Annotated in this window: 47 protein-coding genes (2 of these 47 running past the window's edge); 25 read left to right on the top strand and 22 right to left on the bottom strand. The window is 44.0% G+C overall.

What is annotated here, in order from left to right:
* The 9 genes from WJM94_RS01265 to WJM94_RS01225 all read right to left on the bottom strand — a co-directional run.
* Nucleotides 1-836, bottom strand: partial view of a glycoside hydrolase family 32 protein gene (locus WJM94_RS01265; protein ID WP_444492429.1) — the 5' portion only. 796 nt of this gene lie to the left of the window's left edge; 836 of the gene's 1,632 nt are visible here — the first part of the coding sequence; the start codon lies at nt 834-836; its stop codon lies off the left edge, out of view.
* Between the two features lie 286 nt (nt 837-1,122).
* On the bottom strand, nt 1,123-3,525 hold the full coding sequence (gene pheT, locus WJM94_RS01260) for a phenylalanine--tRNA ligase subunit beta (protein WP_444492428.1): 2,403 nt from the start codon (nt 3,523-3,525) through the stop codon (nt 1,123-1,125).
* A gap of 18 nt (nt 3,526-3,543) precedes the next feature.
* On the bottom strand, nt 3,544-4,527 hold the full coding sequence (gene pheS, locus WJM94_RS01255) for a phenylalanine--tRNA ligase subunit alpha (RefSeq protein ID WP_444492427.1): 984 nt from the start codon (nt 4,525-4,527) through the stop codon (nt 3,544-3,546).
* A gap of 393 nt (nt 4,528-4,920) precedes the next feature.
* A complete protein-coding gene (locus WJM94_RS01250; RefSeq protein WP_444492426.1) occupies nt 4,921-5,730 on the bottom strand; it encodes a helix-turn-helix domain-containing protein in 810 nt (269 codons plus the stop codon).
* A gap of 753 nt (nt 5,731-6,483) precedes the next feature.
* On the bottom strand, nt 6,484-6,837 hold the full coding sequence (gene rplT / locus WJM94_RS01245) for a 50S ribosomal protein L20 (protein WP_004727974.1): 354 nt from the start codon (nt 6,835-6,837) through the stop codon (nt 6,484-6,486).
* A gap of 40 nt (nt 6,838-6,877) precedes the next feature.
* Nucleotides 6,878-7,072 (bottom strand): 50S ribosomal protein L35, encoded by a 195-nt coding sequence (gene rpmI / locus WJM94_RS01240; RefSeq protein WP_444492425.1) that lies wholly within the window; start codon nt 7,070-7,072, stop codon nt 6,878-6,880.
* Nucleotides 7,073-7,194: 122 nt separating this feature from the next.
* Nucleotides 7,195-7,722 (bottom strand): translation initiation factor IF-3, encoded by a 528-nt coding sequence (gene infC, locus WJM94_RS01235; protein WP_444492424.1) that lies wholly within the window; start codon nt 7,720-7,722, stop codon nt 7,195-7,197.
* 27 nt (nt 7,723-7,749) lie between these two features.
* On the bottom strand, nt 7,750-9,678 hold the full coding sequence (gene thrS / locus WJM94_RS01230) for a threonine--tRNA ligase (protein ID WP_444492423.1): 1,929 nt from the start codon (nt 9,676-9,678) through the stop codon (nt 7,750-7,752).
* 452 nt (nt 9,679-10,130) lie between these two features.
* A complete protein-coding gene (locus tag WJM94_RS01225) occupies nt 10,131-10,874 on the bottom strand; it encodes a sporulation protein (protein WP_444492422.1) in 744 nt (247 codons plus the stop codon).
* A gap of 256 nt (nt 10,875-11,130) precedes the next feature.
* Here WJM94_RS01225 and hutC point away from each other — a divergent pair, with 256 nt between their 5' ends.
* The 4 genes from hutC to WJM94_RS01205 all read left to right on the top strand — a co-directional run bounded on the left by hutC (nt 11,131) and on the right by WJM94_RS01205 (nt 15,272).
* Entirely contained in the window at nt 11,131-11,838 is a 708-nt protein-coding gene (hutC, locus tag WJM94_RS01220) for a histidine utilization repressor (protein WP_444492421.1), read from the top strand.
* A gap of 123 nt (nt 11,839-11,961) precedes the next feature.
* Nucleotides 11,962-13,203 carry an imidazolonepropionase gene (gene hutI / locus WJM94_RS01215; RefSeq protein WP_444492420.1) on the top strand — a complete coding sequence of 414 codons (1,242 nt, stop codon included), beginning with the start codon at nt 11,962-11,964 and terminating at the stop codon, nt 13,201-13,203.
* 10 nt (nt 13,204-13,213) lie between these two features.
* Nucleotides 13,214-14,218 (top strand): formimidoylglutamase, encoded by a 1,005-nt coding sequence (hutG, locus tag WJM94_RS01210; RefSeq protein ID WP_444492419.1) that lies wholly within the window; start codon nt 13,214-13,216, stop codon nt 14,216-14,218.
* A 328-nt stretch (nt 14,219-14,546) separates the two neighbouring features.
* Entirely contained in the window at nt 14,547-15,272 is a 726-nt protein-coding gene (locus tag WJM94_RS01205; protein WP_444492418.1) for a DUF3581 domain-containing protein, read from the top strand.
* A gap of 97 nt (nt 15,273-15,369) precedes the next feature.
* On the opposite strand, the gene WJM94_RS01200 is transcribed toward WJM94_RS01205, so the two are convergent.
* Nucleotides 15,370-16,362: a glutathione S-transferase family protein gene (locus tag WJM94_RS01200; RefSeq protein ID WP_444492417.1), complete on the bottom strand. Its 993-nt coding sequence runs from the start codon at nt 16,360-16,362 to the stop codon at nt 15,370-15,372.
* Nucleotides 16,363-16,380: 18 nt separating this feature from the next.
* Nucleotides 16,381-17,205, bottom strand: coding sequence for a 4,5-DOPA dioxygenase extradiol (ygiD, locus tag WJM94_RS01195; protein ID WP_444492416.1), 825 nt, complete (start codon nt 17,203-17,205; stop codon nt 16,381-16,383).
* 144 nt (nt 17,206-17,349) lie between these two features.
* Here ygiD and WJM94_RS01190 point away from each other — a divergent pair, with 144 nt between their 5' ends.
* Nucleotides 17,350-18,252: a LysR substrate-binding domain-containing protein gene (locus WJM94_RS01190; protein ID WP_444492415.1), complete on the top strand. Its 903-nt coding sequence runs from the start codon at nt 17,350-17,352 to the stop codon at nt 18,250-18,252.
* 50 nt (nt 18,253-18,302) lie between these two features.
* On the opposite strand, the gene WJM94_RS01185 is transcribed toward WJM94_RS01190, so the two are convergent.
* The gene (locus WJM94_RS01185; RefSeq protein WP_444492414.1) at nt 18,303-18,764 is read right to left on the bottom strand and encodes a methyltransferase family protein; all 462 of its coding nucleotides are present in this window, start codon (nt 18,762-18,764) and stop codon (nt 18,303-18,305) included.
* Nucleotides 18,765-18,845: 81 nt separating this feature from the next.
* Nucleotides 18,846-21,881, bottom strand: coding sequence for a D-2-hydroxyglutarate dehydrogenase YdiJ (gene ydiJ / locus WJM94_RS01180; RefSeq protein ID WP_444492413.1), 3,036 nt, complete (start codon nt 21,879-21,881; stop codon nt 18,846-18,848).
* A 585-nt stretch (nt 21,882-22,466) separates the two neighbouring features.
* Here ydiJ and WJM94_RS01175 point away from each other — a divergent pair.
* From WJM94_RS01175 to WJM94_RS01150, 6 genes are all read left to right on the top strand, one after another.
* Nucleotides 22,467-23,162 carry a DUF2786 domain-containing protein gene (locus WJM94_RS01175; protein WP_444492412.1) on the top strand — a complete coding sequence of 232 codons (696 nt, stop codon included), beginning with the start codon at nt 22,467-22,469 and terminating at the stop codon, nt 23,160-23,162.
* A gap of 211 nt (nt 23,163-23,373) precedes the next feature.
* Nucleotides 23,374-24,042 (top strand): OmpA family protein, encoded by a 669-nt coding sequence (locus tag WJM94_RS01170; protein WP_444492411.1) that lies wholly within the window; start codon nt 23,374-23,376, stop codon nt 24,040-24,042.
* 74 nt (nt 24,043-24,116) lie between these two features.
* Complete coding sequence (locus tag WJM94_RS01165) at nt 24,117-25,085, top strand: J domain-containing protein (protein ID WP_444492410.1); 969 nt, start codon at nt 24,117-24,119, stop codon at nt 25,083-25,085.
* A gap of 176 nt (nt 25,086-25,261) precedes the next feature.
* The gene (locus WJM94_RS01160) at nt 25,262-25,447 is read left to right on the top strand and encodes a hypothetical protein (RefSeq protein ID WP_444492409.1); all 186 of its coding nucleotides are present in this window, start codon (nt 25,262-25,264) and stop codon (nt 25,445-25,447) included.
* Between the two features lie 411 nt (nt 25,448-25,858).
* Entirely contained in the window at nt 25,859-26,251 is a 393-nt protein-coding gene (locus WJM94_RS01155; protein WP_444492408.1) for a SulA-like leucine-rich domain-containing protein, read from the top strand.
* Nucleotides 26,252-26,468: 217 nt separating this feature from the next.
* A complete protein-coding gene (locus WJM94_RS01150; RefSeq protein ID WP_444492407.1) occupies nt 26,469-27,572 on the top strand; it encodes a phosphoribosylaminoimidazolesuccinocarboxamide synthase in 1,104 nt (367 codons plus the stop codon).
* An 82-nt stretch (nt 27,573-27,654) separates the two neighbouring features.
* Here WJM94_RS01150 and WJM94_RS01145 read toward each other — a convergent pair whose 3' ends face one another.
* From WJM94_RS01145 to WJM94_RS01135, 3 genes are all read right to left on the bottom strand, one after another.
* Complete coding sequence (locus WJM94_RS01145) at nt 27,655-29,328, bottom strand: alkaline phosphatase D family protein (RefSeq protein WP_444492406.1); 1,674 nt, start codon at nt 29,326-29,328, stop codon at nt 27,655-27,657.
* A 385-nt stretch (nt 29,329-29,713) separates the two neighbouring features.
* Nucleotides 29,714-30,091 (bottom strand): transporter, encoded by a 378-nt coding sequence (locus WJM94_RS01140; protein WP_444492405.1) that lies wholly within the window; start codon nt 30,089-30,091, stop codon nt 29,714-29,716.
* Nucleotides 30,092-30,374: 283 nt separating this feature from the next.
* A complete protein-coding gene (locus tag WJM94_RS01135) occupies nt 30,375-32,729 on the bottom strand; it encodes a helicase-related protein (protein ID WP_444492404.1) in 2,355 nt (784 codons plus the stop codon).
* Between the two features lie 208 nt (nt 32,730-32,937).
* Here WJM94_RS01135 and WJM94_RS01130 point away from each other — a divergent pair, with 208 nt between their 5' ends.
* The 3 genes from WJM94_RS01130 (at nt 32,938) to WJM94_RS01120 (ending at nt 37,102) form a co-directional block, all read left to right on the top strand.
* Nucleotides 32,938-34,626, top strand: a complete 1,689-nt coding sequence (locus WJM94_RS01130; RefSeq protein ID WP_444492403.1) for an NAD-dependent malic enzyme — start codon at nt 32,938-32,940, stop codon at nt 34,624-34,626.
* Between the two features lie 164 nt (nt 34,627-34,790).
* The gene (locus WJM94_RS01125; RefSeq protein ID WP_444492402.1) at nt 34,791-35,513 is read left to right on the top strand and encodes a SanA/YdcF family protein; all 723 of its coding nucleotides are present in this window, start codon (nt 34,791-34,793) and stop codon (nt 35,511-35,513) included.
* Between the two features lie 218 nt (nt 35,514-35,731).
* A complete protein-coding gene (locus WJM94_RS01120; protein WP_444492401.1) occupies nt 35,732-37,102 on the top strand; it encodes an SLC13 family permease in 1,371 nt (456 codons plus the stop codon).
* Between the two features lie 131 nt (nt 37,103-37,233).
* Here the strand turns inward: WJM94_RS01120 and WJM94_RS01115 are convergent, their stop codons facing one another.
* Nucleotides 37,234-38,571 carry a GGDEF domain-containing protein gene (locus tag WJM94_RS01115; protein ID WP_444492400.1) on the bottom strand — a complete coding sequence of 446 codons (1,338 nt, stop codon included), beginning with the start codon at nt 38,569-38,571 and terminating at the stop codon, nt 37,234-37,236.
* Nucleotides 38,572-38,893: 322 nt separating this feature from the next.
* Here WJM94_RS01115 and WJM94_RS01110 point away from each other — a divergent pair, with 322 nt between their 5' ends.
* Nucleotides 38,894-39,718, top strand: a complete 825-nt coding sequence (locus tag WJM94_RS01110; RefSeq protein WP_444492399.1) for a DUF2797 domain-containing protein — start codon at nt 38,894-38,896, stop codon at nt 39,716-39,718.
* 72 nt (nt 39,719-39,790) lie between these two features.
* Here WJM94_RS01110 and WJM94_RS01105 read toward each other — a convergent pair whose 3' ends face one another.
* Both WJM94_RS01105 and WJM94_RS01100 read right to left on the bottom strand, forming a co-directional pair.
* Entirely contained in the window at nt 39,791-41,026 is a 1,236-nt protein-coding gene (locus WJM94_RS01105; RefSeq protein ID WP_444492398.1) for a cysteine desulfurase-like protein, read from the bottom strand.
* Entirely contained in the window at nt 41,010-41,666 is a 657-nt protein-coding gene (locus WJM94_RS01100; protein WP_444492989.1) for a 2OG-Fe dioxygenase family protein, read from the bottom strand. The genes WJM94_RS01105 and WJM94_RS01100 overlap by 17 nt, the downstream gene beginning before the upstream one ends.
* A 356-nt stretch (nt 41,667-42,022) precedes the next feature.
* Between WJM94_RS01100 and trxB the strand changes: the two genes are divergently transcribed.
* The 3 genes from trxB to cydC all read left to right on the top strand — a co-directional run bounded on the left by trxB (nt 42,023) and on the right by cydC (nt 46,588).
* On the top strand, nt 42,023-42,982 hold the full coding sequence (trxB, locus tag WJM94_RS01095) for a thioredoxin-disulfide reductase (RefSeq protein WP_444492397.1): 960 nt from the start codon (nt 42,023-42,025) through the stop codon (nt 42,980-42,982).
* 104 nt (nt 42,983-43,086) lie between these two features.
* A complete protein-coding gene (gene cydD, locus WJM94_RS01090; protein ID WP_444492396.1) occupies nt 43,087-44,874 on the top strand; it encodes a heme ABC transporter permease/ATP-binding protein CydD in 1,788 nt (595 codons plus the stop codon).
* Nucleotides 44,867-46,588, top strand: a complete 1,722-nt coding sequence (gene cydC / locus WJM94_RS01085; RefSeq protein ID WP_444492395.1) for a heme ABC transporter ATP-binding protein/permease CydC — start codon at nt 44,867-44,869, stop codon at nt 46,586-46,588. Before cydD ends, cydC begins: the two co-directional genes overlap by 8 nt.
* Before the next feature lie 102 nt (nt 46,589-46,690).
* Here cydC and serC read toward each other — a convergent pair whose 3' ends face one another.
* A complete protein-coding gene (serC, locus tag WJM94_RS01080; RefSeq protein WP_444492394.1) occupies nt 46,691-47,794 on the bottom strand; it encodes a 3-phosphoserine/phosphohydroxythreonine transaminase in 1,104 nt (367 codons plus the stop codon).
* 257 nt (nt 47,795-48,051) lie between these two features.
* Nucleotides 48,052-49,317, bottom strand: a complete 1,266-nt coding sequence (locus tag WJM94_RS01075; RefSeq protein WP_444492393.1) for a DUF945 family protein — start codon at nt 49,315-49,317, stop codon at nt 48,052-48,054.
* Between the two features lie 186 nt (nt 49,318-49,503).
* On the opposite strand from WJM94_RS01075, the gene WJM94_RS01070 reads away from it, so the two are divergent.
* The 3 genes from WJM94_RS01070 (at nt 49,504) to WJM94_RS01060 (ending at nt 52,686) form a co-directional block, all read left to right on the top strand.
* Nucleotides 49,504-51,444: an ATP-binding protein gene (locus WJM94_RS01070; RefSeq protein WP_444492392.1), complete on the top strand. Its 1,941-nt coding sequence runs from the start codon at nt 49,504-49,506 to the stop codon at nt 51,442-51,444.
* On the top strand, nt 51,441-51,938 hold the full coding sequence (locus WJM94_RS01065; RefSeq protein WP_444492391.1) for a response regulator: 498 nt from the start codon (nt 51,441-51,443) through the stop codon (nt 51,936-51,938). Before WJM94_RS01070 ends, WJM94_RS01065 begins: the two co-directional genes overlap by 4 nt.
* 202 nt (nt 51,939-52,140) lie before the next feature.
* Nucleotides 52,141-52,686, top strand: coding sequence for a hypothetical protein (locus WJM94_RS01060; protein WP_444492390.1), 546 nt, complete (start codon nt 52,141-52,143; stop codon nt 52,684-52,686).
* 171 nt (nt 52,687-52,857) lie between these two features.
* On the opposite strand, the gene WJM94_RS01055 is transcribed toward WJM94_RS01060, so the two are convergent.
* Entirely contained in the window at nt 52,858-53,445 is a 588-nt protein-coding gene (locus tag WJM94_RS01055; protein WP_444492389.1) for a TfoX/Sxy family DNA transformation protein, read from the bottom strand.
* Nucleotides 53,446-53,814: 369 nt separating this feature from the next.
* Here WJM94_RS01055 and WJM94_RS01050 point away from each other — a divergent pair, with 369 nt between their 5' ends.
* The 4 genes from WJM94_RS01050 to panP all read left to right on the top strand — a co-directional run.
* Nucleotides 53,815-54,735: an HDOD domain-containing protein gene (locus WJM94_RS01050; RefSeq protein ID WP_444492388.1), complete on the top strand. Its 921-nt coding sequence runs from the start codon at nt 53,815-53,817 to the stop codon at nt 54,733-54,735.
* A gap of 110 nt (nt 54,736-54,845) precedes the next feature.
* On the top strand, nt 54,846-55,751 hold the full coding sequence (locus WJM94_RS01045) for a lysine exporter LysO family protein (RefSeq protein WP_444492387.1): 906 nt from the start codon (nt 54,846-54,848) through the stop codon (nt 55,749-55,751).
* A 212-nt stretch (nt 55,752-55,963) separates the two neighbouring features.
* Nucleotides 55,964-56,476, top strand: a complete 513-nt coding sequence (locus tag WJM94_RS01040; RefSeq protein WP_444492386.1) for a hypothetical protein — start codon at nt 55,964-55,966, stop codon at nt 56,474-56,476.
* Nucleotides 56,477-56,768: 292 nt separating this feature from the next.
* A protein-coding gene (panP, locus tag WJM94_RS01035; RefSeq protein ID WP_444492385.1) for a pyridoxal-dependent aspartate 1-decarboxylase PanP crosses the window boundary here: on the top strand, nt 56,769-57,671 show its 5' portion. 744 nt of this gene lie beyond the right edge of the window; only the first 903 of its 1,647 coding nucleotides appear in the window; its start codon is at nt 56,769-56,771; the stop codon falls past the right edge of the window.

The raw sequence follows: 57,671 nt of genomic DNA, 5'->3' as shown, positions 1-57,671 counted from the left end.
CCAAAATCCCCCATCTCTTCACCAAACAAACCAATGAATTCCCATTGGTAGAGATCCTCAGACTGGTAAATCGCGAGGCGGCCTTTAAGCTCAGTTGTCTGCGCACCAAGTAACATTAGCCACTTGTCATTGTGACGCACGACTTTTGGATCTCGAATATGAGGCGTGACATTAGGCGGCAGAGCGTCAATCACCGGACCATGTTTGGTAAAGTTCATCCCATCACGAGAAGTTGCTAAACATTGAGTGGTTTGTCGGTCTCGCTCTTGTCCTATGCGTGTATTCCCCGTATAGAACAACATCAACTCTTCACCCTGACTCAACGCATGTCCAGAAAACACACCGTGGCTGTCACACCAAAGAGATGGAGTCAGAGCAACAGAATCCCACTCCCAATTAACCAGATCCTGACTCGTTAAATGTACCCAGTGTTTATCTTTATGTTCACAGCTGTACGGATACCACTGATAAAACAGATGGTAAGCGCCATTATGATAAATAAATCCATTCGGGTCGTTGAGTAAGCCCATAGGTGGGGAGATGTGCCAAGCCGGGCGATATTCACACTCTACAGGAGCTTGAAAAGTAGAAAAACGATTACGTTGCTGAGCAGAAATCGCCTCGCCGACTTCCAGCAAGTCTCGACGGTTTAAATTCATGGGACGAGAAAATGTTAACTGAACTTCACCTTGAACTACTTCTCGGGTTTGAATCAAATCAGAATCCTGAACCAAACCGTTATCCCGAACTTCTATCATAAGATCTTTTTCTGTAAGCAGAGTGCGGGTGATATTTTCAATACCTCCACAGACAGAAAGATATGGTGCTAAAGACATCAGTTTACCTAAATATTTTAAATTGGGAACGATTGCAAAATAACATAAGCCACATTAAATTCCTAGTTTGTCCCTTATTTCAAGCACTCATAGTTGAGATAGATCCAATTTTGAAACGATACACTACCCTAATTGCGGGTTTTATACATAAATACGAAAACATAGTTGGAACGTTCCCTATAAATGACTTCTATTCTCAAATCCTTGCGTTGAAGTATAAAAAAACCCTGCCGAGTTGGCAGGGTTTTTAGTATCTCTTATTAAAGATGAGTCATGTAACTCTTAGTTAGTCACGAAGAGTCGCACCAAACTTCTCAGACACGTGAGAAACGATAGCTTCTACCGCTCCAGCGATGTCTGCATCTTCAAGCGTACGCTCAAGCGACTGTAGAGTCAGAGCGATTGCAAGGCTCTTCTTGCCTTCCTCTACACCTTTACCTACGTAAACGTCGAACAGTTTCGCGTCTTTCAGGAATTCACCGCCCTGTTCTAGACACGCATCAACGATGTCACCAGACAGTACTGATTCATCCACAACTACTGCAATATCACGACGGTTTGAAGGGAACTTAGAAAGAGCAACGGCTTCCGGGATCACTTTCGTGTTGATCGCAGACCATTCGATTTCGAATACGATTGTACGACCGTTTAGACCAAACTTACGCTCAAGCTCTGGGTGAACAGTACCAATTACACCCACCTCCCTTTCCGTTTCAAGACCAGCATCTACGATGATTGCCGCAGATTGACCTGGGTGAAGTGCCGGGTGCTTAGAAGCTGCGAATGAGTAAGCTTTTTCGTTCGAAGATAGCTCAAGAATCGCTTCCAGATCACCTTTAAGATCGAAGAAGTCTACCGTATTTGTTTCGATATCCCAGTGCTCTTCGCTGCGAGTACCAGCGATAACACCTGCTAGCATTGGCTCCTGGCGCATGCCATTTTCAGCCGACTCGCATGGAATGAAACGTAGACCGTATTCGAACAGACGAACACGTGGCTGTTGACGCTTCTGGTTGTGAACAACCGTGTTCAGCAGACCTTGGATAAGACCAAGACGCATTGCTGACATATCTGCTGAAATTGGGTTTGGAAGCACTAGAGGCTCAACACCCGGTACAATCAGTTTTTGCTGCTCAGGCTCAACAAAGCTGTAAGTAATTGCTTCGTGGTAACCACGGTCAACCAATAGGTTACGAACACGCTTTAACGGAACATCCGATTCAACTTGGTCGTGCATCTTAAGCGCTGCTGCAGGGTGCTGATTAGGAATATTGTCGTAGCCATAGATACGGCCAACTTCTTCAACCAGATCCTGCTCAATAGCGATATCGAAACGCCATGTTGGTGCTACTGCAACCCAACCTTCTTCCGTTGCCTCAACAGACAGACCAAGACGCTCCAGGATTTCAACAACATCAGCATCAGCGATGTGGTGACCCAGTAGGTTGTCTAGCTTAGTACGACGCAGTGCAACTTCATTTGGCTTAGGAAGATCCGCTTCTGACTCTACAGCAACGACAGGTGCAACTTCACCGCCACAAATTTCAACGAGAAGTTGTGTCGCACGCTCCATTGCGCTTACTTGTAGTGCGTAGTCCACACCACGCTCAAAACGCATAGAAGAATCAGTGTGCAGACCGTAGCTACGTGCACGGCCGCGGATGTGATCAGGAGCGAAGAAAGCACACTCTAGAAGTACATCTTTAGTTTCTGAGTTTACACCAGAACCTTCACCACCAAAGATACCAGCAATAGCTAGTGCTTTATTGTGGTCCGCTACTACTAGTGTGTCTGCGTTTAGTTCTGCTTCAGTACCGTCTAGAAGTGTTAGCTTCTCGCCTTGCTCAGCCATACGAACAATGATGCCACCATCGACATTCGCTAGATCGAATGCGTGCATTGGTTGGCCTTGCTCCAGAAGGATGTAGTTAGTGATGTCTACAACCGGGTCGATTGAGCGGATACCACAACGACGCAGTTTTTCTTGCATCCAAAGTGGCGTTGCAGCTTGAACGTTTACGTTCTTAACAATACGACCTAAGTAACGTGGACATGCAGCAGGCGCTTTCACTTCGATAGATACTTTGTCGTCGATCGAAGGAGCAACAGCTTGTACTGACGGCTCTGTTACGTCTGCACGGTTAAGTACGCCAACTTCACGAGCCAGACCACGGATGCTGAAACAGTCAGCGCGGTTTGCTGTCAGGTCAACGTCTACAGTTACGTCATCCAGACCCAGGAATTCACGGAAATCAGTACCGATTACTGCGTCTTCTGCTAATTCCATGATGCCGTCAGATTCTACGTCAATACCTAGTTCAGTGAATGAACAAAGCATGCCGTGAGATGGCTGACCACGTAGTTTTGCTTTCTTGATTTTGAAATCACCAGGAAGCACTGCGCCTACCGTTGCAACAGCAACTTTTAGGCCTTGGCGACAGTTTGACGCGCCACACACAATGTCTAGAAGCTCATCTTCGCCCACATCGACTTTTGTTACGCGTAGTTTGTCTGCGTCAGGGTGCTGACCACATTCAACAACGTGACCTACTTTAACGCCATTGAAAGAACCCGCTACAGGAAGAACGTCGTCTACCTCTAGGCCGGCCATTGTAATTTGGTGAGTTAGCTCGTCAGTAGTAACCGCAGGGTTTACCCACTCACGAAGCCATGATTCGCTGAATTTCATGTTGATGAACCCTCTGGATTACTTGAACTGTTTTAGGAAACGAAGATCGTTCTCGAAGAACGCACGCAGGTCGTTCACGCCGTAACGAAGCATTGTTAGACGCTCAACACCCATACCGAATGCGAAACCAGAGTATTTTTCAGGATCGATGCCTACGCTACGTAGTACGTTCGGGTGAACCATACCGCAGCCTAGTACTTCTAGCCATTTACCGTTTTTACCTTTCACATCTACTTCCGCTGAAGGCTCAGTGAATGGGAAGTAAGATGGACGGAAACGAACTTCAACTTCTTCTTCAAAGAAGTTGCATAGGAAATCGTGCAGGACACCCTTAAGCTGTGCGAAGTTTACGTTCTCATCAACCAGCATACCTTCCACTTGGTGGAACATTGGCGTGTGCGTTTGGTCGTAGTCGTTACGGTATACGCGGCCCGGAGCGATGAAACGGAATGGTGGTTTACCATTTTCCATCGTACGGATTTGTACGCCAGACGTGTGAGTACGAAGCATCAAATCAGGATTAAAGAAGAAAGTATCGTGATCAGTACGCGCTGGGTGATCAGCAGCAATGTTCAGCGCATCGAAGTTGTGGAATGCATCTTCGATTTCTGGACCAGACTCGGTGTTAAAGCCTAATTCGCCAAAGAACTTCTCAATACGCTCTACAGTACGAGTTACTGGGTGTAGACCACCGTTTTCAATACGACGACCTGGTAGAGTAACGTCGATCGTTTCAGCCGATAGTTTTGCTTCAAGCTCTGCGCGTTGTAGTGCGTCTTTACGAGCAGCGATTGCTTGCTGAACGACACCTTTCGCTTTGTTGATCTCTTGACCAGCTTCACGGCGCTCTTCTGGTGGTAATTTGCCTAGGCTTTGAAGCTGAGCTGTTAGCTCACCTTTTTTACCCAGATACTGAACACGCACTTCATCAAGTGCGACTAGCGATTCGGCAGCTTCAATTGCAGTGCTCGCGCTAGCAATGATCTCTTCTAGATGTTGCATCGTTTCCTCATCTACCTGTTGGTAGTGTCCATAAGGGAGTGATTGGTTTTTTGATAGCTGTACATAGTAGCCAAACCAGACACCAATGCCAAATTGAATTACGAAAAGAAGAGGTTATTGAATAAAAAGAACACAAAAACGTAAAAAAAGTAGTGTTGTTGTTAAATTAAGCCTGATTTATCTGAGTTGTTCACCTTAAACCAACCCCTTAAAACCAGTGAATCTCATTGAGAGCGAAGCGAGAAAATTGAATATCAAGTCGACATTCACATAGAGAGCTGTATAAAAGAAAATCAGTATACCACTACTATTTCAAACCCATGTCTGGCTTTAGACATCCAACGGTTAAGAAATAGTAGAGATACTCATCAGTCCAAAATAGACGTATTGAAGCTAGATCGATAAGCTCGGTTTCTCACCCGCTGAAGCTATCGCATAACGAATATCATCAATAAAGTGATCGCCTGTCTCAATAATCCCATCTGAGAAGGTGACTGGTTGGTGCGGACCAGCAAGCACTACTATATTGGTGAAGTCGGAAACATTGTAGTTTTCTGCCACGACGTTCTTTGAATGAAAATCAAGCACTGCTTTTGCCACTTGCTCTTCGAGCTGCAAAAGTTGTTCTTCTGTAATCTTCATCCTTGCCAAAGCAACACGAACACAGTTTTCAGAGGCAGTCGCCTGCTCTTTAATTATTTCTGTGTATTTATCGTTAAGCTTCGAGTTTTCCGCATAGCTGTAGTAAAGAGGTCCATGAAGAGTAATGTTGTTGTCTTTGTCGACGTAAACAAGATCTAATAGCTCCAGAGCCTTGAGGTAATCAGACATGCTCTGTTTAGACAAATCATACTTTTTCTTTAAAATGGAATAGCCGTCTTTCCCGCGTAGCATCCTTAATTCACGATAAAAATCGTACAGATGTGGATATTGGAAAAACACTTCATCTTGGGTGTGACTAAAGTAATCTTCATCTTCACCTTGAAGCTGGTCTGCCAACTTTTGTAGTTCATCCAACGTACAATCGATGGCGCGGCAATATTCGAGTAGTTTATCTAAAGCCAGATTGGTACTGGTTAAATGTCTTTTAAAAGTGGACAAAGGCATGCCCATTTTTTCAGATAGCTCTCGATATGTTAGCCCTTTTGTTTTAATCGCTTGTCTTAAAGCGGCTAGCAAATACTCGGGAGTCAAATCTCTCATCTAAAATTCCTTTTGGCAAAAGTTACAGCGGTACAACATTTGTAACAACTTAGAACCACTCGGTAAGTCAATAGTTCATATTTTTATCATAAAAATGTGCATTAATATACTACCCTTTATATTGACCCGACAAATGACAAACCTATACTTGCAGTTGATTTCATTCTACTCACCAAATACCCCAGACAGTAAAATCAAATAAATTCGCCATTAATTTAGACATTTACAATAACCACAATAACAATTTCAGAATCTTACACCATTTAATCTGGATTCTTTCAGAATGTTAAACTTTTCGACCGCAACGAACAAAATGAATAAATATGCACATCTTATGGAATTACATACATTTTAATAATAATGGCAGCTTTTCAGTGCCTTAACCTTCTATCTCCGATATATCTTGTATTACTTATATACGAACTAGTTAGGTAATTTGACAGTGTTGAATACTAGTCACAACAGCATCAACTCGCGACGAGCTCTGTGCATTGTTCCGCAAGATTATCTGGAATACGAACGACAAGAATTCCAAATGAAGTGAATCAATTGAGTTAACGTTTAAAAGCGCCACAAATCGGAAGCCCTTTAAACACTTCTATAAAGCGCTAAAAGATACGGTTCATCCACTTTCTGAAGAGAATGGAAGATGCTCAATAGGAAAGAATATGCTGGGAGAAGCTGGAAGGAATAAGTTACAAACAATAAAAAAGGAGAGCCAAAGCTCTCCTTTTCTTAAACCTAAACTGCTAATTAAAGAGCAGCTTTCGCTTTTTCAACTAGAACTGCAAATGCAGCTTTGTCGAATACTGCGATGTCCGCAAGGATCTTACGGTCGATCTCGATAGATGCTTTCTTAAGACCGTTGATGAAACGGCTGTAAGATAGACCATTTTGACGAGATGCCGCATTGATACGTGCAATCCATAGTTGACGGAATTGACGTTTCTTAGCGCGACGGTCACGGTAAGCGTATTGACCAGCTTTAGTAACTGCTTGGAAAGCTACGCGGTAAACACGTGAACGTGCACCGTAGTAACCTTTAGCTTGTTTTAGAACTTTCTTATGACGTGCACGAGCTTGTACACCACGTTTTACGCGAGGCATTATGCTTCTCCTAAACTAAACGATTGATAACTAAAAAGAATTAAGCGTATGGCAACATACGTAGAACACCAGCCACTTCACATTTTGGAAGGATTGAGTTCGGACGTAGTTGACGCTTGTTCTTAGTAGTACGCTTAGTCAGGATGTGACGTTTAGTAGCGTGCTTGTACTTAATACCACCAGCAGTTTTCTTGAAACGCTTAGCAGCACCTTTGTTGGTTTTCATCTTAGGCATGATGAATAACTCCGCATTGTAGTAGTTTAATTAACAATGTAATTAGGGCGAACGAAACCCAGCCGTTAATACCTTTCTTGAAAGGAACGCGGCTAGGTTTTAGTTACTTGATAAGCCGTTAATTACTTCTTCTTAGGGGCAAGCACCATGATCATCTGGCGACCTTCAATTCTCGTTGGGAAAGATTCAACTACAGCAAATTCTGCAGTGTCTTCTTTCAAACGATTAAGAACGTCAACACCGATTTCTTGGTGAGCCATTTCGCGGCCACGGAAGCGAATTGTTACCTTCACTTTGTTGCCGTCTTCAAGGAAACCAGTCAGGTTGCGTAGTTTTACCTGATAGTCTCCGATATCAGTCCCAGGACGGAATTTAATTTCCTTAATCTGGATCTGTTTTTGCTTTTTCTTCTGCTCTTTCGCAGCTTTACTCTTTTCGAAGAGGAACTTGCCATAGTCCATCACACGACAAACTGGTGGCTCGGCGTTAGGGCTGATCTCAACGAGATCCATACCAGCTTCTTCGGCTGCAGCTAGTGCTTCTTGAATTGAAACAACGCCAACTGATTCACCATCTGCGCCAGTTAAACGAACTTCACGAACGCCACGAATTTCACCGTTTAAACGGTGCTGGTTTTGTTTGGCCGGCACTTGGCCACGTCTTCCGCCTTTAATAGTTTATTCCTCCAGATTGAGCTTACGGCTTGAAATCTCGTCTTGGATGTATGAGATAAAATCATCCACTTTAAATTTACCGAGATCTTTACCTTTACGAGTACGCACTGCAATTTCGCCAGCTTCCATCTCTTGGTCACCAACAACGAGCATATACGGTACACGCTTCAAAGTGTGTTCGCGGATTTTAAAGCCAATCTTCTCATTTCTCAAGTCCGCTTTAGCTCTAATTCCACTTTTTTGTAATTTTTGTACTACTTCTTGAACATAATCTGACTGTTTATCAGTAATATTCATCAAAACGACTTGTTCTGGTGCTAACCAAGTTGGGAAGAAACCAGCGTAATCTTCGATAAGGATACCGATGAAACGCTCTAGTGAACCCAGAATTGCACGGTGAATCATTACCGGAACAAGACGTTCGTTGTTTTCACCTACGTAAGTTGCACCCAAGCGACCTGGCAGGTTGAAGTCTAGCTGAACTGTACCACACTGCCATGCGCGGTCTAGACAGTCGTATAGCGTGAATTCGATCTTAGGACCGTAGAACGCACCCTCACCTTCTTGAATTTCGTATGGAATATCCATTGACTCAAGAGATTGCTTCAGCGCTTCTTCAGACTGATCCCAGATTTCATCAGAGCCTACACGTTTTTCTGGACGAGTAGACAGTTTCACTACGATGTTTTCGAAACCAAATGTTTGGTATGTATCGTAAACCATCTTGATGCAGCTTGTTACTTCCTCTTGGATTTGACTCTCAGTACAGAAGATGTGAGCGTCATCCTGAGTAAAGCCACGTACACGCATGATGCCGTGTAGAGCGCCTGACGGTTCGTTACGGTGACACGAGCCGAACTCTGCCATACGTAACGGTAGATCACGGTACGATTTCAGACCTTGGTTAAAGATCTGCACATGACCCGGACAGTTCATTGGCTTGATTGCGTATTCACGGTTCTCTGAAGAAGTAGTGAACATCGCATCCGCGTATTTGTCCCAGTGACCAGAGCGTTCCCAAAGAACGCGGTCCATCATTAGTGGACCTTTTACTTCTTGGTAACCGTACTCGTTTAGCTTGTCACGAACGAACACTTCTAGATCACGGAAGATAGACCAACCATTGTGATGCCAGAACACCATACCCGGTGCTTCTTGTTGCATGTGGAATAGGTCTAGTTGCTTACCGATTTTACGGTGGTCACGCTTCGCAGCTTCTTCAAGGCGAGTCAGGTGAGCCTTTAGCGCTTTCTTATCGTGGAAAGCGGTACCGTAAATACGTTGAAGCATTTTATTGTCGCTGTTACCACGCCAGTAAGCACCTGCAACATTCAATAGAGTGAAATGTTGACAGAAGCCCATGTTAGGAACGTGAGGACCACGACACATGTCGATGTATTCTTCATGGTGGTAAAGACCTGGACGATCATCACGAGATACGTTTTCGTCTAGGATTTCCACTTTGTACGGTTCACCACGTGATTCAAATGTATCACGAGCTTCCTGCCAGCTTACTTTTTTCTTAACAACTTCGTACTTGGTTTTCGCAAGGTCTTTCATACGCTTTTCAATCTTTTCAAGATCGTCTTGCGTTAGAGACTCATCTAGGTCGATATCGTAGTAGAAGCCGCTGTCGATCGTTGGACCGATCGCCATTTTAGCTTGTGGGTAAAGCTGTTTTAGAGCGTGACCAAGAAGGTGAGCACATGAGTGACGAACGATTTCCAGACCGTCTACTTCATCTTTTACTGTGATGATCTCAAGGCTTGCGTCTTCTTCAATTAGATCACACGCATCTACGCGGTTACCATTAACACGACCAGCGATAGTTGCTTTTGCAAGACCAGGACCGATCGATTGCGCAACTTCCATAGTAGATACTGGGTTGTCAAATTGACGCTGACTGCCGTCAGGAAGAGTAATAATAGGCATGTTATGTCCTTTACAGTGGTGTTGCATACCAAGCAACACATGTTATTCAAATTAGAAGCTATTTATTTATTGGAAAATAGTTAAGAATCGATAGAGGTCGCTCAGTAATACGAATACCGGACCACTAACGAAGGTGCGATTGTACCTAGCTCACAATTAGAATGCAAAGAGCGATTTTAATTTAACCAAAAAACCCCATGTTTAATTAAACACTTGACTCTATTCCAGTTAAATCATTGATGACTGCTGCAAGCATTAAGTATTTGGAGAAACTATAGATTAGGTAACTGATTGATATTCAATAAGATCATTCAGCTTAACGACATCTATTTAAATGCAAATGCGCTTAATTCCATGATAGATAAGACATTTCGAACTGATGATAGTACCGATATCGCATTTACGTTTGGATATCGATACTTCTTTAACCCAGATACAGACAGCTAACTGATTTATAAACTTAACGTTGGTTCAAGAGCTGCTGCGACTTGTGCATCTGTCGCATTAATAGGCAGAGTGAATGAACGGTACTGGTCACTAGATAAACTCAATGAACGGTCAATCTCCGCTAAACAATGCATCACCTGCCCTTCTAAAATAAAAGACAGTTCAATTTCTTTCGAACAAATAACGCCGTTATCACGAAACTCCAGCTCTTGATAAATACCAGAACGCGAAGAGAAAGAGCCACCACGCAAGAAACCTTTCTCTACATCTGCTTTCACCATAGTGAATCCCGCTTTTTCAATCGCGTTAATAACTCGAGATACGACAGGTAACGGTTTAACCTCAATGTAATCGCGGTCACGAGGATCCATTGCAAAATCAATATCTAACGTCGTTTCTAACCAAACGTTACACTGGTTCTTTAATGCATTAACAAGCGTAATTGGGGTTTCATCATTCAACTTAACCTGAAACGGTATTTGCTTTTCTTCCTTTGGTTGGATAACGAAAGGTTCAACGGCTCTTAGCTGGTCAAGAGTGAATGTCTGATAGCTGACACTATCATCCACTTCTACCTTCATTTCTGTATTCAACTTTATGGTGATAGCATCAATCTGCTGTTCAACGTCACCACCGGTAATATGAACTTTACCTGTCAGGATAGCGCCTTGAAACACGCTCATCTCGTCCAAAATAGTATCCACTTTGGCTGAACCGATACCCAATGATGCTTTTAACTTTTTAAACATGGCTTCCCTCACGTCTCTTTATTTTTATTTTGGTTGTTTTTACACAAATGCTCTAGGCGCTTCAAGCAATAGACGTCAATCATTCGGGCAAATTCCAATATCAAATCAAAAAATCGTTGCTCGTCTACAACAGCCCTACTCTCTAATTCGGAAATCTGTAACTAAACCAAGCATATCGATGCAAATCTAAGAGAATTATTTGCAATTTGCACTTAAATTAAGCACTATTTGTATAGTCAATTTAAAGGAAGCCATTATGTCTGCACCACTCTACATACAAATCAAACAATTTATCCTCGATAAAATTGAGTTGGGAGAGTGGAAGGTCGGCCAGAGAATCGCAACCGAATTCGAATTGACGGAGCAATTTGGTGTCAGCCGAATGACAGTGAACAAAGCGATCCGAGATCTTGTCAACGAAGGTAAACTTCAACGACGACCAAGGCTTGGAACATTTGTCTGTGATCCGGTTGAAAAATCTGAATCGCCATTGTTAGACATCCGAAACATTGCTGAAGAAGTCCGCGATCGCGGCCGCCAATACCGCAGCAAAGTGCTGAAACAGGTCGCGATAAAAGCCGACGACACAATCGCAACAAAACTCGGGGTAATGCTCGGAACCACTGTATTCTACAGTGAGATTATTCACTATGAAGACAGCACTCCTATTCAGTTAGAACTGCGCTGGGTTAATAGCCAATATGCCCCAAGTTACCTTGACCAAGATTTCACTCAAATGACGCCCAACCAGTATCTGTCTGATAGCTGTCCATTGAGCGCTATAGAACATACTGTTGAAGCCATCGTCCCTGATAGTCGAATTAAGCTTGATCTCAAAATGCAGGCAAACGAGCCTTGCCTGCTATTAAACCGTAGAACCTGGAGCCAGGATAAATTGGTCAGTACCGCACTACTCTACCACCCTGGCAATAAGTACAAATTGAGCTCTAAGGTTTTGATTTAACGATCAGTTACTGCTCATACGTCTAAGTTTCGATCACACTTTCTCAACATTGAACTTGTCATCGATACTTTTTTATCTTATTTGTATATACATTTAAAGATACAAATTAACAAGGATATAAAAATGGATTTGCTGATTGAAAATGCACGTCTGGTCACTATGACACAAGGGGACGCTGGTTATCTGCCTACATCTGCTGCACGTGTCGGTATTCAGTCAGGGAAAATCGTCGCCATCAGCACGAGCGCAATTGGCGAAGACGATCCTGAAGTCGAATCATTACTGTCTCCTCAAAACTACTCTCAGTCCATCGATCTGAAAGGCAAACTAATGATGCCTGGCCTGATTGATTGTCATACCCATCTTGTTTATGCCGGTAATCGCGCGAACGAGTTCGAGATGCGTCTAAACGGCGTACCTTATCAAGAAATCGCAAAACAAGGTGGTGGCATTCTCTCTACGGTAAAAGCAACGCGAGAAGCAAATCAAGAGCAGCTAGTCGAACTTGCGCTTCCTCGTTTAGACGGCTTACTAGCAAGCGGAGTAACGTCTGTTGAGGTGAAATCAGGCTACGGACTAACGCTTAACGATGAACTGAAAATGTTGCGCGCTGCAAAGGCGCTGGAGCAAGAACGTAAAGTAAAAATCACGACAACACTGCTCGCTGCACACGCTTTGCCACCTGAGTTTGTCGGTCGTGCAGACGACTATATCGAACATATTTGTCAGGACATCATCCCACTAGTCGCAGAAGAAAAACTGGCCACCAGCGTGGATGTATTTTGTGAATCCATCGGTTTCAATCTTGAGCAGACAGAAAAAGTATTCGCTACAGCAAAACAACATGGTTTAAAGGTAAAAGGCCACACCGAACAGCTATCTAACCTTGGCGGTACAGCGCTTACAGCAAAGTACAATGGTCTATCTGCCGATCATATCGAATATCTGGATGAGGAAGGTGTTATCGCGCTGTCAAAATCAAACACAGTCGCTACCTTGCTACCCGGCGCGTTTTACTTCTTGCGAGAAACACAGCTGCCACCAATTGAGTTACTGAGAAAGCATCAGGTTCCGATGGCTATCGCGACAGATGTGAATCCGGGAACCTCTCCATTTTCAGAGTTGACCTTAATGATGAATATGGCTTGCACCCTATTCCGCTTCACACCACAAGAGTCATTGCGAGGTGTAACCCAACACGCAGCGAAAGCACTCGGCTACGAACATTCACGTGGTGTCATTGAGGTAGGTTATGATGCTGACTTCGCCATTTGGGATATCGAACATCCAGCAGACTTAAGCTATCAAATCGGTGCAAAACGTCTGGTAGGTCGTATAGTAAATGGAGAATACATTTCACACTAAGGCGTTTAACATGTCTCAGTCAGACCTAAATAAGCCGCTATTTCATTGGCAAGGCCGTAACGATCCTGAAGACGGTAAACTCGGCTTGCGCGTCCATCATATTGTTCAGCATAAAAAGGCAAACGAACTGGGTAACGGATCGCAAGGCGTTTCAATTTTAGGCTTTGCGACCGATGCTGGAGTAGCCAGAAACAAAGGTCGCATCGGAGCTAAAAAAGCACCTGATTTGATCCGTCGAGCTTTAGCTAATCTTGCTTGGCATAAAGAGGCTCCTCTTTTTGACCTAGGAACCGTCGTTTGTGACGACGACATGTTAGAAGAAAGCCAGGCACGTTGCGCGTCCATCGTTGCAGAAGCTTTACCTCATACACCCGTTATCATACTGGGTGGCGGCCACGAAATAGCATGGGCATCTTTTTCTGGATTGGCAGAATACTTTCAAACACATCACCCAGAGAAGAAGCCCAAAATCGGTATTATCAATTTCGGTGCGCATTTCAACCTGCGCGCTTTTGAAAGCCCATTGGCAGATGTAAAGCCAAACTCTGGTACGCCATTTAACCAGATCTATCACTTTTGCCAGAATAATGACTGGGCATTTCACTATACCTGCTTAGGCGTTAGCCCCAGCAGTAACACGCAGGCTCTATTCCAAAAAGCCGACGAGTTAAATGTGTGGTATGTAGAGGATCATCAGCTTAGCCATTTCAACCACAGCTACCATCTGACGCAACTGCAACACTTTATCGACGATAGTGACTACCTCTATCTTACGATTGATTTGGACGTATTTCCTGCAGCAACGGCACCGGGAGTCAGTGCGCCAGCCGCTCGTGGGGTAAGCTATGACACCATCGCACCGTTTTTAGAACGAATTCTGCATTACAAAAACAAGCTGATGTTGGCCGATATCGCGGAATATAACCCAAATTATGACGTTGATAGCCAAACTGCACGCTTAGCGGCTCGCTTGTGTTGGGACATCGCAAACGCCATGGCAGAGAAACCACGATAACTGTAGCGCCTCCTCGATGAACACAATGTACAACGACCAAAAGTAACTTGGTTATTTTAGAAACGAATATAAGGCTCTAACTTACTTGTAGAGCCTTTTTTATGTCTATACTTCTAGACAGGTGACTTTATACCTAAATAGCTTCGAGCGTTTTAATCATTTCCTTGAGATTATGTAGGTATAATAAGCCTCTCAAGTGTGCGTTTTTAAACGTTTATCTTTCGATGGCTATCCATTGTGGAGATACGGTAAATTATCACTGATTGGACCATTGCCAGTCAGTGTTTCGCATATAATCCCTTACAGTTTTGATTACTACGTAAAAATTATGTTTCTAACACCTTATTTTTCAAATAATGAGCATCAGTTCCAATTCACTCGCGAGCAAGCGAGTCACTTCGCTAAGCGCGTGGCTGGTGATTACAACCCTATCCATGATGAAGACAATAAGCGCTTCTGTGTACCAGGCGATTTACTGTTCGCGGTACTACTGAGTAAAGAAGGCATCAGCCATAAGATGCGATTCAACTTCTCTGGCATGGTTAATGACGGCATTGCGCTTCATATAGAAAATAAGTGTGAAAAAGAGAGCGCTGTAGTTGATGAGGCTGGTAAAGAGTATTTACACATGTCTCGTGAAGGTGAAACTAACCACGATCCAGCGTTTATTGAGCACGTAGTAACGAACTACGTTCAGTTTTCTGGTATGAATTTCCCGCACATCATGGTTCCTCTTATGGAAGAGCAACAAATGATGATCAACTGCCAGCGCCCATTGGTTATTTATGAAAGCATGGAAGTTGAATTTTCTCGCCTGGACCTGACTCATCCAGAAGTAGAATTTACTGGTGCAACTTTCGATGTAGAAGGCAAACGTGGTGTCGTTACCTTGAACTTCGCATTTAAAGAAGACGGTAACGTTGTCGGTAAAGGCATTAAGCGTATGGTAGCAACTGGCTTGAAGCCGTACGACCAAGAAGCAGTTGACGATCTGGTTCAGCGTTTTCATGCACGTAAGGATGCATTTTTAGCAAAGTTCGTTGAGGCAGCATAACCACTGCCTGAACAACGCTCATCCCTATCCTGATGCTCTCAGGCATGACTTCCATCGCGGCAACGGGTCGATTAGTTGCCGCTATGTAACCTTGTCACTATTTAACCTGCTCGCTATTTGCTTTTCTCGCTGAAGCCATCAAAGCGTCAATGTAAGCGGGCCCTGTAGGACGAATTCCCGCTGGATTCAGTTCCTTAATTGAATAATACCCTGCGGTAATATGATCAATATTCACCGTATCAACCACTCCCGGAAGATTGAGTATTCTTTCCATGTAGCTAGAAAGATTCGGATAGTCTGCGATTTGCTTACGATTGGTTTTGAACAGGCCATGATAAGCCGCATCAAATCGAATCAAGGTTACAAAGGTGCGAATATCCGTTTCCGTGAGACGATTTCCAACAAGAAACTGTTGCCCCACTAAACGTTCTTCCAATTCATCTAGCATCACAAACACTTCGTTCACCGCCTCTTCATAAGATGACTGCGACTTAGTGAAACCCGCTTTATACACTCCATTATTGAGGTCGTTATATATACGCGGATTGAGTTCATCTATCTCCGACGCAAACTCCTCAGGATACAATCTGACATCAGATGGCACGATCTCTTCAAACGCCGTATCCAGCATCCGCAGAATATCAGCACTCTCGTTGTTCACCAGTACGTTTTGTTTCATGTCCCACAACACAGGTACGGTTGCACGCCCCGTGTAAGTTGGGTTCGCTCGTGTATATATTTCGTGCAAATATTGAGATTCAAACAGTGGATCAGTATCAGCACCTTCATAGCCACCAAACGCCCAGCCTTGCGAGGTCAATTGAGGGTTAACCACTGTCACCGGAATAATATCCTCCAACCCTTTCAGTTTACGTGCGATCAGGGTACGAGACGCCCAAGGACAGATTAGCGCTACATATAGTCGGTAACGTCCGGGTTCTGCTTTAAAGCCACCAGCCCCAGTAGGGCCTGGGCTACCATCCGGTGTGATCCAGTTGCGAAATTCCGAAACCTGACGAACAAAGCGCCCTTTATCATCCGCTTTTTGCAACGCTTTCCAGTTTTCTGTCCATTTGCCATCTACTAACATACTTTATCCCTCCAAAAATTAAGAACCGTTAAAAACGAATGAGCGCATCGAAATAGAACCTAACTCGACCCCTTCCGAGGTATAAACGAGCTCATCTTTGAGGCTTGATGCCCCTGCAATCGTCAATGCAGGCGCGTAATGTTCGAATGTCGGGTTTGCCATACGCATAAGACTTCCCATCGATGCGACATCCGCCAGCGATGCAAAATCGCGTTTGTTTAGCTGCTCAGCGACGTACTGATCAAACTCAATCGCCCAATCATGTGGTTTACCATCAAACTGTAAAGCCCTTAAGTTATGAACAATATTGCCTGAGCCAAGAATCAGCACGCCTCGGTTACGTAATTCCGCTAGTTTTTTTCCTATGCTCAAATGCCAGTTCATGTCTTTAGTGATATCAATTGATAACTGAAAAACTGGTACATCGGCGGCTGGAAACAGTGAGTTCAATACTGACCATGCTCCATGATCTAATCCCCAGGTATCATCGGTTTGCACATGATGATCCGACAATAACGCTGCGACTTCTTTAGCGAGCTGCGGGTGCCCAGGAGCCGGGTACTGTTTTTCATACAAGGCATCAGGGAAGCCATAAAAGTCATGGATAGTGCGAGGTAGTGCAGAAACATCAACCAACGTACTTCCCTGTGTCATCCAGTGAGCAGAAACCACCAGAATCGCTTGAGGTCTTGGCAGCGTGCGTCCAAGTTCAGCCCAACTACGTGTGAATTCATTATCCTCAATAACGTTCATTGGGGAACCATGCCCAAGAAATACCACCGGCATTCTTGGTGAAGCTTTCAATCTGTCTTTTAGCTTTTGAAGTGAGGACATAACGCTCATCGCTCTTCCCTTATATTTTCAGTACCACAACATTGTGGCTCGTTTTAACTTGGTATGGGAAAAGTATGTACCTCAACCACTTTCAATACAATGACGATTATGTAGAATGATAAACCACAATATGTTCTAAATAAGGTCAATAACGTGGACTTAATTGATGGCTTAAAAGCGTTTGTAGCAACGGCTCAAACTGGTTCTTTTACCGAAGCTGCGCAGCGGTTGGGCGTATCTAACCGCATCACGTCAAAATACGTTGCGCAGTTAGAAGAGAAAATCGGCGCTCAGTTATTGCAGAGAACCACTCGAAAGGTAGGTCTAACGCCTACAGGCCAAGAGCTGCTAGCACGGGCCCCTACTCTGTTAGATGAGCTTGATGATCTTCTTGGCGCGATATCTGAAGAGTCGAAAGGCCTGACTGGGGTCCTTCGCATATCAGCACCGTTAACCTTTGGTGAGATTTACATTACCGGTCTACTTAGCCGCTTCTCTGCGCTTCACCCGGAACTCTCTGTCGACCTGCGTTTAAGCGATACTTATGTTGATTTAGCAAAAGAGGGAATTGATTTGGCATTTCGCATTGGTCTTCCTGACACCGCAACGCTTAAGGTGAGGAAACTTGGTGAAATCACAAGTTGTGTCGTCGCTTCCCCTGATTATCTTGCCCAAAGAGGAACGCCAAAGACACCTCGAGAACTGAGCGATCATTTTTGCATCATTGATACAAACCGCAGAAATTTCAATAAATGGTTGTTTTACAAAGGTAAGGAAGAAATATCTGTGGTTCCGGACAGAAACTTGATGGTGAACAGCGCGCGTATTGCTAAAGACTGGGCGATAGACGGTCGAGGAATTGCCATATGTCCGGATTTCGTTTTACAGCAAGACCTCGAAAGCGGTCGACTCGTAAGACTCTTTGAAGAGTGCAGTATGAACACCCACCCTATTAATGCGGTCTATCTGGAAGGGAATGTCGTCCCAAGAAAAGTCAGAGCGCTCATCGACTTCTTAGTAGAAGAGTTTGCCCAAAGACCACCAGGGACAATGTAGACAAACTCAATTCACACTGGGCACATGAAGAAAATGGGCGAAGACCGCTGTTATATCCAGCGACGTACCCGATTTTTATATTTCAGGTATTCTTCGCCAAACAACCTTTCTAACACGCGCTCTTCTGGTTTTATTTGGTATCTGTTCATATAAGACACAAACAGCGCACCACAAATAAACACGCTCAGATGTTGCCACCACAACCCTAACGCAATGATCAGAAGCAGCAGAGCGACGTACATTGGATTGCGCGTATAAGCAAAGACACCGGTATTCACTACGGATGTAGCAGACTCCGGTTTAACCGGGTTCACGGTTGTCTTGACTTTACGAAACTCATAGACTCCCGCAATGCCAACATATCCCGATAACAGCGTTAAAGTGGAGACAACAAATTCGACAAAAGGTACTCTGATCATAAAATTCGGTGTGAGTCCTTTCAGGCAGTACATCAGTAAAACCACCAGTAAGAATACAGCAACAGGTGGAACTCTAAGTTCAAGCTTTCTCAAGGTTCAAATCCTTTGAAGTCTTAAGTTGATTGTTCGATAAAAAGCCCAGCAAAACTGGGCTTTTATTTTCATAATGGTTAGTTATATAAGTGTCAGCAACGCTTGAACTGGATGCTTAGGCTTGGTTCCTTCAAAGCGTTTTACTTGGCTTCGGCAAGAATACCCAGTAATTAAGCATCTCTCATTGTCCAACTTATCTAAGTTTGGTTTCCAGCTCAGGTTGTAAATATCTTTCGACATCGACAACTTATCAACTTCATGGCCAAACGTCCCTGCCATACCACAACAGCCAACAGGTACGGTATTAAGCACCCCACCAAAGTGAGCAAAAATAGCGCCCCACTCTTTTTCTGCATTTGGCATTTTGGTCTTTTCTGTACAATGTGCGAACAGATACCAAGGTTCTTGTTGAGTAGACTCTATCGAAACGAAATTCTCCAGTCTTGGATATAGCCACTCATGAGCCGTCAGCACATCAAATTCACCGCGCTTCTCGCCCAGAACTTCGTTGTATTCGTCTCGGTAGCAAAGCACCAACGCTGGGTCAACACCAACCATTGGAATGCCCAAATCCGCAACCAAAGATAAAAACTTCGCAGTATCCATCGCTGTTTCAGAGAATTTACGTAAAAAGCCTTTAATATGCTGAGCTTTACCATTTGGTTTAAATGGCAGCAGAACCGGATTCATTCCCAGCTTTCTAGCCAGCTTTACAAAATCTTCCACGACTTCGGCATCGTAATAACTGGTAAACGGGTCTTGAACAATCAGAACGTGTTTACTCTTCTGTTCCGAAGACAGTCCAGACAAGACATTGAGGTCATAAGCGGTAGTCAGAGACTCAACACGCTTTTGCAGGGTAGGCACAGACAGTAAAGGTGCATCCACATAGCCAACTGTCGATGCAGTCAGACTTTTCACCCAAGATTGCTTCAACACACCATTTACAACGCCAGGCGCTTTTGCCATCAGCGGTAACATCGTTTCAATGTTGGCAACTAAGTAGTCTTTCGCTGGACGCTGATAGCGCGAGTGGTAAATGTTCAGGAATCGAGAGCGGAAACTTGGCACATCGACTTTGATCGGACATTGGCTGGCACACGCTTTACAAGCCAGACAACCATTCATAGCTTCATAGACTTCATGAGAGAAATCATATTCGTGGCGACGGTTAATAGAATGGCGAACACGGTCGATCATCGTTTTGATTGACGTTTTATTTTCCAGAGTCTGCTTCTCAAGGTCGAGAATATCGATGCCTTGTTCGGTCAACTGACGCAACCACTCACGTACTAATCCAGCACGGCCTTTTGGAGAATGGCGACGATCCGCAGTAACCTTCATTGACGGACACATCGGAGAGCTGGTTTCATAGTTAAAACACAAACCGTTGCCGTTACATTCCATCGCTTGTTTGAAGCTGTCACGAACTTGAACATCAATTTGACGATCGAAGTAACCACGTTTGGTGTCGGTGACTTTCACTAACTCTGCATTGCTGTTCAGCGGTGTACAGATTTTACCCGGGTTCATCTTGTTGTGCGGATCGAATGCTGCTTTTACGCGTCTCAGTTCGGTAAACAGCTCTTCGCCAAAGAACTCAGGCCCGTATTCTGAGCGGAAACCTTTACCGTGTTCACCCCACATCAGGCCACCGTATTTAGACACAAGCTTAACGACTTCGTCCGAGAGTTCATGCATCAACGCTTCTTGTTGAGGATCACAGAGATCCAGTGCTGGGCGAACGTGTAATACACCCGCATCAACGTGGCCAAACATACCGTAGTTAAGTGACTTTCCGTCCAGTAGATCGCGGAAATCAGCAATAAAGTCCGCTAAGTTTTCTGGTGGAACACAGGTATCTTCAGCAAACGGTACTGGTTTGGCACGACCTTTTGCTGCACCAAGCAGACCCACCGCTTTTTTACGCATGTTGTAAATGCGGCCAATGCTCGCCAAATCATCACAGACTTGGTAACCAATGATACCTGCCTCTTCACTTTCGAGCATCGTATCGATTTTGGCGGTTAACGCGGCGACTTGTGACGCGATCTCTTCTTCGTCCTCACCCGCGTATTCCACAATGTTGATACCAAGCATTTCTTTGTCTGGTACATCAGTGATTAAATCGCTAACCGTATGCCAAACAATGTCTTGTTTAGCCAGGTTAAGAACTTTCGAGTCAACCGTTTCTACAGACATTGCATTCGCTTGCACCATAAGTGGCGCATTTCTCAACGCAGAGTCAAAACTGTTGTATTTTACGTTAACCAACGTACGTACTTTAGGAATACGAGTCAGGTTCAATTTGGCTTCAGTAATGAAAGCAAGTGAGCCTTCGGCACCACACAATACACGAGTGATATCAAAACTATCATCGTCTTCATTGAGAGCGTTCTTCAGATCATAACCGGTTAAGAAGCGGTTTAAAGGCGGGAATTTATCGTTGATTTGTTGGCGTTTTTCTCGACAGACCGATTCCGTCACGTTGAGTGCGGTTGCCGCAAACTCGCCCTCTTTTGGATAACCATGAGACAAATCTGACTCTAAAATCGAACCGTCAGCGAACACGGCTTGCAGTGACAATACATGATCAGACGTTTTACCATATTTCAACGATCCCTGACCAGAGGCGTCAGTGTTCACCATTCCGCCAATGGTGGCACGGTTACTGGTTGATAAATCCGGAGAGAAGAAATAACCGAACGGGCGCACCGCATCATTCAACTGGTCCTTAATAACGCCAGTCTGAACACGAACCCAGCCTTCATCTTCATTAATTTCGAGTATTTTGTTCATGTGGCGAGACAAATCAACCACAATGCCTTTGGTCAGAGACTGGCCATTTGTACCAGTACCACCACCACGAGGTGAAAAAGTGATTCGTTCGTACTTTTCTTGATTGCTCAGTTTACCTATTAGCGCAACGTCTTGAGTCGTTTTAGGATGGACAACAGCCTGAGGAAGCTGTTGGTAGACACTGTTGTCAGTAGCCACCGCTAGTCGGCTTGAATATTGGCTTTCTATATCGCCTGTGAATCCAGCTTGTTCAAGCTCTTTTAAAAAAATCAGAACAAGAGGGTCGACGTCAGTTTGCGAGTGTAATCTTGGTAACATTTGCTTCCTGCCCCTACGACGCTGATCCTATCAGCTGCGGGTTATCTAATTATTTTACTCAATCCTCAGGCTGCTTTTCGATAGAGTCTCGAGACAAGCAGTGGAGTTAGAGTGGAGTGATTTTCTTCGGGTTTGATCACTTTACAACATTTGAAAAAGCGATTAAATCAGAATCTCAATTCAATATTTAAACTTATGCTTTATTTTTTGACTCTTAATCCCTTACTTTGAAACAGAAATGGCCTTTCTGTATGAGCTTTAAGTCGCTGAAGTCGAGAATCCAGATGATATCTTGGAAGCTACAGGTAAAGAGTTGGCAGTCAAACAGCTCAGAGTTCCCTCTCCTAAAGATGATACCTACGACTTGCTAAACCAGTTGGGCAGTTAGGTTTGTAACATCACCACCTTTCTTATTCTTTTCAGGTGTCTTTGTTCTGACTTGTGAAAACGTCCTCAAAACACCTAGCTTCGGACTATCAGAGGCCATTTTTATCCGCACTAAAATGCGCATCGTATTTCGTTTTTACGTCAAAAAAGGTAATATGTCTGACTTCGTTAATTTTCTGCTTTCGTTACTGGTTGTCGATGGATAAACAAAAAGCTCTGAAAAAAATCGCCAAGTGTTTAGAACTGGGTAACTCTGCCAACGTCAATGAGGCTGCAAATGCCATCAAGATGGCGCACCGTTTGATGCTCAAATATGGTCTGCATAAAGACGATATCGAGTTTATCAAGATGGGGAAAACACAATCTTCCCATCTTTTACCGGCAAACATAAGTTCTACAATATTGCGCGTGATTCGTGGCATCAATACCAAATTTGGCGTTGAAGCGGTTCTTCTGAATCACAAAGGGCTTAAACGCGTCGAATTTATCGGTGAAGCTGATCGCGCAATTTTCGCAGCGTTCGCGTTCGATATTATCTATCGTGAAATGAACGAAAGTACTGGTCAGTTCCGCAATAGTTTTGCTGGCAGTGGCACCTCTTCTCTGGAAGTTACTCGTCGTGTTAACTCGTTTGTTTCTGGCTGGGTAGAAGGCGCGATTGAAAAACTGCCTGTTATCTCTCCAGATGAAGAGTCGGCAAACAAAATCAATGACTATATCGATAAGGAATTCAAAAACATCGACAGAGAGACCTTCAAGAAGCAGCTCAGAGAAGCTATGAAAAATCTGACTGCAGACTATGAAGTAGGTTTAAAAAAAGGTCGAAAAGTTTCCGTCAGCCGCGGGGTCGGTGGCAAGCAAGCTAGGAAGATGCTGGGAAATCACTCAGAATAAGTGTCTAAAACGGTCAAATAACTTTAACTGCGTAGCAAACTCCTAAAGATTATTTGGCCGTAAACCCCTTATGTCTTATTAAGTAAGAGAATTCTTACAATTTTCAGGTTCCATATTACTTTCGCCTAACAAACATCAACAAAAACTGCTTAATAATCTAACTCTAATTCTAAAGCAGCGTTTCGCCTCACTTTTATACGGAGATTTTCCCTTGAAAAAGCTGTCTGTTGCACTTGCGCTAGTGCTAGCTCTAACTGGCTGTCAAGCCACTCAACGTCAAAACGCCACTACTGGTGAATACGAAACTAACTCAACCACTCTAGGTGCCCTAACTGGTGCTGTTGCTGGCGCCGCAATCGGGTTAGCAACTGGTGATAATGCGAAAGAACGCCGTCAGCGTGCTCTGATTGGTGCTGCTGCTGGTGGCGCAACAGGTGCAGGTATCGGTTACTACTTTGACCAGCAAGAAGCGGCTCTACGCAAAGAGTTGCTAAACTCTGGCGTACAAGTACAGCGAGTTGGCGAAAACCAGCTTCTACTTCGCATGGAAAATGGCATCGGCTTTGCTTCTGACTCTTACCAGCTAGATTATGGCATCCACAATACACTTCGTGGTGTTGCTCGCATTCTTGTTGAATACCCAGATACAAGCCTTGTGATTGATGGATACACCGACAGCACTGGCAGTGAATCACACAACCAATCTCTATCTGAAAACCGTGCAGAATCGGTACGTCAGTTCCTGGTACAACAAAATGTTGCTGCTGGCCGTGCAATTGCACGTGGCTATGGTGAGCGTAACCCTCTTTGCTCGAACCAAACAGCAGAAGGTCGTGCGTGTAACCGCCGTGTTGAAATTCAAATCTTGCCTCTGAAATAATTTAAGAGCACCATAAGGTAATTATAAAAATTACTGGAGCAGGCCTAGATAGAACTTCTAGGCCTGACATATCAATGTCTTTCAGACACTTTGTCCTTTGCTTAACCTTAAGCGCTAGCCTCTCTGGCAACGTATTCGCCACTCAAATACCAGCCTCCCCTGCGAAACAATTTGAACTCGCTACGCAACTCGCAAAAAGCACAGAGTCAGAGTCTTTATCAAAAGTTCGCGACTTATTAGAACAGTCTGCAAACCAAGGCTTCATACCCGCGCAAAAACAGTTAGCAAAAGATTTGATTCAAGGGTTAAACGGTTCAGTCTCCTATTCTCAGGCAATCTACTGGCTTACTTCGATAGCAGTGGATGACCCGGCAGATCACGGTTATTTACTCGCCAACTTTTTACAAAGCCATCAACACGGCATCTCGACCGATGACGTAATCGAGGCATGGTATCAACTCGCCGCCAAGAAAAACAAAGAGGCAGAAGTAGCTTACCACCATTTCCTGGAGCAACGCTTTAACCAGTTACGGGCCAAACAGATCTCTGAGATCGATGAGTTAGATAAAAGAGCGGAAAAAGAAGTGATCCCGCAAAACTACTTGGACAAAGAGAATACATTGCTAACTGTACCGTTTCTGGCTATCGGTATCTCAGGCCTACTACTTGGCGCTGGTTTGCTCAGTTATAGAATGCACAAACAAAATCGTGAACATCTATCAGTTCAAGACGCAAACCAAACACAAAGGCTTAGCTCAAAAATAAAAGAACTGGAAAGCATCAATAATCAGCTAAAACGCCAATTAGAAAAGGTCTTTAAAGAGTATAAGAAAACAAAAACTGAATCAGACCACCGTACATTAGAGCTTGCCTGTGCGATGTTCGGTTACACTCTGCAGTCGATTCCTGAAGCTCAAGCGATAAAACTGCGTTATCGTCAACTGTGCCGGATCTATCATCCAGATTCGCGCGGCAATGAAGAAGAAATGAAGCGTCTAAATCAGGCTTTAAAAACCATCACACAAAATGTAACAAAACAGTAAAAACAACAGAAAACTCAGAATCGACAATCCCTGAACCCCTATAAATAGTGACCTGCAATCGATTTCCCTCTCAATTTAATTAACAGACATTTAACTTTCATCTCTTATTTATGTCATAATGCTCTGTGAAAAATAGCACCTAAAGACCCGAATTATTCTAGGTGGGGAGAAAATCAATGTTCACTGTAGAAGGCACCTGCGATTGGTGTAAAAAAACTGCTCTTATCACTCGTCATGACTATTTAGATGGTAAACATAACCACTCGTGCAAATCTTGTTATGACATGGCGAAAATTGATGTTCGCCTATTCAACCAAGGTGAATTGCAAATGCTTCAGCGAATGACTCAACACACAAGTTGAGTAAGAGAGCAAATCAACGGAACTGATTTTTTAAGGCGCCTTTATTAAAGGCGCTTTTTTGTTGTATTTTTTCGCCCACTTCCACTTGCTATCAACACGATTTCGCACTCCATTCATTTCCAATTACCTGTATACCCCTCGAAAAAGCACTGTATAAGTCATCCGATTAATACTGTACGTACACTGGTTACTCTCACTGTATACAGTTTAAATACTGCCGGTCACCTCACATTTTGCAACCTGTATCATACATATCAAAATTCATAATAAATGACTATATATCAACAACTTAAATAATATCACTAACTCTTTATAGAAAACCTGTCGCCACAATTTATATAAAAACAAGTTGATCGGTCATCAAAAACAAACTACTGTATAAGCATACAGCATGTATAAAGGAACAGTAAGATGCAGCTACACGGTCAAACTCAAACATACTCACGTTACAATGTACTCGCACAAGCTACTCAACCTATGGACGTTTCTGATCAGCTTCTGTCTAAGCTAGCTGTACTTTCACAGCAGAAACAATGGATCTTATTTACTTCCGAGTGTCCTCGTCCCAATTTTGACCAGCTCACTGCTTCCAATATTTGTTGTAAAAACGTCATTCAGATGAAGCCTTCTCAACAGCTTTCTGAAGTCCAAATTGTAATTAAAGCGATTCGTTCAGGTAACGCCAGTGCGGTCGTCGCGTCTAACGACATTGCTCCAATGAATCAATCCATGTTGCGTGACATTGGCCAGCGTTATCAATGTGAAGTCTTTTTCGTCGAAGGCAGATTAAACCAGTATCACTAACAAGATCGACGTTATCCATCCTGCATCTAGCCTCCTTTTACAGGGGGCATTTTTTTACCTTCGACTAAGAGAATTAATAAATTAAGCAAACGTTTGCTTTTTCTCTGGCGAGTTAAAATAGTTCTGGTATGATGCCCACATTCGATTTATTCAGCTGGTAATCTTCGCTGAATATCTTCTCTTTATGACGTTTGATTAAGATGATAGGAATGTCGCAATGAGCCTTGCTAATCAAGTACTTGCCGTCAATGACGACCTGCCAATTCGCACTCACAAACCCGTTCACAGCGGTAAAGTTCGTTCAGTTTACTGGTTAACTGAAGAAGACAGCGCCCGACTGATCAAAGAAAAAGGATACGATGTAGCCCCAGACGCGCCACTGGCGATTATGGTTATCAGCGATCGTATTTCTGCTTTTGATTGTATTTGGCATGGTGAAGGTGGTCTTAAAGGTGTGCCAGGTAAAGGCGCTGCATTAAACGCGATCTCTAACCACTGGTTTAAGCTTTTTAAAGACAACGGCTTGGCTGACAGCCACATTCTAGATATTCCTCACCCGTTTGTTTGGATCGTACAGAAAGCAAAACCAGTTAAAATCGAAGCAATTTGCCGTAAATACATCACTGGTTCAATGTGGCGTGCATACGCAAACGGTGAGCGCGAGTTCTGTGGAATTCAGCTTCCTGAAGGCCTTGAAAAAGACAAAGCGCTTCCAGAGCTATTGATGACACCTTCTACAAAAGGCATTTTAAAAGGTATTCCGGGCGTACCTGAAGCGGATGATGTTAACATCACACGCCAAAACATCGCGGATAACTTTGAAGCATTTAACTTCTCAAGTGCAGAAGACATCGCACTGTATGAAAAGCTATTGAAAGAAGGCTTTAACGTTATCAGCAATGCACTAGAAGCTATTGACCAGATCTTCGTAGATACCAAGTTCGAGTTCGGCTATGTCCAAGATGCAGCTGGTAATGAAAAACTGATTTACATGGATGAAGTGGGCACGCCAGATTCTTCTCGTATTTGGGATGCCAAAGAATACCAAGCAGGCAATATCGTTGAAAACTCGAAGGAAGGTTTCCGTCAGTTCCTGTTGAACCACTTCCCTGACCCAGATATTTTGCTGAACAAAGAACGCATGCCTGAGCGTGAAGCGCTTGCTCGTGACAATGAACTGCCAGTTGAGTCTTTGATGGACATTTCAAAAACTTATCTGGGCATTGCAGAAAAGATTATTGGCAAACCAATTGTTCTGAGCGAAAACCCGAAAGCCGAGATCATTGATGTTCTAAGCAAAGAATATGGATTGATCGACTAACATTTTCGATATTCCTCAGAACTGTTCTGATAGTAAAAGTCCGCATTCAAGCGGACTTTTTTCTATCTATTTATCAGAGGAATTAGCTGAGGTCCAACGTAACACCGTCGCTCGTCGACACTGATTTCGTCGTGACTTGATACTCTTTTTCTTTGATAGTAGACACGAAATACCAGGTGGATTGAGCCTTTTCAGGAGTAAAAGTCACTCTCATAAATCCACGCTGCTTAATGTCTGCCCACTGTAACTCTGAAACCAAAAGCGGCAAGGTGTATTCCATCTGAGCAATTGCTACTGGATCCAGTTCTAAATACTCTTCTAGACCCGGAGAGCTGACTGAGTTTGTTGCAAACTCAACTCCTACAGGGTCCCCAGAAATGTCATGTAACGCACTCGTCCACGCATTGTGCGTATCACCCGCCAAACATACAAAGTTACCACTGCTTGCTTTTGCTAATTGGTAAACTTTTTCACGCTCTACATAATAACCATCCCACGCATCCAGGTTATAAGGTAGAGAAACCGTATCTGAACTTGGGTCAGTGAGATAATTCGTGATAGCGGTATTTACTGCAAGTAAAGCCTCGTTTTTTTGTTCCTCAGTAGCAGTAAAAAGTTGGAACATCGCTGTCATGACGGAGCTAGGTAACTCCATTTTAGCCATCAGAACTTGTTGCCCCAATACATTCCATTTCGCATCGTGAGTATTGAACTCATTAATCAACCAAGCAAGCTGATCCGTACCCAACAGTTCTCTGTCCACACTACGAGACTCGGCCACTAAGCCCGCAATTGCTTCCATACTTGGCTCACTCAATGAAAAGTAATCCAAAGGTTCATCACGACCAACTAGGCGTGTGTCGAGCATCATCAAGTTCACTAAGTTGCCAAAAGAAAACTGACGGTAAATCAACATGCTCGAATAGCTATTTTCTCTGACAGGCAACCACTCTAACCATGCAGCTGCGGCGGCGGCACGTCGTTCAGAAAAGCTACCTTCGTCATCTTGATGGTTCTCTGCGCCCTCTTTCCATGCATCGTTCGCGAGTTCATGGTCATCCCATACGGCAATCATTGGTAACTTCGCATGCAAAGCCTGAAGATCGGTATCTTGGCGATACTGAGCATATCGTTTTCGGTAGTCATCTAACGTAATGCATTCCGTGCCTTTACTTGCGACTCTGTCTAACGCTTCAGCATCTTCGCTGGCATAACCACCAGCGCCATATTCATAGATGTAATCACCTAAATGAAGTACCACATCAAATGCCGTTTCTTCGTGCTGATTTAAAATCTCGCGATAGACATTGAAATATCCTGCTGGATAATTCGCGCATGAAACAACAGCCATTGATGCTTTTTCTACGCTTTCATCAGGCAATGTCTTAGTCTCTCCAACTCCACTCATAATCTCACCGACCATAAAGCGATAATAGTAATGAGCATTTGGATTGAGGTTTTGAACGTCGACTTTTACCGTAAAGTCCCGGCTCGTGTCTGTGGTAAAGACACCACTTTGCACTATATCCGAAAAATCCGCGTCTGAAGCGACTTGCCAAGTCACATCCACATAACTGCTTTCAGTAGTGACACGCGTCCAAATGATAACTTGAGTTTGAGTCGGGTCGCCACTGGCAACACCATAATCAAATGTTACGACTTCGGACTCGGAACTATCGCTGCCACAACCGATCAATCCGGTAGCAACTGCGGTTGAAGAGACAACTTTGATAAAATCTCGTCGAGACAAAGACATACTAACTTCCTTTATTTTTGTTTATTAATTTGTTCCCAACTGACTCCGTGAGCGAGAATCACCTATCTTATTGGTTAATAAGAGATATTGTTTCTAACGTACACGACCGATACTCAGATCAAATCAGTTACACCAAAATTATAAGTTAGATGCTAGTTGTGACATTTGCATTGCTATTTTCTACAAATCTTTTACATTTAGTGCATATACTCTATATGAATCACGCTTTATAAAATGAGAAGTGTCATCACTGTGGATGCGAGTTGTAGTTGTACTCAGGCGAGAAGATAGTGGGGAGTTATTGGAGCAATAAAAAAGCGACCCACATACTGATCGCTTTAATATCCAACGCTTAACGCAGCTTATACGCATCAAGCTTATGGAGTTATAGTTTTATATTAAGTATGTCTTGTTCTGCGGTTTCCACTTTCAGGTGGCTTCGAGATTCGATGTACTCAATCTGTTTTGAGTCCAGCGAATACGGCATAACAACACGTAACTCGTCTATTCCCTCATCTTTTGCTATTCGAGTTAACTCTACAAGATTGGACTCATCACTATGGCGTGATGACAACGCTTTTAGCGCTGCATCCCACAATCGATCTTCAGGCTTACTTAATTCAGCCAGGTTCTTTTTCCACATCAAACCAAACATCGGAGCAATCGTGGCAAACGCATCTAAGAAGGTCCACTTCTTACTTGCCGTCGCCCCTAAGAAGCTGGTGTAGTCGAATTCAATGCATGTTTTTTCTTGTTGATTCACTTTATGCTCCGACATTCGAAATGAGATACACCAAATATCGTTCAACTGTTTTGATATAGCAATGGGATATAAAAGATTAATCTTTTATGCCCAAATTTACATACAAAAAGAAATATTAAAACCAGCCTCGTAACAAGTAATGTACAGCTTTGCTATATACGCAACCAATTGATTAATATTTCGAAAGTAAAATAAATACGAACACAAACGTTCAATAAATGAATACCAAACAAACACTCATTCACAACAACAATAACACCAGCTCAATTGGGTATGAAACTCACTATTTCACATCAATAACGCGACTGGCTTTTTTGTATTGCACTTTCCAACCTGACCACCGAGGCAGCTCCCATCGCTTTGGTTCGCCTTTTCGATTACCTTCGCTATAAATCACGTGAATGAGCTTGCGGGTAGCAAAGTACTCGACATCCAGCTTGAGCTCAGCCAGAAATAACTTCAGCGGGTATTTTTCTGCAAACTCTTCATATTCCCACTCAGGGATCCCGTCGAAAGGTAAGTCATCTGCCTCAAACAGCTCAATATCAGAAACAGATTCCACTCCCAGTGTTTGAAGTTGCTCAGTTAACCAACCTGAAAACGTAAGTGACTCCGTTACGCTAAGATCGGCAGTTTGCTGATTAAGCCCGAGCGCGTTATACAATTTCCAATGTTGGATCTGCTGTTTTCGTAACGAGGCGAAGCCAGGCATTAAACTTTCGTTTTCAATCATTTCGATAATCGGCTGTATGGCGACGTCACCTTGAAGCTCTTTATATTCAGTCACCACAGTACGACCGGCGTACACCAAATTCATGGTTGCTCGTGGAGCCTCTTCATCGTAACTGGTATCGCCTTGTTGCCACTCGCCCAGATTAAGCTCATCGAAGAACGCTAATGGGATCGGCATCATTACTGACGCGAGATTTAGTGTCTGCTTTACTCCCCTGCCCGGTACACTATGACTGTCTAACACGATGGCCGCTTCTTCTTTCTCAGGGAAGCGACTGTTACGTCCAACCACCATTTCCATACTGCCATTACCCAACGCCTCTCTGCGGCGCTCTCTACGCACAAACACTAACTCTGGATGAAGGGCAGCAATCGCTTTGCTCAATGCCTCACGTTTGTATCTGGATGCAACGTCCAGTTGAGGTAGCTCAAACAACTCACGCATTTGCTTCGCGAGCCCTTGTGCTTCTTCCAGAACCCCAAAATCTACGCTCACACCGGACAATTGTTCTCCGCGAACCAAACGAATCAGTAACGAAGCATCACACCCGACCGGCTCTTCTAGTGCCAAAGCTTCTGCCGCTTCACCACTTTGCAATTGATATAACTGAGCCGGAACTGAAAGCGCTGCGGCTAAGTCGATCATGGCTTCTCTTTCTGGTCTGGTTTGGATACGGGTAACCAGATCAGCGAACAGAGCATCAATAGGCAATGGATATACTTTTTTGCCGTGTTCAGTGATGTTTCCTCTAGCATCGATGGCACCCATCGCTAGTAAGGTTTCAAAAGCCAAACTGAGCGATTTTTCTGGGATAATGTCCAAAAAGGCCAATTCTGATAGTCGGTGTCCACAGCAGGCTGCCGCTAACATAGGTTCCACTAACTCTTCTCTGTGAAGCTCTGGCGGCGTTACCAACTCTAAAGGTGCATGTTCACCATATAACCGGATACATGTTCCTTCAGCTACTCGACCAGCACGCCCCATACGTTGGGAGGCACTGGCTTTAGAAATATTAGAGAGTGTCAAAGCAGTGCGCCCATTGCGCTGTATTGTTCGCCGCTCCAAGCCACTATCAATGACCACTCGGATATTTGGGATTGTTAAAGATGTCTCGGCAACGTTGGTCGCAAGCACGATTTTGCGCTGTTTTTGAATCGTCAATGCACGATGTCGCTCGTCATCACTCACGGAGGCATGAAGTTTTACCACCAGCACATCATCTAACTTTTGCAGCATCTGGGCACATTGAGTGATCTCTTTACGACCCGGCAAAAATACGAGTATATCGCCCTCTTCGTCTTCTAAGGCTTCATTCACCGCCCGCACAACGTCATTTTCACAGCCTTTTTTATTAGGCAGGTAACGGCTATCAATGCTTCGGTGTGTCACCGTGACCGGAAAGCAGCGCCCTTCTGAACGCAAACGCTCGGCCTCCAAATAACGAGCTAGCTTTTCTCCCTCTAACGTGGCAGAAGTAACGATCAGTCGATGTTGGTTTTCTTGTTTTAAAAGAGAGGTGATAAGATCAATGTCCCAACGGCGTTCGTGATATTCGTCAACCATCACGATGTCAAAGTTCGCCAGCTTATCTTCTGCGAACCATCGCAGTGCCACACCTGGTGTCACAAATACCACTTCTGTGTTCTCATCGAAATACGCATGGAGCTTGATCGCATACCCGATTTTTCCACCGATTGGAGACCCCGACTGCTCCGCTAGATACTCGGCTAATGAAGTACAAGCGATTCGACGTGGTTCGATGACTAAAACGCGTCCGTGTTGTGCCGCCCAAAGAGGTAAGCGAGTCGACTTACCCGATCCGGTTTCCGCTTCGACCACCAGATGACTGCGCTTCAAATGCAGGTCAAACTCGGCTTTTAGGCTATCGATAGGTAGTTGTGACATAAGAGTTGGATGTTGAATTGATGATGTCGAGCATTATACCCAAGTAAAAAGTTCCTGCTTTCATTGCTCTTGTTTTGATGGCGATATTTCCATCGGTCGTTAAGTTTTTTTACGACATTACTTTGATGTGTATCAACGAATGTTTACAACCAATCGCTGAAACCGTTACTATTTGCGGCGCACTCTTCAATCCTACATAAGGCACCCAATGAACAACGATAAACGCCCACTATATATTTCATATGCGGGCCCAGCCCTCTTAGCGACCCCTCTTTTGAACAAAGGCAGTTCATTCTCTGCTGAAGAACGTAGTTCATTCAACTTAGAAGGCCTGCTACCTGAAGCCACTGAAACCATTCAAGAGCAAGTAGAACGTGCTTACCAGCAATACAAAGGCTTCGAAAGTGACATGGATAAGCACATTTATCTGCGTAACATTCAAGATACTAATGAAACCCTGTTCTACCGTTTAGTACAAAACCACATCACTGAGATGATGCCGATCATTTACACGCCAACCGTTGGTGCGGCATGTGAAAACTTCTCGAATATCTACCGTCGCGGTCGTGGTCTTTTCATTTCTTACCCTAACCGTGATCGTATTGACGACTTGCTTAATAATGCAGCAAACCACAACGTAAAAGTGATCGTGGTAACTGACGGTGAGCGTATTCTTGGCTTGGGTGACCAAGGTATCGGCGGCATGGGCATCCCTATCGGTAAGCTATCTCTTTACACTGCTTGTGGTGGTATCAGCCCGGCATACACGCTACCAATCGTATTGGATGTAGGTACTAACAATCCGCAGCGTTTAGCAGACCCAATGTATATGGGTTGGCGTCATCCTCGTATCACTGGTCCAGAGTACGATGCATTTGTGGAAGAATTCATTCAAGCAGTACAACGCCGCTGGCCTGATGCATTAATTCAGTTTGAAGATTTTGCGCAGAAGAATGCCATGCCTCTTCTAGAACGTTACAAGAACCGCATTTGCTGCTTCAATGATGACATCCAGGGCACTGCAGCCGTAACCGTTGGTTCACTGCTTGCTGCATGTAAAGCAGCGGGTACGCAACTTTCTCAGCAACGCATCACCTTCTTGGGTGCAGGCTCTGCAGGTTGTGGTATTGCTGAAGCAATCATTGCTCAGATGGTATCGGAAGGTATTTCTGATAAGCAGGCACGCTCGCAAGTTTACATGGTTGACCGCTGGGGTCTGCTACAAGAAGGCATGCCTAACCTACTTGATTTCCAACAGCGCTTAGTACAAAAGCATGACAATACTAAAGAATGGGAAACCGAAGGCAATGGCTTCTCGCTACTGGATGTCATGCGTCATGCGAAACCAACGGTACTTGTTGGCGTATCGGGTGCCCCTGGCTTATTTAGCCAAGAAGTGATCGAAGAGATGCACAAACACTGTAAGCGTCCAATCGTGTTCCCTCTATCCAACCCAACTAGCCGAGTAGAAGCAACACCACGTGATATCATTCGCTGGACAAACGGAGAAGCACTGGTCGCGACAGGCAGCCCGTTCGATCCAGTGGTTCACGAAGGCAAAACCTACCCTATTGCTCAATGTAACAACAGCTACATCTTCCCGGGTATTGGCCTGGGTGTGCTAGCCGTTAACGCAAAACGAGTGACAGATGAAATGCTTATGGAATCAAGTCGCGCGCTGGCAACTTGCTCTCCTCTTGCTATCAATGGTCGCGGTGCACTTTTACCGCCACTAGAAGAAATTCACTTAGTGTCAAAGAAAATTGCGTTTGCAGTAGCGAAAAAAGCCATCGAACAGGGTGTCGCGCTGGAAATCACTGATGAAGCGCTTAATGATGCGATTGACCAAGCATTCTGGCAGCCGGTTTATCGCCGCTACAAACGAACAGCGTTCTAAAATTTAATCCATTTGCATAATAATTAGCCCCTACTCGATAGGGGCTTTTGTTTTTTAAGCGTTTTTTTATCATCCTGACCATATTTTGGCACAAATGGACTTCTCTCTTTTTGGTGCTATCAGATATGATGAGGCATACACTTTAAAAAAGGATAAAAATCGTTTTGTTGTTTTCTCGTATGAAGTCAAAGTGGATGCTTAAATTTTCATGGAAGCGACTTGCTTTGATTTTGTCGATCGCTGTACTTGGCCTGCTTGTTTCTGTTATTGCCATCGACCGATGGGTGGTGCTGCAAGCCAAAGAGAACATTTTTACTGACTACGAAAACATACCGCAGCATGAGGTTGCCGTAGTGCTTGGTACCAGTAAATACATTGGAAAGACTCTTAACACCTATTACACCCATCGTATCAATGCGGCGATTGAGCTTTACAACCAAGGCAAAGTAAACCAGTTTCTATTAAGTGGCGACAACGCCCATCGTTCTTACAATGAACCTTGGACGATGAAACGCGATTTACTCAAAGCGGGAGTACCAGAAGAGTTCATTCACCTCGATTACGCTGGATTTAGAACCTTAGACTCTATCGTACGAGCAAAAAAAATCTTTGCTTCAGAGCGTTTTCTTATCGTGACGCAGCGATTCCACTGTGAACGGGCGCTGTTTATCGCACACGCTTACCACATCGACGCACAATGCCTCGCGGTCGCTGGCCCGGTCACACAACAACAGCAAGCGTCAATGCGTATGCGCGAACTACTCGCTCGCGTAAAAGCGTTTCTAGACCTATACATTATCGACACACAACCTAAGTTCCTTGGTCCACAAGAGCCAATCATTGCGGTAAAAGAGCCTATCGAGCCAAGACAGGTTCCGGTCGAGTAGTCATTTACTCAAGCTTTTAGCTTTAATAACATTTCTGTAAAGACAATGGGTAGCATTCTACCCATTTCGAATTCTCAACATCACATTTTCTTATTTGCTCTCCGATTCAGGCCAAAATCTCTTGTTCATTCCTAGTAACATTTAATCAATAAAAAATACAAGTCAGTTACTTTGCCATAAAAAACCGACAAAAAGGCACTGAATAAGGAGCATACCCCATGACCGCACTCGCTGTGACACTGAAGAATTGGTTCTTCACTCGCAACAGCATGATTTTGAATGCAAATATCCTGCTGTTCATTATTTTGCTTAATACCCTACCATTTGAGCCTCAAGTAGTAACCGGCATCAGCATCTTAGTTTTTGTTGCAATTTTGTGGCTCACAGAAGCAATTCACGTAAGTATTACCGCTTTGCTAATACCAATGCTTGCTGTGTTTTTGGGTGTATTCAACACACAAACTGCACTCAACAACTTCTCTAACTCAATCATCTTTTTGTTCTTAGGCGGCTTTGCCTTAGCTGCAGCGTTGCACAAACAGAAGCTGGACCAAGCCATTGCAGATAAAGTGTTGATTCTGGCTCGTGGTAAAATGTCGGTCGCCGTCTTCATGCTATTTGGTGTGAGTGCTGGACTTTCAATGTGGATCTCCAATACAGCGACGACAGCTATGATGTTACCTCTGGTACTCGGGGTAATGAGCAAACTTGATGGAAGCAAAAGCCATCGCACGTTTTTGTTTGTGCTGCTTGGTATCGCTTACAGCGCGTCTATCGGTGGTATTGCGACTCTGGTCGGTAGCCCACCAAACGCCATTGCAGCAGCAGAAGTTGGACTAAGCTTCACCGAATGGATGGAATTAGGCTTACCTATCTCAATAATTTTGATGCCGGTAGCCATCCTGATTCTTTACGTCATGACTAAGCCAGACTTAAGCCACAAGTTCGAACTTGACCATCAACCTGTTGAGTGGACAAACAGCAAGATGATCACGCTCGCGATTTTCTTACTGACGGTAACGCTTTGGATTTTCAGTACGCCAATCAATAACATGATAGGTGGATTTGCAAAATTTGATACGCTGGTAGCGATCGGGGCGATTCTTCTACTAGGCGCATCTCGCGCGGTGGAATGGAAAGACATTGAGAAAACCACGGACTGGGGTGTACTAATTCTTTTCGGTGGCGGCATCTGTTTAAGCAACGTACTTAAAGATACGGGTACCAGTGTTTTCTTAGCTCAGAGCTTATCTTACTTTCTCGAACAAGCCGGTGTCCTTCTAACCATTCTTGCCGTGGTTACCTTTGTAGTATTCTTAACCGAATTTGCAAGTAATACCGCAAGTGCTGCACTGTTGGTACCTGTATTCGCAACGATTGCTGAAGCGCTGGGATTGTCACCTGTCATTCTTTCTGCATTGATTGCCGTTGCAGCATCTTGTGCCTTTATGTTGCCAGTAGCGACACCACCAAACGCAATAGTATTTGGTACAGGTCACATCCAACAAAAAGAGATGATGCGCATTGGGTTTGTTTTGAATATTGCGTGTATTGGTGTACTTACTCTGTTCGCTTGGATCTTCTGGTAAAAAAGACACGTTCGATTAGCACTACACTGCTGTACGTTGTATTCACGTTTTCCCTAGTACGATTTACAGCAGTCCCCCCCTACAGGTGGCCAACGGCCACCTTTTTTCCTTTTTGACATAGCAACTAGCGATCAAGCTTGTTTAACTTCGAAGCGTAACACTCCGTAATTCACTTCTACCCGATTTCGCCCCGCACGTTTGGCTGAGTAAAGCACTTCATCTGCTCTCGCCATTGTTTCGCTTATCCGTTCATTCTGCATTTGAGCTACTCCGATACTACATGTCATAGGTTCACCATGAACCCATAAATGATTGCCTATGCTCTTACGAATAAACTCCGCCTTCGTAACCGCCTCGACCAGACGGGTATCGGGACAAAATACAACAAACTCTTCACCCCCCCAGCGCACCAATCTATCATCTGATTCCAGTAGGCTTGCCGTTACCATGACAAATTCGCGCAGAATATCGTCACCCATTTGATGACCAAACTTGTCGTTTACCGCCTTAAATTTATCTAAGTCCAAATAAAGGATACTTAACGAACTCTGTCCATGACACACCCTTCGTGACTCCTCCTCTAACCAGTGGTGTACTGCGTGTCGGTTCATCGCTCCCGTTAGCGCATCACGATGAGCAAGTTCTGCGAATTCATAATTCTGTGCGCGAAGTGTACCGTTTACTTTTTCCAGGTGGCGATGACGCTTCTTGGCTATCTCGTAAGCGACTCTGTTTTTACGCAATTCGTGTAAAGTGAAGGCCAAACCTAACGCCATCCAGGAAAACAGCAGAACAAAAAGCAACGTTTCGCGCGCGAGATACTCACCTTCAAACTCAATCTGATCGATAATGAGCTTATGTTTACCGAGCCCAGTCGCTGAACCAGTGGCGATATCTATACGAGTGATATTAGTAAATTCAGGTGCAGAATGTTCAATTGCTACTTTGTTGTCAGCTAACCACCAAGTCATGACCTGCAGGTTTTTAATCGGAATTTCTATCGTTCCATTAAAATTTAACGGAGAAAACTGCATGCCATTGTATTTAGTAGTGTACTCGTCATCCGGATTTGAATACTCAGGATTGTAGTTTCTCAGATACAGTCTTAGCTCTTTATTGGGATTTTCTTTATCACCAGCTAGTTCGTAATCTATCTTCAATCGAATGGTGTGATAAGTAGACAAGTCGATGCCTTTTGTCGCTTTAATAACATCTGTGAAGACAGAGATTCCGCAATATGGCCATGCATACGAGCTTTCCTTTATCTCGCAATTTAAGGTAAGCCTTTGATTATCAAAGTTCAACTCCGCTTCACTTAAGCCTCCTGCAATTGCATCTTTTGTCGCAGAGATGTTGAACTTATCTGGCGTAATAACAAGCTTGCGTGTATCTCCCAATACGCTATAAAGTGCAACCAAACTAATGGTGAAAATCGAAAGCGCAAAAACTAATTTGTGTATCCTCTTCATGGGCACATTAACCTGAATTCTTTATTAAGATGTAATGACGAACAGTATCTGTTACATAAAGCAAAAGTTATCCATCCTGAAATGAACACACTTTTGTCAATATTCTTACTTTCGATACATCTTACCTCTAAAGCAAACGTGATCCTGCTTCAAAATTGTAGGAATCTCTTCCCTCAAACCGAATTGCGAAGCACTTCACGCCGCAGTAAGAAACTGTAATTACAGGAAAAGTATTTTTAATTCAGAACAACTCTCGCATATTCCCTGCCCCTCAATCGGCATTCGGTATATACTGTGCAAAAACACACTAATGAGTAATGTCATGTCATTAATTGCATCAGGCACGCTAAACAAGATGCGCGCCTCTCTGGACGGTGCTGTCAGCTACCGTTTGCCTGTCGGTGATGAAGAAATCGATCTTTCTCCGTTTTTAGGTAAAACATTAACACTCACCCACACTGGCAATATTTTCTGCTGTTCTTGCGGTAAGAAAACTAAGAAGAGTTACTCTCAAGGTCACTGTTTTGTCTGCATGAAAAAGCTGGCAAGTTGCGATATGTGCATCATGAAACCTGAGACCTGTCACTACGACCAAGGTACTTGCCGTGAGCCACAATGGGGCGAAGAGAATTGTATGGTGGATCATTTTGTTTATCTATCAAACACATCAAGCCTGAAAGTTGGTATCACCCGTCATACACAAATCCCGACACGCTGGATTGACCAAGGTGCTACACAGGGTTTACCAATCTTCAAAGTGAAAACTCGTCATATCTCTGGTTTGATTGAAGTAGAACTGGCAAAACATATTGCTGATAAAACCAACTGGCGAACGTTACTTAAGGGTGATGGAGAGCCGATTGCACTTCAGGACAGATTTGAAGAACTGCTTCCTTTGGTTGAAGATAAAATTGCCGAAATCAAACAACAATACGGTGTTGACGCAATTGAAGTGTTAAGTGAGAGCATTACTGATCTTAGCTACCCAGTTCAACAGCACCCTACTAAGATTACCTCCCATAACTTCGATAAGAACCCTGTGGTGACGGGTATCCTGCAAGGCATTAAAGGTCAGTACCTAATCTTCGATACTGGCGTGATAAACGTACGTAAGTTCACCTCTTATGAGGTCGAGGTCAGCGCATAATAACTGACGGCCTTTATATACAAAAAAGCTCGAGCATTAAGCTCGAGCTTTTTGTTTTGCTATTTGGGTTTGCTAAGCATCAAGGATGCTTTCAATCACATCAAATAACATATCGACTTCTTCAAGCGTGTTGTAATGCATACAGCCAATTCGTACAACCCCCCCCTTATCATCCAATCCTAGCTGACGGACTAAGCCCAATGCGTAAAAATGGCCGTTCCAGACACAAATATTGTGCTCACCCAATGTCTTGGCAATAAACTCTGGCGAATATTTATCGAACGTCAAAGCAAATGTAGGAGTACGAAGTTGAGTATCTGCCTTATCAATACCATACAGACGTACACCAGCTAGCAGATCCACTCGCTGCAGAAAGCGCTCACTAAGACTCTGTTCATGCTGAGTGTATGCTGCATAGCTTTGTACGAGTCTCTCACGGAGAGGCAAACCTTCTTCACCATACTGCGCAAGGTATTCAATCGCGGCTGTCAATCCCGCCAGTCCTTCAAAACTTTGCGTACCCGTTTCAAATCGACCTGGACCGATATTCGTCGCAGGCTCGACTTTATATGGACGAAGACTGTGTAACCATTGATCTGCAATGTATGCAATACCCACATGTGGCCCGAAGAATTTGTAAGCAGAACATGCTAAGAAATCACATCCTAACGCCTGCACATCCACTAAATGGTGCGGCGCGTAATGCACTGCATCCACATAGACCTGAGCTCCGACTTGATGAGCCATTTCTACGACTTGTTTTATATCGACAATCGAACCTGTGGTGTTTGAAGCGTAAGTGACAGCGACCAAACGTGTTTTGTCAGAAAGCAGGCTTTGTAGATGTTCAAGATCTAACGTGCAATCATCTTCTTTAATACGAACCTGATGAACTACCGCCCCTTTATCTTCAGCAGCCTGTTGCCAGCTCGACACGTTTGAATAATGGTCCAGAGCCGAAACGATAATTTCGTCGCCCTTTTGCCATTCACGGCTGATTGCACGGCTTAGCTGGAACGTAAGCGAGGTCATGTTTGCACCAAACACAATGTTGCCAGAAGATGGCGCATTTAATAGTGCTTGAGCTGACTCGCGCGCGCTTTGCATCACGTCGACTGTAGTTTGGCTGGAGAAGTAATGCCCGCCTAAGTTGGAATTAAAGTACCCGAGGTAACCTACCATAGCATCAAGAACAGATTGAGGTACCTGCGAACCACCCGGTCCGTCAAAAAAGGTAACAGGCTTATCATTGTGATACTGCGATAACGCCGGAAACTGCTGTCTGATCTGATTAAGATTGAAGTTCATTACGTTTATCCGTCGCTGTTAGAACAAATACATCCATATGACCAGCTTGGTCATCAATTACAGAGCGAATGGGACAAGCGTTGTGCCACAGCTTGCTGTCTGCCAGAATCGCCACTTCACCGTTTTCTAGCACCTTGCGGAAAAATGGCGCTTGGTTATGACTGCTGTACAACATGATATCGCCACCAATGATGTTATGGCGACCAACGCCAACCATCGCAATATGATCAAAGCCGTCTTGATGCACACCCTCTGGTGCAACTTGAGTTTCATTTTCTAAAGCAGTGATACGGATTTGGTGAATTTCGATTTCTTGACCATTGACTAAGTGATTAGCGTTGACAAACAACTCGCACATTTCTCGAAAGCCATCGCTGTTTAGAATGTTCTTTTCGATGGGTTCGAACTGACGGATGACATCACCTTGGAATCGGTTGATATCCGAAGACTGTACAAAGCTGTTTTTGTTCAAGTCGATGACTTGTCCGTTTTCAAAACGCACCACAGAGTAACGTCTCAAACGGTATTGGCCATCCGCATGCTCTGTATGAGGTAGCGTTTCGAAAGATGGTGAAAGTTGCTCAATTGCTGCCATGCTGAGCTGGGTTAAATGCAGTGTATTCTCGCGTGAATGTAACATCATTTGCTCCTTGAATGAGGCACATTTAATTAACATTTAATTTACACGATAGATTACGCAAATATTCTGCAATTACCAGCTTATGACGTTGATAGCTTCAACAAAATGAGAAAAACACGATAAACAACCATAACAAGCAGACAAAGTAGCTCCATATTTCAAATTTTAACTTTAGCAACATTTGAAACTAGATATCTCTACTGGCAACAGAATTTTGTGCTGTAATGAAAACCATCGCCCCTCAAGGTAAGTTCTATTCTATAACCAATTATTAGATCTCAATCCTTGTTTATGCTTTTAAAGCTATAAGAATTTCCATACAATCGTTAGAAATGTTCAGCCCTTTTGGAGCCATAATGAGCGACGTAAAACATTGTAAACTATTAATTCTCGGTTCAGGTCCTGCTGGGTACACCGCTGCAGTATACGCTGCTCGTGCCAATCTTAACCCAGTGCTTGTAACGGGTATGCAACAAGGTGGTCAGTTGACCACAACGACAGAAGTCGAAAACTGGCCAGGCGATGCAGAAGGCTTAACTGGCCCAGCTTTGATGGATCGCATGAAAGAGCATGCAGAACGCTTTGAAACAGAAATCGTGTTCGACCACATCAATGAAGTTGAATTATCTCAGCGCCCTTTCCGCCTTAAAGGCGACTCTGGCGAGTACACTTGTGATGCATTGATCATCTCAACAGGTGCGTCAGCAAAATACCTAGGTCTCGATTCTGAAGAAGCCTTCAAAGGCCGCGGCGTTTCTGCTTGTGCTACTTGTGATGGTTTCTTTTACCGTAACCAGAAGGTTGCCGTTGTTGGTGGTGGTAACACTGCCGTTGAAGAAGCACTCTACCTTTCAAACATCGCGTCTGAAGTTCACCTAATCCACCGTCGTGATTCATTCCGCGCGGAGAAGATTCTTGTTAATCGCCTGATGGATAAAGTGGAAAACGGTAACATCGTTCTTCATACTGATCGCACACTTGATGAAGTGCTAGGCGATGACATGGGTGTGACTGGCGTTCGTGTTAAAGATGTAAATACTGGTGCAACAGAAAATATCGAAGTAATGGGCGCATTTATTGCGATTGGCCACCAGCCAAACACTCAAATCTTCGAAGGCCAGCTTGATATGAAAGACGGCTACATCATCGTTAAATCAGGCCTTGAAGGAAACGCGACTCAAACCAGTATTGAAGGCGTATTCGCAGCAGGTGATGTGATGGATCATAACTACCGTCAAGCCATCACCTCAGCAGGCACAGGTTGTATGGCAGCTCTGGATGCAGAACGCTTCCTTGATGCTCTTAATGACAAATAACTTTCCACATTTGTGTCATATCCTTAAAGCCCAGCGGTATTCCCGCTGGGTTTTCTTTTGTATACTATCGCCTCATTAAAACAATTATCATTAAGCCTTCATAAATGGATAAGAAAAAGCATAGCAGCTTGAATAAGTGGCTTAAGCAACAAAGTAAGTTAGCCAAGCGCTGGCTTATGATTGCGATCGGCCTGGGCGTACTTTCAAGCGTGTTTTTATTGGCTCAAGCAGCCCTGCTCGCCTCCATTCTTCACCAATTGATCATCGAACAAGTCGACAAAAGTGAACTCATTTGGCACTTTGTGGGTTTGGGTGGAACCGTAATCGGCCGTGCAGCTTGTACTTGGGGCCGTGAAATCGCGGGTTATCGATGCGGCGAACAAATACGAGTCTATATTCGTCAACTTATCTTGGATAAAGTTCACAAGTTAGGGCCAGCTTATATTAAAGGGAAACCTGCAGGTAGTTGGGCGACGCTAATTTTAGAACAAGTAGAAGATATGCAAGATTTCTTCTCACGCTATCTTCCTCAGATGTCACTATCGGTATTGATCCCTTTCATTATTCTGATTGTCGTGTTCCCGGTTAACTGGGCAGCTGGTTTGATCTTCTTGGTCACCGCTCCTCTGGTTCCGATTTTTATGGCATTAGTGGGCAAAAAAGCAGCTGAAGCGAACCGTAAAAACTTCAAAGCTATGCAGCGCTTATCTGGTCACTTCTATGACCGTTTGCAAGCGATGACAACGATTCGCCTATTTGATCGAACCAAGTCTGAAACAGAAACGCTTAAAGGCGCATCTGAAGTTTTTCGTACTCGTACCATGGACGTGCTGAAAATTGCGTTCCTTTCTTCTGCGGTTTTAGAGTTCTTCACTTCAATTTCAATCGCGATAACCGCGGTTTACTTCGGTTTCAGCTACATTGGTGAGCTCAACTTCGGCTACTACGGTACAGGTGTCACTCTGTTCGCGGGCTTGTTCATTCTTATCCTTGCGCCAGAGTTTTATCAGCCTCTGCGCGACTTAGGTACTTACTATCACGCGAAACAACAAGCGGTTGGTGCGGCAGAGAGTATTGTCGAGTTTCTGGAGCTAGACGTTGACCAAGTCAAAGACGGCAACCAAACTCTCGACCAAGACGCATCCATTCAGATTGAAGCTAATGATCTCGTCATCTTTAGCCCGGAAGGGAAAAAGCTTGCAGGGCCCCTGTCTTTTTCACTAGAAGCAAACCAGAGTACCGCTCTTGTTGGCCCTAGTGGTGCGGGTAAAACCAGTCTGGTGAATACGATTCTGGGCTTTATGCCGTACCAAGGCAGTTTGAAAATAAACGGCTGCGAGTTGTCACAACTTGATCTCGCGTCATGGCGTGGGAGCATTAGTTGGATTGGTCAAAACCCAATGTTGCTTCACGGCAGCATTCGTGACAACGTCATCCTAGGTAAGCACAATGTTCAAGACGATGCAGTCAACACTGTTTTGAAAGACTCTCACGCCGCAGAGTTTGTTGAAATGCACGGTCTGGATTATCCAATATCCGACCGATCCGGTGGTTTATCTGTCGGTCAGGCACAACGTCTGGCTCTTTCTCGAGCGATGTTGCAAAGCGGTCGTTTTTGGTTGTTAGATGAACCCACAGCTAGTCTGGACGCTCGCAGTGAAAGACTAGTAATGGAAGGTATCGGTAAATACACCCAATCGACCACGAATTTGATGATCACTCACCAACTTGCTCCGCTGAAAAACGTCTCGCAGATCTTAGTCATGCAAGACGGTCAGATTGTACAGAGTGGCGACTACACTACTCTCGCATCTCAGGATGGTCTATTCAAAGACATGTTAGCGGCTAACTTAGCACAACAAGACTCAGACAAGGGGAACTTAGATGCGTGATTTACTCCCTTATCTAAAACTGTACAAAAAGCATTGGTTTGGTTTGTCACTAGGCATGCTGTTAGCGTTCCTTACGCTTGCAGCCTCTATCGGACTATTAACGCTTTCTGGTTGGTTTATTTCGGCCGCTTCCGTTGCTGGCTTGACCATTGCTCGCGAGACCTTTAACTACATGCTACCGGGCGCAGGTGTTCGTGGTTCCGCTATGGCACGTACTGCCGGTCGCTGGGGTGAGCGTGTGGTCAGTCACAATGCAACCTTTAAACTACTAACCGATTTACGTATTTTCTTCTTCGAGAAGCTTACTCCGCTGATCCCGGGCAGAGTTTCTAACATGCGTGACGCCGACGTACTTAACCGCTTGGTGGCCGATGTGGATGCGATGGATCACGTATACCTGCGCCTTATCAGCCCGGTGATCATTGGTATATTCGGTATCCTGAGTTTAACCGTGGTGCTGGCTTTCTTTGACTGGCACTTAGCACTGTTACTAGGCTCAGTTCTCACCGTAATGCTACTGGTATGGCCGGTACTGTTCTACAAACTAGGCAAAAGCAACGGTGCACAACTGACTCACCGTAAAGCGGAACTGCGCATCGCAACGCTTGACTGGCTGCAGGGCTATAGCGAACTTAGTATCTTTGGGGCGGAAGAACGTTACCGCAACTTGATTTTAGAGAAGCAAAAGCAGCTTCTTTCCAATCAATTTGTCAATGCCAATCTAACCGGATTGGCATCAGGGCTACTGATGTTGGTTAATGGTCTGACGCTAGTAATGATGTTGTGGTTCGCCGCAGATGGCGTGGGAGGACGGACTCCGGATCCTTGGATTGCGCTCTTTGCGTTCGCAACCATGGCAAGCTTCGAGATCCTGATGCCTATCGCTGGTGCATTCCAGTATTTAGGCCAGACGCTGACTTCTGCTCGCCGCCTGAATGAAGTCATCCTGGCAAAACCTGACGTGATTTTCCCGTCACAATCTAGCCGTGACAACAAACCGTTAGATATTGAATTTGATAAGATCAACTTCGCCTACCCAGACGGTCAGCAGAAAGTGCTGAAAGATTTATCTTTGTCACTTCCTCTTGGCTCAAGAACCGCGATTGTTGGTCAAACCGGATCGGGTAAATCAACGTTGATCCAACTGTTATGCCGCTACTGGGACGTTAATCAGGGCGAAGTTCGCATCGGTGGAGCAGCTCTGCAAAATTGGAGTGAGTCAGATCTGCGCGCAGCAATTACTGTTGTAAGCCAACGTGTCGATGTTCTGAACGGTACACTGCGAGATAACTTACTCATGGCAGCACCTGATGCCACTGACGAGCAGCTGGCCGATATTTTAACCAAGGTCGATCTTGGCGGTCTGCTAGAAGAACCCGGCTTAAGCGCGTGGTTAGGCGATGGCGGCCGTCAGTTGTCTGGCGGTGAAAAACGCCGTATTGGTATTGCACGCGCATTATTACGTGATGCGCCGATCCTTCTTTTGGATGAACCAACCGAAGGCCTTGATAAACGCACAGAACAAAAAGTGATGGGTTTATTCAATCAGCATTTTGCCAACAAGACGGTCATCTTCATTACTCACCGACTCATTGAGCTGGAGAGTATGGATAATATCTGCCTGATGGAGCAAGGTGAAATCATTGAGCAAGGCAACCACCAAGCACTGCTCGCAAAACAAGGCCGCTACTATCAGTTGTTGCAGTCTCTATAGAGATAAAAGATACACAAAGGGCTCATCTAATAATGAGCCCTTTCTATTTAAACAAAAGCGCCGCAAGTGCGACGCTTTGAAGTCGTTCTGTATGTTTACAGATTACGCGTATTTTTCTTCGAACTCTTTCATAAAGTCTACAAGCGCCTGGACACCCTCTAGTGTCATCGCATTGTAGATTGATGCACGCATGCCACCTACAGCACGGTGACCTTTAAGAGACTTAAGCCCTTTAGCATCGGCAAGTTCAAGGAAAGTGCTATCAAGTTCTGGTTTCGCTAGCTGGAATGGTACGTTCATTAGTGAACGGTTCGCTTCGTGAATACCGTTACGGTAGAAATCCGATTGATCAATGAAATCGTAAAGCAGTTTCGCTTTAGCTCGGTTAACTTTCTCGATGCTCTTAACGCCGCCTTCTGCTTTTAGCCATTTGAAAACAAGGCCAGACAGGTACCAAGCAAAAGTTGGTGGTGTGTTAAACATCGATTCTTTTTCAGCAAGAACGGTGTAATCCAAAATACTTGGCAATGCTTGCTTAGCCACACCAAGTAAGTCATCGCGAACGATTACAATAGAAATACCTGATGGACCAATATTTTTCTGCGCACCTGCGTAAATCACACCATATTTAGAAACGTCGATTTCACGTGACAGAATGGTTGAAGACATATCAGCAACAATTGGCTTGTCAGTCACAGGCAGATCATTGATCTCGATACCATCGATGGTTTCGTTTGGACAGAAGTGCACATATGCTGCATCTGGAGAAATTTTCCACTCGCTTGCCGGTAGCACAGCCAGTTTGCCATCAATTTCTGTTTTCGCATCAAATACATCTGGTTCACAGTATTTTTTCGCTTCTTCAACGGCACTGTCTGCCCAGTAACCGCCGTCGATGTACGTTGCTGTTTCTGCTTCACCTAAAAGGTTTAGCGGAACAGCTGCGAACTGTGCACGAGCACCACCTTGGCAAAATAGCACTTTGTAATTATCTGGGATATTCAATAGGTCACGCAGGTCTTGCTCAGCTTCTTCAGCAACTTTGATGAACTCCTTACTTCGGTGACTGATTTCCATCACTGAAGTACCCAGACCTTGCCAGTCCAATAGTTCTTTTTGTGCTTGTTGCATAACTGCTTTCGGCAGACCTGCTGGTCCTGCGCTGAAGTTAAATACGTTGGCCGTATTTTGTTCCATGATGCTCATTGCTCCTGCTAAGTAAATATGTCGAAATTAATGTACCTAAACAATCTTGATATGCGTGGCTCAGAGAGACTTGCTTGACTATGAACACAGTGACTAATTTGCCGAGTTCAAAACCATGAACAACGATCTGATTCCCTCATCTTGATATATGTTGGGTATATCACGTTTTTGCGGCGATAAAAACAAGAAAAGAGGTCCTACGACCTCTTTTTAAACTGAAAACGCCAAATAGGCTTATCTCATGAATAATCGTTGTTCTAATTTTGCATCAGAGCGGGCATTAATAACGCAATCAACGGAAACTCGTGGCCGTTTTCGAACTTTAATTTCCCGTCGCCAATTTGCGCTTTAAGTTGGTAACCACCTTCAACTTTTTCGATTAATTCCATGATTAACAACTCATCTATCCCTTCTTTGATAAACGGATAATGCTCCACTAATTCATCTGAGAAGTATGTGCTCAGAGTACCGTTGGTCACAGTCATCAGTTTCATAGGATTTTGTGTAATGTTCTCTGTTCCTTGAGGGATAGACAATTGCCATTCGTTATGAAACTTTCCTTCACCGAATGCGAGTGACAGTTCGTTCACTGACAAGCTAAACCCCTTGCTAAACAGAGTGTCAACGTGTGGTAGCAGGTCAGATACTTCTTGCTCACTCAACGTCGGTGAACTTTGATAAATCGACATTATCTGATCGAACGACTGACTATCCACATTTGCAATCGAAAAATCTAACTTAAAATTGTCGACATCCGTGCCGTCCGTCAGGCGCATTTTTTGTGCCGCGAGATTAAACTTACTGTTCAGTTTCTCGCCTGCGTCATCTGCAGCAGTATTTCCACTATAGGTAGCACGATCAATTAAAAATACTGGTGTCATCTTCGAATCAACGACATCCAGTTTCTCTAATGAAAACACCTGCTCGCCTAACCAATAACCTTTAACTTGCTTCCCTTTACCCTGACCGACTAAGCCCTTCAAATGCAGTTCATCACCATTGACAAAATCCGCCTGAACATAAGGAACGGAAACCTGATAATTAAGGTCACCCAAGACCGTTACATTGCCTGAGATTTGAGCAGGACTGGTCGACACCGAAATACCCTCAGCTTCATTCCGGTAATGCCAACTATCTAGATCGAACGTAAACGCCTTATTGCCATTAAGTTGAATCTCACTGTGCATAGTAAGTGGCAAAAAGTCTCTTTCCACTAACTTTGAATCAGAGGTAAGGCTTGTCAAGCCGTGGCTTACGTCGCTCGTAACGTCAAATGTCGTAGGAATGTTATCACGGGATAGCTGCGCCTTAAGCCCAGGGTCAACGACCGTATAACGTGTTAAGACTACCGACGAGAGGTAGCCTCGCTGGTACTCAATTACCTCTCCTTTAACCATTTCGTCGTTCATATTAGCGATGCCATCTTCAATGATGGACTGACCAATTTGACCAACCGCAAGTGGCCAACAAAGCGCTAGTGAGATAGCACCACCGATGGCGCCAAGTTTTTTAAGATTCTGCATAACGTCACTTTTCAGGGATTTACGTTCAGTCTAACCCAAACCCTCATTAGATAAAACATTGAGATAAATCAGACTATTGTTGCTTAGTCTAGCCCATTAATCAGGAATCATACTCAGCTCCCACTCACTAAATCATTTTATTGATAAAGTTTAGCTGGCTAAGTTTTAATCGGAGCTCAAACACCCGTGAATCGTTACGCTGTACTGTGTCTCGACAATAACCCAATTAGTGCTGAACAGTTCAGATTGGAGCTGTCTGCTTTTTCTAGCAAGTTTGATATTCTTTCCGTCGAATCCATAGAAGAAGCGCACAGTGCGCTTGAGTATCTTGAAGAGCAAGAACAGACCGTCGCCTTAGTCATCGCGAGCCACCATACTCACTTTAATGGGGTGGATTTTTTGATTGGCCTTGATAAAAAGCCGCATACAGAACTCGCTCGGAAAATTCTTATCAGCTGCTCCTCTGATATCGACGCCATTCTTACAGCGGTTAATGAAGGCCGCCTAGACCACTGCCTCACAAAGCCTCTACCCGATAAGGTGCTCTACAATACTGTTCTTAAAGAACTGACCCAGTTCATATTGCGTAATTGCCATGAAGACTTGCTCGGTTATAGTCAGGTATTAGATCAGCATAAATTGCTACGCGCACATATTGAAAATCAGATGCAAAAGTATCAGGCAGGTTTTCTATATGATTATCACTCTATGTCTGATACCGAACTGGCTGAACAAGTCATTACTGCTTTACAGCTGTTTTTCAAAGACAGCGATGATACCCATGCCTGTCGAACCTATTCACCAGAGCATCTATTGACTGTTGAAGGCGAACCAAACAACTTTTTATGGTTTATTACCAGTGGAGATGTCGCCCTATATAAGAGAGATGAACAAGGAGCGCAACGAGAAGTAGTACGTTACACAAAAGGTAACATCGTTGGCAGTATGTCGTTTGTCACTGGTGAGAACTCTTTTTCTACCGCTCTGACGCTAACGAAAACCGAAGTGATCAAACTCGATCGCCAAGTGTTTTACAAAGTGATGCAAAATGACTCTAATCTCTTACCTCTGTTTACTAACTTATTGCTTCGCCACTTTAATCGCCGCCTACAACGCAGCATCAAAACCAAGTTGCAACTGCAAAAAACATTGGAATCCCTAGAGTCGGCACATCAACAATTAATCGAACGAGAAAAAATGGCCATGCTCGGTCAACTCGTTGCAGGTGTCGCCCACGAACTCAACAATCCTATCGCTGCGATTTTAAGAGGTGTAGAAAATCTTACTTATACGCTTGAAGGATTGCTCACCCAACTCCCTGCCCCGGAAGTTCAGGCCAAGGGCGTACAATTGTTGACTCAAGCGCAAACGGCGAAACCTGCGTCCACTGCTGAACTTAGAATGCGAGTCAGAGAACTTAACCACACCTTGCCCGATCGCACGTTAGCAAAGAAAGTCGTTAATCTCGGATTAGAAGCTGACCATGAGTTGGTCACTCAGTTAGTAAAAAGAACAGACAGTGCCGCGCACACACTAAGTTCGCTTGAACAATACCACAAAGCAGGCGCTTCTCTGCGTTCTATCAATGTTTGCGCTGCCCGCATTGCAGACATGGTAAAAAGTCTCAAAGGTTACGCTCGTTCCGACGATGAGAGTTCGCATCACGCAGATATCCACGAAGGGATCGAAGACACGCTCGTTATCTTCGAAAACAAATTAAAAATGCATCAGGTCTCAACCGATTATGCCCAGTTGCCTCGGATACTTTGTCAGCCGATCGCATTACAACAGGTATGGACTAACCTCATTTCAAACGCCATTGATGCGTTCCCGGAAAAAGGAATATTAAAAATCCAAACAAGGCTGGTGGAAAAAGATCATAAAAACTTTGCTGTTATCTCATTCGAAGATAACGGATGTGGTATCCCAGAAACACAAAAGAACGCCATTTTTGAACTGAATTTTACGACGAAAAAAGTAGGTAATTTTGGCTTAGGTATCGGACTTTCAATCTGCCAACAAATCGTCACAGCTCATAACGGATGGATTGAGGTTGAATCGGAACTCAACAATTACACTCGTATGACAGTCTGGTTACCGGTCATCGAAGAAGGAGATGAAACATGACTAAATATCTGATTTTATGTGTCGATGACGAAAGAGAAGTCTTGGATAGTGTATTACAAGACCTGGCCCCATTCGAAGACCACTTCATTCTCGAAGGCGCTGAGTCCGTCACAGAGGCAAGGCAAGTTATCGAAGATATGGCAGAAGATGAAGTTAAGCTCGCGCTCATTTTATGTGATCACATTATGCCGGAACAAACTGGTATCAGCTTTCTGATCGAATTGAGCCAAGATGTTGAAACTAGAGGCGCACGCAAAGTTTTGCTCACGGGGCAGGCAGGATTAGAAGACACCGTAGAAGCTATTAATCACGATAGTTTGGATTACTACATCGCAAAACCATGGAAAGGCGAAGAATTGAGACAGGCGATTACTTCTCAACTCACTTCTTTTGTGATTGAACACGATGACAACTTGTTATCTTGGACGACCGTTCTTGACTCCGAAGCAATATTGAACGCAATGGCCGAACGAAGAGCGAGTTTTGGCGAATAGCCTAAACTCGCCGAAATCTAATGCTTGTTAGTGATTGGTGCATTTTTTGCCTAAACCTGAAAACAATTAAGTTAATTGACAGAATATCGACACATTTATGTTGGTCGTAGACCTTTCTTTTTATTATGATGTCGGACAAATCAGATTACGGTTCAAGTGCTTGCTTGAATCCACGGAAAATAAACAAGGTTTATCGTTAGTTATGCGTAAGACACTATTAGCCACCGTTCTATTGTTAGCATCAAGCCATGCCCTAGCTGCAAACGGCAATACGCCTGCAACTATGAGCAACTTCAGCTACGACTACTTCGAAGCACGTATCGGCGCAAGTCCTGTGACATTTGGTGCCGGAGTGAGCAAGTCGATTCACCCTAATGCTCACGTTGTTGCTCGTATCGATTCTGAATTTGATAGCGATTTTGACTCAGCAATGGGTTTCGGTTTCCACTCTCCGCTAAACAACTGGGCTGACCTAACGGGTGAAATGCTAATGCGTGTTGTGCAGCCAGAACATTCGAGCAGCACAGACGTTGGTATGGAACTAAACCTTGGCGTTCGTCAATGGTTAGGCCCTCAATTAGAAGTAGGCGGTAAGGTTGGCTACGTTTCTATTGATGATAACGATGACTGGATGGGCGCTGCTTATGCACGCTTCCACTCTACTGAATTATTCTCTCTAGGCGCAGAAGCACGTATCAACGACTTCTACGGTGATCAAATCATGTTCACCACGCGCTTCAAGTTCTAATTAGCGTCAAATTAAAAAAACCGAGGCCATCGCCTCGGTTTTTTGTAGGTTATAATGACTAGCTCAAATCAAGTGGTCAAAAACCTTAACAACCCTTTCCACTTTCAACACTTAGTTTGGCGACTCGCTAACTCTATAAAAACGACTCAACCATCGTGTTAATAGTGAAGCTTATTCGCACAGTGAAAGTAACTGCTTTTTACGCGGTTCTTGGATGAGTTTCCAGTGTATTCCATCTATCGCACCAGCAAACTTCCACAGTAACTTAACATCTACGTCGTTACCGTACGTCTGCCTCACTTTATTGAAAACTTCCACAGGACCAAGTTCTATAAATGCTTCTACGTCATCAACACCGGCTTTCTTCACCATACGTTCAAGCGTAAGTTGCATGTTAGGTAGATCTCTCAGGCGTCTGCTCGCTGAAGATTTTTGGTATTTTCGTTCCTTAATAGAGTAGTCAATTGACTTCTGCAACAGCCCATCTAAACCAGAAAAGCCGGATTCAAACAGATCTGTCACATCATAATAGTTAACGGTAGCCGTCGTCTGCTTCTTGACGTGCTTATATTTCTCACAATTCAGGTGAATCAGTTCTTCGTCTAATCCGTTACCACCACGCAAATAGCAGCAGCCGTTGCTAACAAGAGCAAACATGGCATCATCGCAAAATAAACCGATGCCACCAAACATGGAACGTTTCTGATATTGACTAAAATTGCGTACGTATTTAAAAAAAGCTTGGTCTGTCATGTCCATTGACCTCTTTAATCTGAATAAATTACCCCGATTAGCGATGTCACCAGATAAACAGCAGCTTATAGCGAATTCAAAATGTCGATTTGTTGGCGATATATTTGTGAGTTGTGCTCACCAACTTGCCTAATCATACTTAACGACGAAAAATAAGTTAGGACATATGTCACAGATAAAAAAGTATAATTCCCCTATATGTGATTGATTTCACGGTTATACTTCCTTCAGCGGTATTTTTTTGACACAAGTATAGCTAAAAACAGCAAAACATCATGATCCACTTGGCAAATGCGCACACTATATAAGCATTCCATTGATAATGCTCATCATGTAAGGGTACACTGTACCAAAGATTATAAAAACAACGTCACAATGGAACACCTATCATTTTTTTGGCTACCAAATAACAAAGATAAGCTTTTAAAAGCGCTAGAGTCAGAGTTCGCACAGCTGGTAGAGCAGTCGATTACTATCGGAAAAATATCCCTTCCCCCGATACCTGATGTCGTGCTCAAAATTCAGCAACTGTGTCAGGAAGAGAACACAACTATCGTCGATGTGGCAAATTGTCTGTTAGAAGATCCTGGGCTAGCAGCGGTTGTGGTTCGAGTGGCAAACTCGGTAATTTTTAATCGCAGAAACATCACTTGTAACGATTTATCAACTGCAGTTTCTAGATTAGGTATTTGCCGCGTACGAGACATTGTTACTGCTCAGACGATAGAGCAACTTAAGCACTCACTGAACTTAACTAAAGATTGTAACGAGATTATGGTGAAAAGTGCGGCTGTATCTCGTGAACTCGGTGCGGTCATGGTGTTAATAGTGCAAGAGTTCCGTAACCATGACCCCGTTACATATGGTCATTTGGAGCAAGAAAAAGCGCTGTTAGTTGGCTTACTAGCGGACATTGGTTTGTTCTGCCTCATCAACGAATACAACATGTACCTCGAAAGAGGCAACTACCTAGACCCCGATATTGCATTACAAATATTCCAGACCCGTTGTTCGGCAACAAGTAAACTGGTCCTAGAGCGTTGGGGGTTTGACAACGACTACCGAGAAGTTTCTTCTAACCAAAAATATCAGGCGACTCGTCCAGAAGTCAGTTATTTAGACATCGCCAGGATTGCCAATCACTTATTAATGTTCCGCAATAAAGATGAACGCATCGTTGAACATGAAGTGGAGTTCAATCTAACTGGCGCAGAAATACTGTATGACCTCAGCAATATGAGTGATGCAGATTTCCGAGAGAAAATGCATACCGTGTTAAGTGCCAGTGGCTTGTAAACCTTATTTTTAATCAAACATTATCCACGATAAACGAATCACTTCAGGTTAAGTGATGCGTTATCTGTGGCAATTCTTAGGCTTATCTCACAAAGGAATCATTGAGTTTTATGTTCTCAGGGATGTTATTCATTTTTGCCCCATTGGTCGTCGGGTATCTAATTCCTATTTCTCGCGCTTCTATACTTGAGAAAATTAATCAGTCTACGTCGTACCTCGTCTACGTCATTCTGTCTCTCATGGGGCTGAGCTTGGCCGCTCTGGATAATCTGAGCAGCAATTTACAGAGCATTCTGCTTTATGCGAGCACTTTCTTCATTTGCTTGAGTGTATGTAACCTACTGGCACTACCTGTTGTCGATAAAATTATTCCTCTCAAAACCGATCAAAGCCACAGTAAGTTGCCTCTTTCCTCGATGGCTTTAGAATCCGCAAAACTGATTCTCGTCGTTGGTGGTGGACTGGTGGTGGGTCTCATTCTGCCTATTGACTTATCATGGGTGGACACCGCGAGTGAATGGATACTCTTCCTCTTGTTATTCTTTATCGGCATCCAACTACGAAACAGTGGTCTGACACTGAGACAAATTTTGTTGAATAAACAAGGTATGGCCATATCCGCAGTCATCATCGCGACTTGTATGCTCGGTGGTATCATCGCCTCGTTTATTTTGGATCTGCCTCTTTACCAGGCATTGGCAATGGCATCTGGATTTGGCTGGTACTCACTAGCCGGTATTTTGATGGGAGATGCATTTGGCCCAGTATTCGGCGGAGCCTCTTTCCTGATAGAACTTATGCGTGAATTGGTCGCCTTAGTTGCTATCCCACTATTCATTCGCCGTTATCCATGTACCGCAATTGGCTATGCTGGCGCTACAGCGATGGACTTTACTTTGCCGGTAATTCAAACAACCGGAGGGGTACGCTGCGTACCCGTCGCCATTGTTAGTGGATTTATTTTGAGCTTGCTCGTGCCTGTTATGATGCTTTTCTTTGTATCACTTGCTAGCTAGATCTCAGGATTTATGTTTAACATCCATTACAATATCGCAAAAATTTAAAAACCTAGTTAACGTTAAAGTGGTCGATATAATGACCGCCTCTTAATTCGCTTTTTGTTATTTAACAGCCCAATGATTTATTAGAACTCTGTAAGAGTTAAGAGCGATACATCACCTGATGCGATTTAACGTTAATAAAGGAATAACTACCATAAGGAATAAGAATGAAACGCTTTGTCGTTGCAGCGCTCCTCGCTACAAGCTCAACTTTTACGTTCGCCGCAGATCAACAATGTCTGGCTAACAAATACGATGGTTATATCGATGCTTCACTAGAGTGGTATCAGGATCTTGTCGATTTGACTGTCGCTCAGTACCCAGAACTGGACGAAGTGAGCCAATGGTTCTTAGATGGTCGTAAACACCATTTTGAGCTTAACCGAGAAGCCGTACACTATTTTCTTAAGAACGACCCAAGTCGCGTGGCGACTGAACAGCCGATTGAAGCTTGGCTGAAACTAGAGCAGCACGATGTAAAACAGCTGGCAAGCCGCAGTGATAAGTTAGGCGAAGCAGCACAGAAAACATTTAGTGACCGCCAATCAACGAATCACGAGAAAAACTACGAGCTTCGTTCAGCGTTCGCAGATCTGCTAAGCCACCCTCAAAAAATTGACTCTGCACTTAATAAGTACAACCAGTCGATAGAGAAGCTTGAAAAGCAAAAATGTGAATAAGCATTTTTAACCAAACAACCCGAAAGTGCTGGATTACGGGCTTGGTTACTGACGACAAACAAAAGTCAGTTATAAGCCCTGAATGACGAGTGGAAGTGGACTTAACAATGTGATGTGCAAATCACAGCTAAACTATCTACACAATACAAACCAGTAATCGAGGGTTATTTGGATATGCCTGAATTTTCATTTCATCAACATGGCCTTGCATAATTAAAGCGGGACATTGAATCCGTTTTAGTTTAGATTGTGCCGCTCGCATTACCGAAATAATTACAAATGATTCTTTGCCATGGTTAAGGAACAAAAAACTGCTGACGTCAGCTTTGAAAGCTTGTTGAAGATCTTCACCGTCCCTGAAGGTCCGGACTCGACGTTGACCAAAATTGAAGAGAGCCTCTCTCGAAACTTGAATCTATTTCTTCGTGAACACATCGTGGCAGAAGAAAAGCCTTTACGTGAGATTGAGAAAGACTTTTCTTCTGCTCAGATTCCTGAGCACCCTTCGTTTGTATCAGATCATACAGAGCACTTGCTAGACACCTTAGTTTCGCACTCGGTTCACACTTCAGCACCAAGCTTCATCGGTCATATGACATCGGCACTGCCATACTTCTTGATGCCTCTGTCTAAGATCATGATTGCTCTGAACCAAAACTTGGTGAAGATCGAAACCTCAAAAGCGTTTACCCCACTAGAACGTCAAGTTCTGGGGATGCTGCACAGATTAATCTATGGTCAGTCAGACACGTTCTATGAGCAGTGGATGCACAGCGCCAATCACTCTCTGGGTGCATTTTGTTCCGGCGGCACAATCGCGAACATCACTGCCCTTTGGGTTGCACGCAATAAAGCGTTAAAAGCAAACGGTGAATTTCAAGGCGTAGAGAAAGAAGGCCTATTCAAGGCCATGAAACATTATGGCTACGAAGGTTTGGCAATATTGGTTTCTGAGCGTGGCCACTACTCGCTTAAAAAAGCCGCAGATGTACTTGGCTTAGGCCAGGATGGTCTGGTTGCCGTTAAAACGGACGCAAATAACCGCATCATTGTCGACGATCTAAAAGAAAAAATCGTTCAGCTTAAAAAACAAAATATTAAGCCGATCGCAGTCATTGGCGTCGCTGGTACGACGGAAACGGGTAACGTTGATCCTCTTGTCCAAATTGCCGAAGTTTGTCAGGAGCATGATTGC

The organism is Vibrio sp. YIC-376 (genome assembly GCF_052353105.1).
Lineage (GTDB): Bacteria > Pseudomonadota > Gammaproteobacteria > Enterobacterales > Vibrionaceae > Vibrio.
Note: the sequence above shows the minus strand (reverse complement) of the source record. Positions and strands in the feature narration are given on the sequence as shown.

Coding starts and splice junctions, on each gene's coding strand:
- ydiJ (WP_444492413.1), bottom strand. CDS start 21,881: ATGTTACCAAGATTACACTCGCAAACTGACGTCGACCCTCTTGTTCTG.
- WJM94_RS01175 (WP_444492412.1), top strand. CDS start 22,467: ATGGATAAACAAAAAGCTCTGAAAAAAATCGCCAAGTGTTTAGAACTG.
- WJM94_RS01105 (WP_444492398.1), bottom strand. CDS start 41,026: ATGAACTTCAATCTTAATCAGATCAGACAGCAGTTTCCGGCGTTATCG.
- WJM94_RS01160 (WP_444492409.1), top strand. CDS start 25,262: ATGTTCACTGTAGAAGGCACCTGCGATTGGTGTAAAAAAACTGCTCTT.
- cydC (WP_444492395.1), top strand. CDS start 44,867: ATGCGTGATTTACTCCCTTATCTAAAACTGTACAAAAAGCATTGGTTT.
- WJM94_RS01100 (WP_444492989.1), bottom strand. CDS start 41,666: ATGTTACATTCACGCGAGAATACACTGCATTTAACCCAGCTCAGCATG.
- rplT (WP_004727974.1), bottom strand. CDS start 6,837: ATGCCTCGCGTAAAACGTGGTGTACAAGCTCGTGCACGTCATAAGAAA.
- WJM94_RS01135 (WP_444492404.1), bottom strand. CDS start 32,729: ATGTCACAACTACCTATCGATAGCCTAAAAGCCGAGTTTGACCTGCAT.
- WJM94_RS01225 (WP_444492422.1), bottom strand. CDS start 10,874: ATGTTTAAAAAGTTAAAAGCATCATTGGGTATCGGTTCAGCCAAAGTG.
- WJM94_RS01250 (WP_444492426.1), bottom strand. CDS start 5,730: ATGAGAGATTTGACTCCCGAGTATTTGCTAGCCGCTTTAAGACAAGCG.
- WJM94_RS01130 (WP_444492403.1), top strand. CDS start 32,938: ATGAACAACGATAAACGCCCACTATATATTTCATATGCGGGCCCAGCC.
- WJM94_RS01060 (WP_444492390.1), top strand. CDS start 52,141: ATGCGTAAGACACTATTAGCCACCGTTCTATTGTTAGCATCAAGCCAT.
- pheS (WP_444492427.1), bottom strand. CDS start 4,527: ATGCAACATCTAGAAGAGATCATTGCTAGCGCGAGCACTGCAATTGAA.
- WJM94_RS01155 (WP_444492408.1), top strand. CDS start 25,859: ATGCAGCTACACGGTCAAACTCAAACATACTCACGTTACAATGTACTC.
- WJM94_RS01110 (WP_444492399.1), top strand. CDS start 38,894: ATGTCATTAATTGCATCAGGCACGCTAAACAAGATGCGCGCCTCTCTG.
- WJM94_RS01205 (WP_444492418.1), top strand. CDS start 14,547: ATGTTTCTAACACCTTATTTTTCAAATAATGAGCATCAGTTCCAATTC.
- WJM94_RS01065 (WP_444492391.1), top strand. CDS start 51,441: ATGACTAAATATCTGATTTTATGTGTCGATGACGAAAGAGAAGTCTTG.
- hutG (WP_444492419.1), top strand. CDS start 13,214: ATGTCTCAGTCAGACCTAAATAAGCCGCTATTTCATTGGCAAGGCCGT.
- WJM94_RS01145 (WP_444492406.1), bottom strand. CDS start 29,328: ATGTCTTTGTCTCGACGAGATTTTATCAAAGTTGTCTCTTCAACCGCA.
- WJM94_RS01115 (WP_444492400.1), bottom strand. CDS start 38,571: ATGAAGAGGATACACAAATTAGTTTTTGCGCTTTCGATTTTCACCATT.
- WJM94_RS01200 (WP_444492417.1), bottom strand. CDS start 16,362: ATGTTAGTAGATGGCAAATGGACAGAAAACTGGAAAGCGTTGCAAAAA.
- hutI (WP_444492420.1), top strand. CDS start 11,962: ATGGATTTGCTGATTGAAAATGCACGTCTGGTCACTATGACACAAGGG.
- serC (WP_444492394.1), bottom strand. CDS start 47,794: ATGAGCATCATGGAACAAAATACGGCCAACGTATTTAACTTCAGCGCA.
- cydD (WP_444492396.1), top strand. CDS start 43,087: ATGGATAAGAAAAAGCATAGCAGCTTGAATAAGTGGCTTAAGCAACAA.
- ygiD (WP_444492416.1), bottom strand. CDS start 17,205: ATGAGCGTTATGTCCTCACTTCAAAAGCTAAAAGACAGATTGAAAGCT.
- WJM94_RS01050 (WP_444492388.1), top strand. CDS start 53,815: ATGGAACACCTATCATTTTTTTGGCTACCAAATAACAAAGATAAGCTT.
- WJM94_RS01040 (WP_444492386.1), top strand. CDS start 55,964: ATGAAACGCTTTGTCGTTGCAGCGCTCCTCGCTACAAGCTCAACTTTT.
- WJM94_RS01055 (WP_444492389.1), bottom strand. CDS start 53,445: ATGGACATGACAGACCAAGCTTTTTTTAAATACGTACGCAATTTTAGT.
- WJM94_RS01045 (WP_444492387.1), top strand. CDS start 54,846: ATGTTCTCAGGGATGTTATTCATTTTTGCCCCATTGGTCGTCGGGTAT.
- hutC (WP_444492421.1), top strand. CDS start 11,131: ATGTCTGCACCACTCTACATACAAATCAAACAATTTATCCTCGATAAA.
- rpmI (WP_444492425.1), bottom strand. CDS start 7,072: ATGCCTAAGATGAAAACCAACAAAGGTGCTGCTAAGCGTTTCAAGAAA.
- WJM94_RS01120 (WP_444492401.1), top strand. CDS start 35,732: ATGACCGCACTCGCTGTGACACTGAAGAATTGGTTCTTCACTCGCAAC.
- thrS (WP_444492423.1), bottom strand. CDS start 9,678: ATGCCTATTATTACTCTTCCTGACGGCAGTCAGCGTCAATTTGACAAC.
- WJM94_RS01165 (WP_444492410.1), top strand. CDS start 24,117: ATGTCTTTCAGACACTTTGTCCTTTGCTTAACCTTAAGCGCTAGCCTC.
- WJM94_RS01075 (WP_444492393.1), bottom strand. CDS start 49,317: ATGCAGAATCTTAAAAAACTTGGCGCCATCGGTGGTGCTATCTCACTA.
- pheT (WP_444492428.1), bottom strand. CDS start 3,525: ATGAAATTCAGCGAATCATGGCTTCGTGAGTGGGTAAACCCTGCGGTT.
- trxB (WP_444492397.1), top strand. CDS start 42,023: ATGAGCGACGTAAAACATTGTAAACTATTAATTCTCGGTTCAGGTCCT.
- WJM94_RS01150 (WP_444492407.1), top strand. CDS start 26,469: ATGAGCCTTGCTAATCAAGTACTTGCCGTCAATGACGACCTGCCAATT.